Source organism: Peribacillus sp. QJM3NY_7 (genome assembly GCF_056173225.1).
Genome location: NZ_CM149663.1, coordinates 4,526,130 through 4,582,766, shown reverse-complemented (window position 1 = coordinate 4,582,766; position 56,637 = coordinate 4,526,130). Strand labels below are relative to the sequence as shown.

Below are 56,637 nucleotides of genomic sequence, written 5' to 3'. Positions count from 1 at the left end.
TTTCTTCGCCTTTTTTAATGACGAATGCATCCGAAACCTTTATTTTGTAAAGGGTAACATCATCTAAATACTTACGGTCATCCTGTTCCCTCAAAACCTGTGTCATCACATGGATATACAGCCCATTGATTTCCTGTTGGGTGTTTCCGCCAAGGACAAACACGTTCCCTTTTACCGTTTCTCCTTGTTTGTATGAATCTTTTTCTAATTTTGTATCCACTTTCGCCGCACCGATTCCGATGCTTGCTTTCATTTTATCAAAAAATGACATGTACATAATTCCCCCTTTGTAAGTCTATAAATAGCATAGCATAATAGGTACATGGGCGCCTCTGGAAGGGGTTCAAAGTTTAATGGGCCATGGAAAAAGTGAGACCGCAAAAATTTTTGCATATCTAACACACGTATAGGCGTTTGTATTAGAGTTCATCCGCATGACTTAAGTGGCTATCTTAAAGCTTGGAAAGAATGGAGAGTGTATTTTTCTTCTATTTAAATTTATAATGGTAAAATGTCAAAAAGACTATGATGCAAAATCATAAGATTGGACTCCAGAAGATCGTCATTAGTGGCGATCTTTTTCTTTTCACCTATTTGAACGCGCACTGTAACCAAATTAATAGTAATAATATTTTATGAATTAGAAAAAGATAGGGTAAGGGAAGGAGGGATTGCGAATGTCAGTGAAAAAGTGGGTAACAGGATTGGTCGTTATGCTTGCAACGGTTGTAGTTGTGACAACTCTAGGATCATTCGGCGTATCTGCCGAATCCCGTGTTGTAGCTCAGCCTGCGGTGAAATCGATTGAGGTCGAGTTGAACGATGATTTCTTTAATCCGGAAGCCATCACTATTCCGAATGGAACAGCCACAACATTGATTTTGAAAAACAAAGGTAAGAAAGAGCACACCTTCACAGTGGAAAAGCTCGGAATAGACGCAGAGGTTCAGGCAGGTAAAGAAAAAACCATTACCGTGCAACCGAAACAGCCGGGTACATATGAACTGATATGCCGGTACCATTTCCAGGAAGGAATGGTTGGGAAAGTGATCGTCGAATAAAAGGCAGGGCCAATATGGCCTTGTTTTTTTATTAGGCAAAGGAAAATCCTTTTTCATTTCAGGATATGGATGTTGGATCATTAATAATGGTTCCACCTCTAATGAATGGCAAATATAATGTAGGGTAACGTATAAACCATTTAGAATGAGGTGGAAATGTGTATTTTTTTAAACCTATTTCTGATGAGGTTCGTTTATCTCAAATCATATTCAATAAACATAATAGAACGATGAAGCTCATTTTAGTGTCCATTTTTGCCTGCATTGCTGCCATACTTCAGGCTGCTGGTGGCTTTTTACCAGGTATCGGATACTTTATAAGTCCCCTAGCCACTGCGCCCATCCTGTTAGGTTCCATGTTTTCCATTCCATTTGGAGTGGTGAGCTACCTTTTGACAATTATGTTGTTATTCATCCTACAGCCAACTGAACTCATTGTATTTCCTTTTACAACAGGATTGTTGGGACTTGGCATAGGGGCATCTTTTTCTTTTTTGAGGAAGAGATTAAGTGTTATTGCTGCTGGTGCCATTCTTTTAATGTCAGGAATTATGAGTCTACTATTTATTTTTCACTTTCCGGTTTTAGGTCCAGCCGTGTCTGTTTCCTTTTCATTTCTGATAACTGGCTTTTTATTAGCTTTCATTTATAGCTGGTTTTGGGTTGAAGTTGCTTTGGTCATTTTTAAAAGATTAAAAATGATTAAAGTTCAGTGAGTCCCCATCACTCGTTTTTAATTTCGATTCATTACATCCAATGATCATGATTAAGTAGAATTTGAAAGTTAGGGTTCAACGATTTCAAAAATCGTACCTTGGTTAAAATCAGTCACTTTCATAGAGCCATAAACCCCTAAATATAGTCTGGTTTGATCCAGGTTCGTTCCCAAATTAACATAATAAGCTGATTGAGACCCAAAATCATAATCGGTCTGTATCACACTAAAATCATTTTGTTCACCATTTGGTCTTACGGTGGTATAAGCTAAAGCCCCTCTTACCTTAGGTTGGGATTCTTTCCGGGCAAGATCGGTAAACACAACGCTTCCTGTCAAAGCAGGGATTCTTTCCCCCATATAGGCTTGCACTCCTGTAATTGCAGTTCCTCCAAACTTATCGGGTCTGGTATCTTCATGAAAATAACTAGTCAAAGGCTGAAGACGCCTCCCTGAAAGCGCAGCTGCTTCATTGTAATAAGCAGTTATTTTCTCATTCAAGTCCGGATTTTCCGTGCACTTTCTTATAATTGAAGCAGGAAAAGCACCTTCCCAGCCTCTCCAGCCAAAGTTAATAAATCCTTCTTTGTCAGGTTCGGAATTCATGGAATAAGCTTGAATAAGCTGAGTAACCGGTATTGGTTTATACTGAATGAATGAATAAATCGACTCGACCAAACGCTGTCCGACATTTCCCGCATACTTAATATACTGATTATAAAATCTTTGAAATGAAATGCCTGGTATATTGCGCACCCCTTTGGCCATTACCATGACCGTTTCCTGAATGGGTGTGGGAAGTTCATTAAATCGTGTGACAATGGGTGGATTATTGATGTATAGATTCTTACCTACATCCATTTCGATTATTTTACCGGCGATTTCGAGATCATCCTGGCTTAAGTTAAATGGATCATAGCCTGATCCGCCATCTCCGGTTGTTAAAACAAGTTTTCCTGTTTCAGGTGAAAAGTTTAAACTATTGAACCCATTATGATTTGCAAATGGCCGTCTTAAGTTAAGTAATGTCCGTCGTTTTTGAGGTTGACCATTCGATTGTAAAATCCATTCTTCAATTGTATCAATATGATCATATTTAGTTTCCCTATCCATCCACCTTAGGTTTAACGTTTTGGAATCACACGGGTCAGGCTTAAAAGATTCAGAAAGAGCGCCTGGTCCTTGTGTTCCAGCCATTGAATAATGAAGGTAAAACAGGCCGTTATAATAAAATTCGGGATGAAACGCGAGCCCCAGCAATCCCCGTTCATCATATCCGCCGCCAGAAACCCCTAGTTTTAGGATTCGAGGGCGAATATCTAAAAAAGTCCTTATATCTCCGTTTCCTATGTAAAAGATTTCTCCTACCTGGGTTGCAATAAATAATCTTTCAATGGAGTCACCCGGAAGTATAGTCGTTTTCAAAACAGTAGGTAAATTTATCTTACTTACAATGGGCCGTAAACCAACCTTCACTTTTATCAACTGATTTTGCCCCCATTCTTATGGTTTTCTTTAATAAGAATATGATTAGAACTGTCCGTTAGTACCAAAAAAGGCTGGGGGAATCTGATAAGGCAATGCACCACTTTCCGCAGGAGCGTAAGGAATCTAATGGAGTGCCGGATTAAGGTGAAAAACCAAAACCAATACTTAAATTGTCGGCAATTATGGGAAATGAATGGGTGTTAGGGTTATACATGATGGAGCCTGATGATGGAAATAATAGATCAACATATGTATTTGTAGCTTTCGTCCATCAGGAATAGGTGCCATTGACAAGCAATCATAAAGTTGCTTATACTTGTTGACATGCAACCATATAGTTGCTTATAATCGATGTATGTGGGATAAAGACGCTATATTCAAAGCACTCGGCGACTCGACTCGGCGGCTGATATTGGACGAACTATCTGAACGCAACGAGCTGACGTTGTATGAACTTACGGTACGTCTCATTACAAAGCACGACCTTGCCATTTCGCGACAGGCAATCGCTAAACATCTAGCTGCATTGGAAGATGCAGGACTCGTAAAATCAAAACGAAAGGGAAAATATCGAGTACTAATGTTCAACAACGAACCACTTAAAGACTTGCTGAAAGGATGGATAGAGTAATTTTATAAAATCGGAACAGGCTTCTGAAGAATGTGTGGGATTTTCGGCTTGGAACCAGATTGTTTGCAGAGCACCAGCGTGGTAAATATTAAAGGAGGCAAAAGATTATGAAAATCATTGTTACCAGTTTATTCGTAGAAGACCAAGACAAGGCACTGGAATTTTATTCAGAAAAGCTGGGATTTGTAAAAAAGCATGACGTTCCCATGGGGAAATTCAGGTGGATTACGCTTGTTTCTCCCGATGATCATGATGGTACCGAGCTTTTACTCGAACCGAATGAGCATCCTGCCGCAAAGGAATATCAAAAGAAGATAGTAGCCGAAGGCATCCCAGCAACAATGTTTGGCGTCGCAGATATTCATAATGAGTACAAACGGCTATTGGAAAACGGCGTGAAGTTTACGATGGAGCCGACAAAAATGGGAGAAAGCACTATAGCGGTCTTCGATGATACATGCGGCAACCTTATTCAGATAGTGCAGCAGTAATTTTATGTGAGATAGTTTTATTGTAATGTTTTTAAGTTGGAGGAAGTGTGTTCATCTTAAACAACTTTAAGTTAACCCTGTCCTGATTTTAGGACAGGGTTTTATATTTTTGGAGTGTAAAAATATATGACATTGTTGTCATTCTCAACATTTTAAAAAAGATCATAAATCGAAAAAGTAACCCCGAAAGACGGGGTTATTTTTTATTTACTTGACGTCCACTTTTTTTTGAGCTCTGTGAACTTGTGTTTCCAATTTGAAATTCATTACCTAGTTCAACATCGTTTCTTTTATCCTGTTTCTCGATTTGCTTTCTCGTTTGATCCTTGTTTTGCATTCCTTGTTTAGACAATACGTATCCATCTCGCTTTCAATATTATTGTTTTTAATATGCGCAAGTATAAGGAAAATACGTATTATTATTTAAAAAATAATTCTTTTAATAACTTACTAATAGTTCTTATTATATTAGGTGTTTTTTCGTTCTTCTTCGGTGTCTAACTTGAAGGGAGTTGCAGTGAATTGAGCTGCTAATCGGTAGCTTCTTTTATCAAAAAAGAAGAAATTAGTTTAAGTCTGTTAATTATTGTACTTAAACTAAAGGGTGCTTTAGCGCCATAGAGGGCCGCAATTGGCGGCCAGAAAAAACCACAACAGATCCAGTAAAAACGCTTTTTAAAAAAGGGCTGGGCCTTATGAGTGATCTGATTGATAAACAAAAACCTCCAATTATAGCCAATTAAGTAGAGGCTAGCGGACGACCAAAAAAGGATTAATCTCCCATGAGTGCTACCCATAAAGGGCGCGACGGTCGGTGGTACACCGTGGTCGTCGGAGTCAGACTAACGGATGGGCTCAAAGGTACCATAGTTCAACGACCTTCTTCGCCAGCCATTAAACATAATTGACCCCGAACCCCATTTTCATTCTCTGTGGTGCAGCACCGATTTTGCGCTGCATGGATGGCTAACGGAGCAGGATCGTTAAAGAAAGTAATCTCTGTAAGTTGATTTTAGTCTGGGAATATTTAATAATGTTGGGGTACAAATTCTTTTAAAAAAGGATGACTGTCATGAAAAAAGCAGAGGAAATAGCCTCCTAAATCAAGTAAAACACATTAGGAGGCGTTGTATATGAAATTCAATATAATTGATCGTGAAAATTGGGTTCGAAAAGAGTACTTTGAACACTATTTACAACAACAAACAACATTCAGTATAACGAATGAAATGAATATTACTGTTCTTATGGAAAACTTAAAGAAGAAAAATTATAAGTTATATCCCGCGTTTATTTTCATGGTTACAAAAATAGTTAATTCCCATCGAGAATTTAGAACCAGTTTTAACCAAGAAGGGAATTTAGGTTATTGGTCAGAAATTTTGCCTTCTTATACAATTTTTGATAAGAAGACATACACATTTTCTAGCATCTGGTCACCGAATGAAAGTAGGTTTTCTGAATTCCATTCCCAGTATGAAAAAGATGTAGAAGAATACAATGGTACGGGTAGTTTATTTCCAAAGACTCCTATACCAGATAATCATATTCCGATATCCATGATTCCTTGGAGTTCTTTTACAGCATTTAATTTAAATATTAATAATGGTGGCGATTTTCTCTTACCCATTATAACCGGGGGGAAATATTCACAAATAAAAGATGAATGGTTCTTGCCTGTTTCGTTGCAAATTCATCATGCAGTTTGTGATGGGTATCATGCAAGTGTTTTTATGAATGACCTCCAAAGGTTTGCTGATGAAAGTGCAGACTGGCTCTAGTTGTTCATTGGGAAAATACAAAAGGGAACTGTGAAAATCGAGTTTGTCTACATTTTTTTGCTTGTACAAATTTGGACGTTGATTGGAACGTAGGGCACTCGCTTTCCGCGGGCGGTCCGCCCTCGGCGCGCCTTTGCGCCTGCGGGGTCTCCCCTAGACGCGCTTTTCCCGCAGGAGTCTCGCACCCTCCGCTCCAATCAACTTTGTTTTAACTTTTAGATAGTACCCTTTTGCCTAAAGTCTATATTGTTTTAAAATATAATTATAAAAATTGAGGTGATGAGGATGCTTTCTAAACATATTTCAAATGGGGTTCTGAATTTTTTAATTCCGAACCCCTTTGTCTACAAACTGGGGGAACTGTGAATGCAGTTCCTTTTTTTATAGAATTAAAAAAAGGTTTATGTACCGTTAGCTCAATAAGTAGATGTTTTTGGTGTGGTATTATATGGATATAAGATTGACTTACATAATTTAAAGGGAGATGATTCAATGTCATTTAATATTTTGATACCAATTATAATAATGGGTCTCATGATTCTTTGCGGCTTTGGAATTTTCAAGATTGCCAAAATCATAAAAAGGTGAGGCTAGCGGCTGCCAATACTTATGAAAATAAGGGGCAGGATAATTCCATAACACAAATTGGAAAATGTATATGTACTTGGACTAGATATTGTAATTAAGCGATAAAACAAAAAAATCCCAACAATTAAGTTGGGGATGAATTTTAACTGGTGAGTTGTGTTAATTAGAATATGGCCACACGCATTTTATGTGTTTCCGTTTTTTATATTTCGGGCAAATAGCTTTTTTTGTTATGGATATATTTTTCCCAATTACTGTTTGGGTTACAGATTCTGATCAAGAACCTTTCCTTGTACTATTAATATTTCAGAAATATAGGCTACTTCTTTATATTTTCTAATGCTCTATAAGCATTTGCTTCTCCTGAACCAAATAAAGCATCTTGTCCTTTCTTTCCATAGTCAAGAGTTGTTTGCTTAATGCGTGCTGTTACTTGGGCTGGTTTATACTCCGGATGAGCTGCCTTAATAACTCCTGCAATTCCAGCTACTTGTGGTGTGGCCATGGAAGTACCAGCATTAAACTCATATGAAGTACCTAAATAGGTAGGCCAAGTACTAAGGATTAAGTTACTTGGATCAGCCGCCGCAGGGTCATTGGTTTCTGCATATTCAGGCCCGAAATCCCCTCCGGGAGCTGCCACGTCAATGGCACTGTTTCCATAATTAGAGTAGAAAGCAAGCTGTTGAGTTGACCATTTTGTGGAGGCAGACACATTAATGACTCCTGGCAGCTGTGCCGGTACCACGGTTGCAGGTCCTTTCACGCTCATACCATATGGTTCATACAATTTATTTAAAAATTCGTTAACTTCCTTCTTGTCATCTAAATTTAAACTTTCGTTACCACTGCCGGCCACTACAGTTACTCCATTCTTTACTGCATATTGAATGGCTCTCTTCCAAAGTAACGTTTCAGCGATTGATTTATAACTTTCCCCCTCAATTGTCATTTTGTTATTATTATAGAAACGTAGGGACATATTAATAACATCTACCTTGTCATTTGTTGCTGCAATGATTCCATCTATAATCCAAGTTGGTAATCCAAGGGCTTGCTCTGAGTATAATGCGCGATAGGATCTGATTCCTAAATCCGGCCCTACACCCTTTACTTTACCATTTGCGCCAATGATCCCGGCAACGTGAGTGCCATGCCCATTGCGATCTTTAATATCAGTGGGATCACCTGTTTCAGATTCATCCATTCCAGCAGGAACAAGATTACGTCCGCCTAATGTATTATTCTTTAAGTCAGGATGAGACTCATCAATTCCGGTATCTATCACTCCCACCACTGCTTTATGAGTCATGCTTCCATCTTTATTTTTATATCCGCCTGTTTCTAAATCATATGATTTCCCATCGTTGGTCACCCTTTGTATATCCCATTGGGAATCCCAATAACTCTCAGAATTTTGCTGGCTGATGATACTGGATCCATAGTTATAAGGGCTGACTGCTGTTTTGTCTAAGGTTAGGGGAATTTCTCTGTTAGCAGCTTCTATTGAAGAATGAGCTTTTAGGTTTTTAAGAAAAGAAGGCTCGTCAGATTGAGCTTCTATTCCGCCAACCTCGGGAAGGACTTTGGTTATTTTACCACCGGCTTTCCGTATTACCTCTTGATAATTTTCTGGTAATCCACCTTTAAAGGCTATTGCGTATGAGTCATTCAGCTCCTGATTTTGACTCTTTGCTTGGGCAGGAACATCACCAACGGAAAGTATTCCTGCTCCTACAGCAATCGAAAGTACCGTATGTAGAATTCTCTTTTTCATATGTCTCCTCCTATATAATGGAAAATATTAACCATTTACTATCTTAATATACAACAACTGAAATTCCAAGTTTTTCTAATGAATCTATTATTGAAATTGGCAGCTCTTTTTATTTATGAAATGATCGGGGCAGTTAGTTGAAGAAGGGAATGGTTTTTTTGTATGCAATTCAGTATCAATCAATATATGAGGAGGGTTCAAATGGATAAAAGAGTTCAATTTGACTTTGAAATCAAGTTTACTAATGGCGGTGGGCTTCAAGGGCAGGAATTCCGCCTTGATATTGATGGAGATGACATCACTGACCAAGAGTTAGCCAAGTATATTGTAGAGGATATGAGGTTACTAATGGTTGGAGAAGTTAAGATATTTAATAAAAAGATCATTAATGAAAAACATAAACGAAAACCGGTTGATGAGAACTCTGGAAAGTAACCTGCTTCTTCAGCTAACAAGTGCGTTTATGATGATCGGAGCTGTCTTTAAGGCAGCTTTTTGTTATGGAGAAGGGGCAGGATCGTTCAAGAAGGTATTGGTAAATCATTGACGAAAATATAAAGAGCATAGTAAGAATTGCTTTTGATGAAAAACATGAAAAGTCTAGCTGCCAATAACTTTTTGGGGGAAGTATTGAAACAAACATTACTGATAATCGATGCTCAACAGGAATTAATAGAAGGTAATAAGGAAGAACAAGGAGTCTTTGAAAAAGAAAAAATCGTTACTAACATGAATACTGTCATTGAAAAAGCGATAAATGAAGATATCCCTGTTGTTTTTATAAGAGATTTAGATGTTTCACATGGTGAAGGACCTGGATTCCAGATACACAGGGATATTAAGGTACCATCAACTGCTATCATATTTGATAAAGCTGCCACAAACTCGTTTTATGGCACTCTTACACGAACATTTAAGTGAAAACAATGTAGACCATATTGTACTTGTCTACTCGAGAAGATAAGGAAGGGCCGAACAGATTAAGGAGGACGGATACTAGGCGTTAGTTATTCTGCGAAGAAGCAAACAATTCCGTGTGATGGAAATTATTTGAAGGGAGAAGTGGTGAATAACATGTTCCTTTGAATTTTTCAATCGGTCCTCCATCGCTTGAAGAATTTCATCTTTGTTTATTCCACGAACAGTTAAAATAAAGGGAAAATCAAATCGATGGACATACTCTTTATTCATATCCAGCAAAAGGCTCATATTCTGCTTCTGATAGCTGACTCAATCCAGCAGTTTTTAGTTCACTCTGGGAAAATGAACTCATCGTTTTTCGTGTTCCTAAATGGGGGTGGGCCTGAATTAAGTTCAACTTTTCTTCCTCACTCGCTGTTTGGACAACGTTGACCATCCTCTCATAAAGCGACTCACAGGAACTAAAAGGACGAAACTCCCCTGCCCTTTGGGCTACCAAGGAGAGTGTTCAAATATGTCCTTTAACTTTTCCACAAACTCAGACAATGGAATTTCATTTAATGCATTCAAAGTTGCATGTATCATAACCCCTTTATCTTTTTTTCATTAAACATGTGCTTCGTTAGCTTCCTCATGCTGGAGGGATGCTGGAGCTAGAACAGTACGGAAATTAAAAAATAGGTTCATAAAGATAGCAGTTAGGCTTCCGGTAATCACTCCATCGCTAACGATGATTCGAAGGGATGGAGGCAATTGACTAAATAACTCAGGTACGACGGTTGATCCTAGTCCTAACGAAATTGAGCAAGCAATAATAAGTGCATTATGTTGATTGTTGTAATCTACTGAACCTAGCATTTTAATTCCTGAAGACACGACCATACCAAACAACACAACCGTAGCACCGCCAAGTACGGGGGCAGGAATAATGGTAGCAAGGGCCGCAATTTTAGGAATTAAACCAAGAAATACTAGGATACTACCTGCTGCAACCACAACGTTCGTTGATTTGTTTTGAGATAGTTGAACCAACCCTATATTTTGCGCAAAGGTGTTGTAGGGAAAGGCATTAAAGATCCCTCCTAAGGTGATAGCCAAGCCTTCTGCTCGATATCCTCGAGTGAGATCATCTTGTGTAACAGGACGATCACAAATTTCCCCTAAGGCAAAAAATACACCTGTTGATTCAACTACAATGACTAATCCTACAATTAACATCGTCAGTATTGCACCGATCTCGAAGGATGGGGCACCGAAATAGAACGGTTGAGGAATACGGAACCATGAAGCTTCTAAAACCTCATGGAAATCTACTTTCCCCATCATCGCTGCTAGTGCTGTACCTGCGACAATCCCTAAGAGCACGGAAAGAGAGCGGACATACCCTTTAAAGAAACGATTGATAATAAGAATAATAGCGATGACACCCATGGACAATATCAAGTTATCTAAGCTACCGAAGTCCGGATTCCCTGCTCCGCCTGCCATATTTCTAACTCCCGATGGAATTAACGATAGTCCAATGATCACGACGACAGTTCCCGTGACAACAAGTGGAAAGAACTTTACGAGTTTTCCAAGATAGCGAGCAAATAAAAAAATGAAGAGTCCTGCTACTATAATGGAACCGTAAATGGCAGGAATACCATATTGTGATCCGATAGCGATCATCGGCGACAGGGCAACAAACGAAGCACCCAATACAACGGGTAGACCAATTCCAAAATATTTGTTTTTCCATGCTTGCAGTAAGGTAGCGATACCGCAGGTTAATAAGTCAATGGCGACCAAGTAAGCCAATTGCTCCGGAGTAAGGTTTAATGCCCTCCCAACAAGCAATGGAACAAGAATCGCCCCAGCATACATCGCCATGACGTGCTGGAATCCTAACGAGAATACTTTTGAATTCACCTTTATTCCCCCTTAATTTGTTTTATAAAAAAAGCCGCAGAAATAGAAGGGGTCTCCTCCTATATCTACGGCTCCTAAACCACGTATAACGAAATTTAAGCTCCTGAATCCCTGAAACAAGTCCATGAAGAAAAAATGATAAATCAAAATTTCTCCAATAATAAGGTTGGTTAGATACCAAGTGATTGTTCTAAGTAAATCACCGTACAAGCATGCTCACTTGTAGAATCGTAATCCTTAAATATGGTGTTGACCTTCACTCCAAATCGCTTCTCAATGTTTTCTTTTAATCGAAGTTTATATTCCTTGGCTAAAGCCCCATCGACGGATAAGGTCAGCTCAGAATACCTTTCACTTAATACTGAGATTAAAGGGGAGCGCTTCGTCTGCGCAAAAATGACAATGCGATTATCCTGGATGTCAATTGTTTGCTTACTAACTCCCGCACTATAAATTTCTTGGTTGATGTCATTATATAACTGCGACAGCTGTTTTTTAAAAGAAGAATTCACCCATACTCACCTGCTGCTTCTAGTTCTTGAATTAATCATATAAATATTATTGCCCTTTGTCACTACTAATGTAAGGAAATCTAACATATTATTTTACATTTGCTTACCAGTCCACAGCAGCTCCATCCGTCCAAGAATCAACACCTCCCGAAAAAAGAAGCCTTGATCTTCGATAAGAATGGCATTAACCTGACCATAATCTCATTCAACTCCTCCAATACTTAAACCTGATGACCAACTTCATTTAAAGAATTAATAACCTCTTCGCTTTCGCGGCCTTCTATTATAATTTTTGGCTTGCTACTCCCTTGTCAGGCTCCATCCAAACCTAGATTTACTAATCGCCTGTTGGGGGTTCATGCTTTAATCTAGCATTTTCGTGATATTCAGAGTTTAAGTTTGCGATTGGCCCCTCCTCTTTGTTTTACCATAGAGGATATAAGGCTTTCTCCTCTTTAAATGCCATGGCGGCATAAGAGTGTGGTAGGATCTCTTCGTTGTTTCCAGAGCGATCACATGGGAAGGTTGAACTGAAAGAACCACGATTTTTCATGGGAATACATCATCGACCACAGCAGCGTGGGCTGTATCTTTCTAATCGGTTGATATAAACATAAAACCTTAAAACAGAAAACACATGTTTGTAAATGGGGCTCTATTTAAAGATCATTACAAAAAAATAACATTCTAAAAAAATTCGTCGTTACTTATGATAAGATTCACCACCATTAATCTTAAAATCATTTACCTTCCAATAAATGATTATTAGCAGATCTTCCTCAACGATCTGGCCCTTTAATGGAATAACATAACTGGGAAGATATTAACTTCCTTGGATAAATCGCTTTGATCCAAAAGGAGTTACCAACTTAAGAATCATTGTGGTCTTTAAATAAAGAATAGTTCTAAAAAGCCTATTACATTTTTTGCTGACGGTACCCGTTTACTATCTAATATCATGTTAGACGATTTAGAAAAAGAACTAGAGAAACGCAATCTTCGATTCGTAAGGTATGCAGATGAAGATGACTGTCATATCTTTGTGAAAACTCGAAAAGCCGCCAAAAGTGCAATGGGAAATATCTCAAGCTTCATTGAAAATAAACTGAAGCTAAAGGTCAACTACGAGAAATCGAAGTATGATCGTCCGTGGAACAGAACGTTTCTTGGTTTTATTTTCACGATGTCAGAGAAGAATCCGAAGGTTCGTCTGGCTAAACAATCGGTGAAGAGAGTAAAGAAACGAATCAGGGAAATGACCTCAAGAAAATTACAGATACCAATGGAAATCCGTATAAAATAAGTTAAAGCAATACCTTAGAGGTTGGATGGTGGTATTTCTCCCTCATTGATACTCCGAACGTATTGAAGAATTTAGATTCATGGATTCGAAGAAGACTCAGGATTTGCTTATGGAAACAATGGAAGTTGACAAGAACGAGAGTGAGAAAACTCAAAGGACTCGGTGTCCCATTTGGAAAAGCATATGAATGGGGGAAAATAGCAGAAAGGGCTATTGGCGCCTCTGCTTTTGGCACTGTAGGCCTTTCGCTTGGCATTACACCGGAATTGAGTGCTGCCGGAAAGGTCGTAATCATGACTTTAATGTTTATAGGGAAAATCGGGATGTTTACATTCTTATTCAGTATGGGGGGCAAACCATTAAATCATGCGTATCACTATCCTAAAGAGCGCATCATTATAGGATAAAATAAAGTACTGCTGCAAATGTTGTTGTCTTTTTCCTGATTGAAGAAAAATTCAAGCTGAGGGGCATCGTTCCCAATTATGTACATTGCTTTTATTTTTCGCTAAAATAAAGGGTATAATGAATGCTTATATAGTTTATTGATGATAAAAGATAATGAGGTAGAAAAAAATGATTGCAAAAACAGAAGATGATTTTAATGGTTTGAAGGAAATTGGCAAAATTATTGCCTCCATTAGAGATGAATTGGTACAAAGAACAATTCCGGGCATAACGACCAAAGAACTTGATGATATAGCCGGGGAACGTTTAGAAAAAGCGGGTGCAGTTTCAGCTCCAAAAGGTGAATATGATTTTCCTGGCTATACTTGCATAAGCCTAAATGATGAAGTGGCACATGGCATTCCGGGTGATCGGGTTATTCGTGAAGGGGATATAGTAAATATAGATGTATCTGCTTCAAAGAACGGTTATTTCGCAGATACAGGAATCTCATTTGTAGTAGGCGAAGGAGAAGAAGTATTAACGAAATTATGCGACGTCGCCAAAAAGGCATTCGAAGCGGGTCTTAAGAAAGCAAAACCCGGTTCCAAAAAAAGCAGAATCGGAAAAGCGGTGTTCGAAACAGCGAGACAGCATGGATTCACGGTTATCAAAAACCTTACAGGACATGGTGTTGGACGTAGAATACACGAAGCACCTGACCATATTTGTAATTATTATGATCCATGGGATAATGAAATACTAAAGGAAGGGATGGTTATCGCATTCGAACCATTCATCTCAACCCTTGAAGAAGAAGTATTCCAAAAAGAAGACGGTTGGACCTATGCTACTGAAAAAAGCTTTGTAGCTCAAGTGGAACATACGATTATCCTTACTAAAAATGGACCGATCATTGTCACGCTTTAATTCAAGCATAGACGGAAAAGGCGCGTATTCATATAAGTTGTTCGCCTGAAGTAACATATAAATTCGTAACAGTTTTAAAAAATGTTTCTCGCATCTAAAGGAGTTGCTTTTGCAGCTCCTTTTCTTATCGAACTATAGGAGCAGTTTAAGCAAAGTTTCTTCGGACTGTTTCTCTAACAGATAATTTGTTCACCTTGTAATCGTTACTCCATATAATGAAAGTAGATAGGACAACTCTCTCCTGTCCTATTATTCCCATCCGGTTCATTTGATGTAACTATTCTTAGCGGCGAATAGTTACTTTTTTTAGTTACAAAGAAACAAGTCAATTAGCTGATTTCTCTACCCGTTTTTTTATTAAGGATCATCCACTCCACTATGACAAAGTTGAGAACGAGCCCTGCCCAAATGTTCACATTCAATACTTCCTCGATCATCTTATCTCTTCCTTCTGGAAGCATAAATCCATTAAAAGTGTAATAAGTAATGAGAAGAACGGGTACTAGTACACGTGCACTGACTGCTACTAGAGTTATACCAAAACTACGCATCATCCATATTCGGTGTGCATGAAATTGTCCATTAACAGCTGTACGGTAACCCTTCCAACATGTGAATAACCACAGAATGGCCAGAGTAAGAAAAGCTGCTGCTTTTGTGAAACTTTCTATATAGAAGACAACGGCAAGAGCAAGAATTCCACTAATAAAAACACTGACAACATAAATCCTCCCCACATAGCGATGAACCTTTGGATTATTCAAACGAATACAATCCATAAACTGAAGAAAACCTGTTATTAAGGCAATAAAGGCGCAACCAATATGTGTAACCAGTATAGAATATTGTGTTGTTGAATTAATATCTACACGGCTGTTAGCAGGATTTAAAGTTAGATAGGGAATCATGAAAGGAATCATAATCCCAACCGAGACTATAACTAAAATCCACCAACCTTTTTTTTGCATCATACCTTTTTTAACTCCTTTATTATGTTTGTACGTAACAAGCAGAATTTTAGGTGGTTTTAGAGTCATTCGATAATTTTTTCCCTAATGGTGTCAGAATGCCATCAATGGTGGAGGAGTTCTTTTCACGCAAATAATTTTCCAGTTCAGCTTCACCCTTTTTCATGTTGGACCGATTCAATGTTTCACGTTCATTGGAGTAGGTCATGAAGGGGACACTATATCCGCAAGAGGTTTGGACTTTATGAATTTTGGCTAAAATGATTTGTCTTGCACCGGGCATCATTTCAAAATGACCTATCATCCGATCCCATTCTTCTGTTTCAGGCAGAATCACTTTGCCTGAACCATATAAGCGCAAGATCATCGGCGGACCTTCAAATGCACAAAACATAAAGGTGATCCGGGCATTTTCATTAATATGTCCGCTTGTTTCGTTACCACTCCCGGTTAGATCCAAATACGCAATTTCGGTAGATGATAGGATGCGGAGGGTATCATACCCTTTTGGAGAAAGGTTTACATGCCCCGCCGCATCCAAAGGTGCCGTTGCAATAAAAAACAAATGCTGTTTCTTTATGAAGTTTTGATGCTCAGCTAACATTTCCGGAAAATACTTTGCCATCATTATTCCCTCCAAAGAAATCCATTTTAAAATATAAGTTCTCTATTAATGAGTGGATTACCTTTTTCAGCTATACTGCCCTGATGAAAAAAGCGATACCTGCATACAGCGCTCATTTTCCCTTTGAGAATCCGGCTGACCTTTATGAATATATTAATTTTAGATTACAAGGGTGATTAAGAATTTGAGATTTTCCAGTATTGTACTATGATAAATTTATATTGTTTGAATTTGGAAGGGTATGGGAGAGTGACCATACACTTACAGAATCATTTAAGGAGTGGTAGAATGGCACGTGTTTTATTTATTAATGCTGGATCAGAAGGACATATCAATCCAACTATTGGAGTTGTGCAAGAGCTTATTTCGCGTGGAGAAGAGGTAGTTTACTTTACGATAGAGTCTTTTCGGGAACGTATAGAGAGGACGGGAGCTATTGTACGAACAATTGACGGTGAAAAATTTATAGAAGCTTTTCTCTCAGGGGGAAGAAATTATTTACTCGAAAGAATCAACGGTCTTTTACATACGGTAGATATCGTCATACCTAGCGTGCTTGAACAGATCAAAGGAGAGCATTTCGATTACATCATCCATGACTCCATGTTTGGCTGCGGGCGTATGCTTGCCCAAATCCTTAAGCTTCCCGCAATCAATTCTTGTACTTCTTTTGCGCAGACAAAAGCATCATTCGATAAAATGCTGGAACAGCTTTCTAAAGAAATCACTCCAGAAATAGGTAAACCTATACAAGATGAATTTCAAAGACTGACGGCAATGGTGAAGGAAAAATATGATGTGGAGATCCATTCTGCTTACGAAGTTTTTTGTAATCCTGCACCACTTTCAATCGTTTATACAACTAGGGAGTTTCAACCTTTTAAAGAAGCATTCGACCAAACTTACAAATTTGTAGGTCCGTCCATTTCTTCACGAATAAAGCATGATAACTTTGACCTTGCTGATATCAAAGGAAAAAGTCCCCTTTACATTTCGCTTGGGACGGTTTTTAACCGGTCTCTTGATTTTTATAAGCTTTGTTTTGAAGCATTTGGAAATAGCGATCACACGGTGGTCATGTCGGTCGGTCAACAAACCCCGCTAATTGAATTAGGAGAGATCCCCAAAAACTTCATTGTGAAAAAATACGTTCCACAAACGGACGTGCTAAAATACACAAAATTATTTATCACACATGGCGGAATGAATAGTACCAATGAGGGTCTCTACTATGGAGTTCCGCTAATTGTCATCCCGCAAAGCGCGGATCAGCCGATGATTGCAGGGCAAGTTGCCAATATCGGAGCCGGTATTACATTACAAATGCAAAGCTTGACTGCAAATCAGCTGCGTGAGGCCGCAGATCATGTGTTAAACGACCCAACCTTCCATAAAACTGTTTCAAAATTAAAAGAATCCTTTCAAAAATCGGGTGGATATCACCAAGCTGTTGATGAGATTTTTGAATTTAAAAGACAATACGATATTTAAAAATGAATGATCGGCGGCATTTTCTTAGCGGGTAAGGAAATCCTTTTTCTTATGGCACTTGGAATGAAGAACGGTGACCTAAAAAGGTATTGCAAGGTCGCAGGAAGTTAAGGATAGAGAAAAGGAGACTGCAATGAAAGTAAATTTAATGATCTTCATTACATCAATAAAAGAACAGGAAAAGAATAGGTTAATGATGAAAACATTTGAATCTGATATTCGTCCTGTTATAGGTGATATAATCGATGATCCCGGGTTCGATCCAGGATTTCATAATGGATATGAGGTTGTAAAGGTTACGATAAATTATGCTTCGGATGAATGTTTGGTATCCCTGCACCCGCTTGCGATAGAAATCGAAGAAATCAGGATGGAAACTTATTTGGAGAAACTGGAAGCACACGGTTGGCGTGCTGTCTCAAAAGAGGAATTGAAAAGTATATAAAAATGATATAAGGAGTATGAAAATGGAAAAATACTCGACAACCACTTTAAAGATGATTAGAAATTTTGATGTAATGCCTGAAAGGGTATTTGATGCATGGGTGGACCCCGGGATGATGAGAAAATGGCTTTTTACATTGGAGGGGACAAATAAAGTGGCACAAAATGATCCGCAAGTGGGAGGAACTTGGGAGATTATTGATCATCGCGATGGAAAAAATTATCGGGCGATAGGGGAGTACCTTGAAATGGACCGTCCCAATAAATTAGTGTTCACTTTTAAAATGCCGCAATTCAGTGAAGAGACAGATACAATTACAGTTGAGCTGAAAGAACTTCAAAAGGGCTGTGAAATGACATTTTCACAAAACATCACCGTTCCTCATGAAGAAAATTGGACACAATCCGATATCAAAAAAGCTCTTGAAGAGTATCACGATGGATCTGAACATGGCTGGAATTTAATGTTTATGGGACTGAAAGAATTGGTTGAAACTGGACAAGTCAGCTATAAAGGCTATTAGTCGTTGGCCATAGTTTTTAGACAATAGGAAATCCGAATCGCATCCCGAACCCTGAAGGTTGGAATGGATTGAAGAAATCAGCTGGAACGCAGCAGGAGGAATTCTTTTGGCGGCCATTGTGTTCATCCAAGGACAAGCAGTCACTATACCGACATCCATTACATATTTATCTGCTTTGTTCTATTTAACTATATTCGCTTCCTTTGGAGCTTGGCTATTCTACCTCAAGCTTGTAGAAAAGATAGGCGGGGCGAAAAGTGGATACATGGTTGCCGTTTTTCCGGCAATTGGAGGTATAGCTTCAGTGATGATTGGTGAATCAGATCCAACCATTTTCTTGGGAGCTGGCTGTCTTTTCAGTTGTTTAGGTGCGGCGATTGCATTAGGTTTTGGCATGAATATTGGTAAAAGTAATTTGAAAGAAGAAATGTAATTCGATTTACAGAGAGGGATGGGACAATGGAAAGTAAATGGCCAACTGAAATGAAAGTAGCGCAGATCCGGGTTGCACGTCCTACTGATCAACTAAAAAAGGTAGTAAACTTCTATTGTGAAGGATTAGGATTGAAAAAAATCGGATCTTTTGAAGGGCACGAGGGATATGACGGCATCATGATCGGGCTTCCGGATTCCAGCTATCATTTAGAGTTTACCCAACATAAGGATGGCAGTCCTTGTCCTGCCCCATCAAAAGATAATCTGCTTGTCTTTTATATTCCTGAACGTAAAACCATTGAGGAAATCACGAATAGGTTGAAAGGTATGGGCTATGAACCGGTTTCTCCGGAAAATCCATATTGGGAAAAATCAGGTGTTACCATTGATGATCCGGATGGTTGGAGAATTGTATTGATGAATTCGCCTGGCATAGGAAATTAAATTTCACAAAGAAAACGACCGAAAAGCACCATGCTTTTCGGTTGTTTTGGGTTTATGAGGACTTCGTGATCCCGCCATTGATATGAATGCACTGCCAGCAGCACATAGGCGCCTGCATGATCTGCCGGCTGTCCAGGACGGCCAAGCGGTGCCTCGGTGCCGAACTCGGCAACGGATTGTTCGTCGAACGTCGCCGGGATCAGCGGAGTCCAAGCATTCAGCTTTTTTTTGTGCCATTTTATGGGGAAAGCGTGAAACTCACGAGTAAAACGCTGAAATTCACGAGTAAATCGGCTAAACTCACGAGTAAATGGCTAAAATTCACGAGTAAAACGCTAAAACTCACGAGTAAACGCCGATTCTGATTTTCCTTTCGTAAGCAGCTATTGGTTTTGGCGAATTTTGTTTATCGTAATCAGTTTATTCATCATTTTTATGACTGTAAATTCATTCTTTCGCTAAAAAACCCCAATTTTTGTAATGATTTATTTAGCCTTGGACATACTTAATGAAGATATCAATAACTAACATTTAATTAAGGAGGAAACCCAATGGCTAACGAAAATATCCAAATGAAAATGGAACATATTTGGCAGGATACATGTGGATCATGGGAAAATTGTACGGAAACCACAATTCAGTCATTTTTGGCAAAATCTGAAGAAAGCAATATTGACCCGCAATATTGCATGAGCTGGGTGGAACAACATAAAGCCCAAATACCTGAATGGGATGCCGTTTCAAAAGTATCGCTCGACTGGGTCAATCAACATACCTCAACGGGTTCACCCATTTCAATCAAGGATGATTATTGAAAGGATATATTCTTTCTGCTTATGACTGGTTCGAACTCTACTATGGTTAAGAGGTGAAGATAGTTGTCAAATCATGAGGAACAAAACGGTCAAACAAATCGTCGGGATCCAGATTACAGAGTTAATGAGTGGGATGAAATGAATGGTGAAGATAAATTTGTACAATCAGCCATCCAAGAGGAATTCAATAATCCGGTAATCGAAGAAACAATCTTGAAGTTCAATAAAATAGCGAATGAAGAAGAAAAGGAACTTTGATTTTTGGACGCCCTATAGGGCGTTTTTTTTTTGAGAAGGCTCTTTTCGTAAAGGTTGTTGTTTTTAAAACGAAACTATCTAAGGTTGATTGGAGCGGAAGTGCGAGACCCCTGCGGGAGCGGCGGGACAGTTGAGTCCCCACAGGCGTTTACGCCGAGGGGGCTCACCGCCCGCACCAAGGAAAGCGAGCATCTGGAGGGGAAATCAACCACACCTCACTACTTGGTAAATACAACAGAGTATGTGAAAACAGCCTTTGAGAAAGACGAAGGAGCCATTAATAAATGATTATGCAAAAGAACATATCTTTACTTTTTAGATTTATAAAATACAAATAAAGGGAAATGGCATCTTAGTATCGTATAAAGCATAGTATAAATCGTTTTTATTAATAATGTTGGCAATGGGAGTGAAGATCATGGAAGCAGCGGTAGAACGAATTTTTTCTAATGAATTGGTGAAATTGGCGGGGGATTTTTTTCAAGTGAATGCTGGGAATCCGGTTAAACTTGGAGATGCAGAGAACTACGTATTTGAGGTTTACAGGGATGGAACGCCATATATCTTAAGAATGACCCATCAATCACATCGTACAAAAGATCAAGTGCTTGCGGAGCTAAAGTGGATTGAGCATTTACAGAATAATGGGAGTGAAATTCCTAAAGTTCTCTTTTCGAAAGAAAAGAATTTAGTTGAAATTGTAAAGGGCTCGGATGGTACGGAATTTTATTGTTGCCTGTTTGAAAAAGCTCCTGGTGTTAGGATGAAAGTCACTGATGAACATTTCGATGGACCTTTATTTTTTGAATGGGGAAGAACCATTGGCCAAATGCATAAACAAACAAAAAGTTATAAGCCTGAAGCGAAATATAAACGGCTGGATTGGCATGAAGAGGAATTATTGAATGTCCACCTCTATCAATCCGATGTACCGGAGCAAGTGATACGCCAACAAGAAATAATCAACAAGCATTTAAATGCCCTTTCCGTTCATCAAGATAATTTTGGCTTGATTCATTCTGACATACATAACGGCAATTTCCATTATCATGAGGGGAGGATTCATGTTTTTGACTTTGATGACTGTTCATATCACTGGTTTGCCAGCGATTTGGCGATCCCTCTGTACTATCTGATGTGGAGTTTGGAACGTGAAGGGATAAAAGGGCTCGATGAATATGCTGCCAAGTTCATGAGGGAATTCATAAAAGGGTATGAGACGGAAAATATCCTGGCACCTGTGGAATACGAAACGATTCCTCTATTTTTAAAGCTAAGGGATTTAACGTTATATAACTTTTTTCATAAAAAGTATGATTTGAAGAATGCGGATCGTTCATTATCCAACACCGTTCAAAAAATCGAACAAAGAATCATGGAAGGCCGGACTATTGTTCACTTCGATCCGAACATGGTTCATTAAGGGGGATTGGAATGCCAGGAATGAAAAATAATCGGCTTGCATATATGATCCGGACTGGTGTATTGGAAGATGCGGAAGCGGTTTTGGATGTTCAGAATTCCGTTATTTCCGAAGGCGAGTATTTTATTGCCGTATCGGAGGAGTTCAATAAAACACCTGAACAGCAACGAGATTGGATACGAAGCTTATTGGAAAATGAACGGGAAACCATCATCGTGGCTGAAATGAATGATGAAGTGGTTGGATGGATAGCCTTTCAATCGGAAAATAGGAAGAGAATGTTCCACAAGGGCTCATTTGGGGTGATGATCAGAAAAAATTTCAGAGGGATGGGAATTGGAAAAGAGCTTATTGAGGCGTTATTGGATTGGGCAGAAGCCAATCCGTTGATTGAAAAGGTGAGTTTAGGAGTTTTTTCAACGAATAATCGGGCAATATCATTGTATAAACGGCTGGGGTTTGTTGAAGAAGGCCGTAAAATCAAAGAATTCAAGATGAGCGAAAGTGAATACGTTGATGACATTATCATGTACAAATTGGTTTAAACAGACCGAAAGAGCATGAATGGATTCATTACATGCTCTTTGCGGTTTGGTTATGTATCTAATTTTATAGTAAATCGATATTTAGGTCATGCATTATCTAATGACTCTTACCTTCACTTGCTTTCTTCCCCACGTTAGAGCATCCGCTTCTTTTGCGATGAATACATCGATTCTGTTTCCTTTGATCGCACCGCCCGTGTCTGCAGCGATGGCTTGTCCGTAGCCTTCGACTTCCACGATGGAGCCTAGCGGAATCACGTTCGGATCGACTGCTATCAGTTTGGCATCATCATATTTTTCTAAATCGACACCCATTCTTGTATTGCCTGAACATCCTTCGCAGCTTGCTGTATAAGCTGTACTTGTAACCGTCAGTTCTTTAACGGCTGAGCTTGCTGAACTGGCTCTTTCTTCTAATTTACTGAAGGTCCGTGCACCGGCTATACCGTCAGCTGATAATCCCTTTTGCTTTTGAAAGTTCATGACTGCTTGTTTTGTACCTGATCCATAAATGCCATCGACCGTTGATGAGTAAACATCCCAGGCTTTCAATAGCCTTTGCAGTTCAGCTACAGGTCTTCCCATATCCCCGCTTTTCAGTACCTGTATTTTCTGATTCGTTTGTGTTCCTGATATTCCATCGACTTTCAGCCCTGATTTTTCCTGAAACTTCTTTACGGATTCCTTTGTAATCGGTCCGTAGTAACCTGTTGCTTCATGATAGGGAAAAACCCCTTTTGTCAGTAATAATTCTTGTAATTCTTTAACATCACTATTACTCATTCCAAATGAAAGTGTGCGATCCAAAGCAGCGGCTTCGCCTTTAGTTGGCATGCAAACTCCTAGAATGAATACAGAAGCCGTTAGGATCGTTAATAAAATTTTCTTCATGTTTATCCTCCTCGTTGTTTCCTGCAATTAAACCATTCGTTAAACTATCACTCTTTTAGGCGCAGTTAAGGAAAAACACCGCGAAGGCACTAAGTAATTGTTAAAACATGTAACATAAAGAAAAGAAATGAGGCGGACATCGGGTTACCATATCCTTATCAATTGTCGAATTATGGAAAAAAATCAAGTTTCATATGAAACTACCGGAACCGTTTGGTTGAACAGGGGCATTCATTCATGTACGTTTAAGTTAATATAAATTCTATTGTAAGGTTAAAGGAGGGAATCATATGATTAAGGCAGTTATTTTCGACTTTGATGGTTTAATTTTAGACACGGAAACGGTTTGGTATGAGGCCTATAAAGAAACGATGGCTTTTTATGAATCTGATTTGCCTCTCGAACATTTTGTTACATGTATCGGAACCGATAATACTGAACTAAATCAGTACTTCAAAGATCAGCTGGGGGAAAGGTGTAATATTGAAGAAATTGAATCCCGAGCAAAAAGCCTCCATGAAGTAAAGATGAAAACAGCACAGGCACGTGAAGGTGTGAAGGATTATCTAGAAGAAGCAAAAAGAAATGGATATAAAATCGCCCTCGCTTCAAGCTCGACAAAAGAGTGGGTCACTCATCATTTGGGGGAACTCGGACTGTTACACTATTTTGAAGTTATGATCACAGGGGATGATGTTGATAAAGTTAAACCAGCGCCCGATTTGTATGTAAAGGCAATTGAAGTCCTAGGCATTCAGCCTGCAGAAGCCGTAGCATTTGAAGATTCGTTAAATGGGCTTCAAGCGGCCCTGACTGCTGGGTTGAAGTGTGTAATCGTACCAAATCCCGTGACGGACGCTTTAGCTTTTGAAAATCATGATTTACGCCTCCGATCCATGGCGGATAAGAGCTTGTCTGACGTTATCAAGCATATTGAGCAATAACAGTTCAACGGCAATTATAGTAAGATGAAAGAATGAAACCGCGCCGAAGATGGCAGAGTCTTCGGTTTTTCTGGTTTTAATGAATGTTATATATTGGTGTGGGGGATGAGTTTATGGGATTGCAAACAAATGACGAAGGAGTCCGCTTGCGGGAGGTCAAGGAGAGTGATCTTCCTATCTTTTTCGAGCAGCAATTGGATCCTGCCGCAAACTATATGGCTGCTTTCACATCTAAGGATCCATCAGACAAGACGGCTTTTTTGACACACTGGAAGAACATCTTATCGAACCGGGATATTCAAAAAAAGACCATACTCTGCAATGGGGGTGTGGCAGGCAGCATTCTCAAGTTTGAACAATTTGGTAACCCGGAAGTGAGTTATTGGATCGGGAAGCAATTTTGGGGTAAAGGGATCGCTACATGTGCACTGCTCCATTTTTTGCCGAACATAAAAGTCCGCCCTCTTTATGCCCGCGCAGCCAAGGATAACCTTGCATCCATCCGGGTGCTGGAAAAATGCGGATTTGAAAGAGACGATGAGGACAAAGGATATTCCCATGCAAGAGGCAAAGAGGTTGAAGAATTCATTTTGAAACTTGAAAGTTAAGATAATAATAACAATATCGTTTAGCCTATGAGGAAACGGGTGACAGACAATGGGATATAAGATTTTTTCCATCATTTTTATTTTATGCGGCCTTTTTATAATGTGGTTCGCCCTATTTGGCAAAAAGAAAGAAATCAAAGAGTTCGGCTCCGGAGTACCCACAAATTTCATCGATGTAATTTTAATGATGATATATAAGCTCTTACCTTCCATTATTAGAAAAATCCTTCTATTTGCATTGGGTCTGGCTATTTCTATCGGATTTACCTATATATTGTATAAATTATAGTGAATTTTCCTTATCAGATAAAATAATCTTGAAACTTTATTCTTACGGAATCGTATAAAATGGTAACGATATATAGGAGTTGTTGCTATTTCGAAGAAAAAAGTGAAGGCAGTGTTTTTGGATAATGGGGGCGGGAAGTTGACGTCGGCGGAGGCATTGGTTCAATATACCCAATTAGAAGAATATCAGTATAGTAATAATATGCATAATATGGTAATGTTGAATTTGTGTGATTTTGGAAATTCATAAAAAAGGAAGGTATTATATGTCTGAATCGGTTCTTAAGGTTCAATCCTTAACTAAAAAAATTGGAAAAGCAACCATCGTAGACAATGTTAGCTTTGAAATAAAAAGCAATGAAATATTTGGTTTACTTGGTCCGAATGGTGCTGGGAAGACCACGATCATCCGTATGATCACAGGTCTCATCAATCGTACGGGCGGTACGGTCATGATCAATGGAAGTGACCTCGATCATGATTTCGAAGGTGCGATGCATGAATTGGGGGCCATTGTTGAAAATCCGGAGTTCTATAAATATATGACAGGCAGAAAGAATATCCTGCATTATGCCCGGATGTCATCCAATGACATATCCAATGAGAGAATAGAAGAGGTCATTAAGCTTGTCAAACTGGATCATGCCATCGATAAGAAGGTTAAAACCTATTCATTGGGAATGCGCCAGCGCCTTGGCGTGGCACAGGCCATTTTACATAAACCGTCGTTATTGATTTTTGATGAACCGACGAACGGCTTGGATCCGCAAGGGATTCGCGAGTTTCGTGATTATTTGAAAGTACTGGCAAGTGAAGGCGTCGGGATATTGATTTCATCACATTTACTATCGGAAATGCAATTGATGTGTGATAGTTTTGCCGTTATCGAAAAGGGAAAACTGATCCATACGAAAGAACATATTGTTGATGAAAAAACCGAAACGATCAATGAAGTGTCATTCACCGTCAGTGATGGGAAGCTAGCTAAAAAAATCCTTCAAGAACAGTTTGCGGATATCACGATCCTAAAAAATGGTGCGAAGAAAATCTCCGTATCGGCCACCCGAGAACAAACAGCCCATATAAACAGGAGTTTTAATGCAAATGATCTGGATGTCTTTGAAATTGGCATAACCAGAAAATCGCTGGAAGATAAATTCTTCGAAATCACTGAGCAGGAAATGAGGGAGTCTGTATGATGTCCTTAGTAAAAAATGAATGGATGAAAATCTTTTCAAAAGTATCAACTTATATATTCATCGCTTTTCTATTATTGGCAGCATTAGGGGCTGCGGTCATCGATTATAAACTAAGTCCTGACGAAACGAATAAAGATTGGAAGCAAGAGTTAAACGCCGATATCCAAGAACAGGAAAAGGCTTTGGAAGCTAAGGAAATCAGTGAAGAAGAAAAAGCCGCCATCATGGAAGAAATTACTTACAACAAGCAACTGTTGGCTGATAATATAAACCCTGACTTAAACACGAATTGGACCTATATGGCTGAATGGACTACATCATTAACATCATTTGTCACTTTATTCGTCGTTATTGTTTGTAGCTCGCTCGTTTCCTCGGAATTTTCCGATGGGACCATTAAACAACTGTTGATCAGGCCTTATAAACGTTGGAAGATCCTTCTTTCCAAATATATTACTTCCTTGTTATTTGCAGCGTTACTACTTGCGAGCCTGCTTATATTCAGTTATCTAATCGGAATCATATTCTTTGGCAATGGTTCGTATTCAGACAAAATCATGGATCCTGCATCTTTCGAATTCAGTCCGGTGGTAGTCGGCGAATATTTCGTGGACATGATCGTTTACTGGATACCAGGATTCCTGGTCATCACGACCATCGCTTTCATGTTAAGCACATTATTTAAAAACCAAGCACTTGCAGTAGGTATATCCATTTTCATCCTATTTGCCTCTTCGACATTAAATATGGTCATTCAATCATTCATCGGAAAATACGAGTGGTTAAAATTCGTCCTATTCCCCCATCTCGATTTAAGGGGCTATATTTCCGGAACGATAGACATGTTCGATGGAGCTACACTTGGATTCTCGATGGGTGTACTGGGGATCTATTATCTTATCTTTTTAGCGCTAACTTTCTTCTTCTTCCAGAAAAAAGATATCACTAATTAAATAGAGCGAAAAACCGAAATCAGTGGCTGATTTCGGTTTTCTTATGCAACAGGAATGTTGCTGCTTTGAATCTGGCATAAAGTGAAACCTTTATCCAAAATTATCCGTATAAGATAATATGAGGATATTCAGTTGGGTTTAGGGGTGGAAAATGAATAAAAACAAGGTTCTATTAATTGGACTTATAGGATTTTCTTTATTTCTAATGGGCATGGTGATATCACAATGGACAGTTGCTGGCGTAGTGATCGGGATAAGCGGAGGGTTCGTAATGGGGATCAGTTCCTACCAGTTTGCTAGTCAGTAGCTCCATGTACATATGAACAATACACTGGTTAATTGCGGACTTCGCGGAAATAATCTGATAGAGATGGAGCAGGTTTAAAGATGGGGAAAATGCATTATAAACGAAAGTTAGTCATTGTTTTTACAATTATTGGAATAGCGTTAGGGTTCTATGTGTACTCGGCATTCTCTCAAAAATTGACAAAATCAACAGATTTGTCTGATGAATCTATCGGGGGATTTAAAGTGTTTGATAACATATCGAGTCCGGAATTCATCAGGGAATATGGAGAACCCATCGATCAGGATAATAATAAGGCTTATGATTATTATTATTGGAAGGGCGGGTTGAAAACGGCCTCTATCAATACAGACGAGGATAAAGGGAAAATCATGCGGTTGATCATTTCAAGTACGGACGACGCCCAATTTGAAAACTCCCTTCAAACAAGCAAAGGCATTAAATTAGGAAGTAAGAAAGCGGACGTCCTTTCGAAGTACGGAGAACATTATTATAAAAGTTATGAACAGGGAGCCGATATTATCGGATACATTGACCATAAACGAAATATTACCTTGGAATTCTGGTGTGTACCAGGTGGAAGGGTCGCAGAAATACGATTGGATGATGCAGATGTCATTTAATGATTTCACCAGCGTCCCCGATTATCGGTTTTAGCTGTTTAAGTGAATAAGAAAGCGATGCGATAAAGAATATGTTCATAAAAAATTTCATCTATCATTACATCATTTATCCGATCATATTTGTTGGGGTATATGCATTATTTGTTATTTTTAAGCTTGATGTTACCCCGTTCCTATAAGTGACGCTATGCATATGATTTTAATCTATTATTTTGCAATTAGTGTGTAAAATGCCTTGTCTACCATAAAATCTAACCGTAATAAAAAAGGCAGCCAATAAAACAGTACTCATTGGAATTTACATATTTTTGCATGAATTCCGAAACCATTTATCCAGGTTATCCGTATATGTAATTATGAACGGTGCCGGGAAGCTCCGGTATTTATAAGCATTTATCATTTTAATAAATTTGGGAGATGAAGGATCATGAGCGAAAAGGGTTGTATGAAATGCGGAAGCAATGATGCTGCTAAGAAGGATGTAGCCATGACAGGAACAGGCTTGTCAAAAATGTTCGATGTCCAGACTAATCAATTTACGGTTGTGTATTGCAAGCAGTGCGGTTATTCGGAGTTTTATAATAGGCAATCATCTGCAGGCAGTAATCTGCTGGATCTATTCTTGGGATGATCATTGGCACGACAAGAATCCCCTTTTACATGAAAAGGGGATTCTTGTTTTTTCATACTGCCCATTACCCGATGAAGTGATTTTGAACGACTTTTGTAAATTCCTTGGCGACGGGTGAAAGGTGTTTAGCTGATTTCATGACCAATCCGATCTCCCGGGAAAGTTCCGGGTTCAAGGGCAGGCTTTTGAGGTGTTCGGGTTTTTCCGGTAAAGCCAGGTTTGGCATAATCGTGATGCCTAATTTTCCTGCTACCATTGAGAGCACCGTTTGATTGTCTTTAATGTCGTATGAAATGTTTGGTTTTATCTTGGCTTCCAGGAATCTATCTTCTATGAGTGTTTCACAGCCAGATCTCAGCATGATGAATGGTTGATCAACGAAGTCTTCCAGGTTCAATGAGGTTTTCCCTGAAAGCGGATGGCCTTCGTATATGACAGCTGATAGAGGATCATTTAGCAGAGGGATGAATTCCACGTTCTTTACTGGTTTTGCTGCAAAGCCGATGTCCACTGTTCCTTCTTCGATCCATGTTAAGATTTCCTCATATCCACCTTCATGAATCAGCAAATCGATATTAGGGTATTTTTCTTTAAAGATAGAGAATAGCTTTGGTATGAATCTGGCAGTGAAGCTTGGAAAACTGCCAATCGTTATTTTACCGATTTCCATTCCATTCACAGCTGCAATCTTTTGTTCGATATGTGCAAGGTTGGCAGCAATGGCCCGCATATGCGGAATGACTTGTTCTCCCGCAGTCGTGAGTGTTATACCTTTTCGGTCACGCTTCAATAAAGTCACACCAAGTTCCGTTTCAAGTGCTGTAATGTTATGGCTCACGCCTGATTGAGTCAGTCCGATCCGGTCTCCCGCTTTCGTAAAACTTCCGTGTTCAACAACATGTAAAAAGACTTCCAGTTGAAAAAAATTCAAATGCCCCACACCCTTCTTTTATGAATTGTACATGAGAAACTCTAATCCAAGTAATGAAAAACATTCATTTTACTTATGATGTGGTCGAGAATACAATAACATTACAAATTAAAATACGAATGGGTGATGGAAAATGATGAAACGGAAATACGGGCAAATTTTTTCACCGTACACGCTTTCTAATGGAACGGTTCTTAAAAACAGGATTGTAGTTGCGCCGATGACCACTTATTCAGGTCAAGAGGATGGCTTGGTTTCTGACGAGGAATTAGCTTACTATAAAAGAAGGGCGGATGGACCTGCCATGTTCATTACTGCTGCTGCCGCCATTTCCCCTGTTGCGACAAGCTTTCCCCGGCAAATGAAAGTATATGATGAACAAAGCATCGCTGGACTCACTGAGCTTTCAAAAACCATCAAATCCAAAGGTGCAAAAGCCATTCTCCAGCTTCATCATGGCGGAAGCGAGAGCCTTCCAAGCTGTACAGGCGGAGAAAAAATGGTTAGTCCGAGCGGAATCATTGCAAGCGTTTATAAAGGAATGGGCGAAGAGTACATTCCAAGGTCAATGAGCCACACTGAGATTCTATCCACTATTCAAGACTTTGGAAGAGCCACCCGCCATGCCATTCGTTCAGGATTCGACGGTGTGGAAATCCATGGAGCGAATGGCTATCTCCTGCAGCAGTTTTTCTCACCCCACTCTAACAGACGGAGAGATCATTGGGGAGGGAGTTTGAAGAATAGAATGCATTTTCCACTTGCCGTCATTGCGGAGGTGAAGCGGATCCGTGATCTATATGCAGACAAGGAATTCGTTATTGGGTATCGCTTCTCCCCCGAAGAACCGGAAGAAGGCGGATTGAAAATGGATGATACAGCCGCATTGGTAGATGAATTGGCAACTCAGGGGCTTTCCTATTTACATCTTTCTGTTAAAAATGTCTGGTCCATGCCTAGAAGCGGATTGAACAGGGGATTGACAAGGACCGAAATTCTCCGCGATGTCATCGCTGGCAGGACCAGTTTCATATCACTTGGATCGATTCATACTCCAGAGGAAGCAAATGCTGTGCTTGAGAAAAATATACCGCTTTTCGCTTTAGGAAGGGAATTGCTGATGGAACCGGACTGGGCCGCCAAAATAAAGGAAGGCAGGGAAGAGGAAATCATGACAGCCTTACCGCGCGATAGCAGGTGCACATTAATGATTCCGGATCAAATGTGGGCGAATATCATGACTCGTGACGGCATGCCCGAGAAATGATAGTATGAATGTGAAAAATGGAAATTCCATGAGGGGAAATTAAATGAATAAAATAGCACTTCTTCAACTGTCTCTAGCCATGACAATCTTCGGTTCTGTCGGTTTCTTTTCGGAACTATCAGGACTTCCTGCATTGGAACTGGTTTTTGTTCGCTGCATTTGTGCTGCCGTTTTCTTATGTGCAGCCTGGATGATTACCGGACATTTCAAGAACGAAATATGGAATGGCAGGGAGGTAATGCTCATCATTTTCTGCGCGGTGGCCAACTTGTTGAACTGGATATTCCTCTTTAAATCTTTTGAGCTGATATCGGTGACAATCGCCATTTCGCTTTATCATTTAGCGCCGATCCTTGTACTCATTATAGGGAGCTTCATTTTTAGGGAGAAAATGAATGTATTCTCCATCTTGGCCATTTCCCTTTGCTTCATTGGCACATTACTCATTATGGGAACAGATGGATTTCGATCATCATCCCCTGAATGGGAGGGCATCATGTATGGGATCATTGCTGCCTTTTTCTATGCGGCAACCATGCTTTTAGGAAAGAGCATTACAAAGACCAGTGTATATGCGACCACATTTCTGCAAATGTTCATTGGATTTCTATTACTGATTCCTTTTGTCGATTATTCCGTATATACAACGTTAAATTCTTCCGAATGGTATTATACGGTGCTTACCGGCATCATCCATACAGGCGTCGTGTATTTGCTGTTTTTTAATAGTATTCGCCATTTGCCTACAAATGTAGTATCTTTCATGATTTTTGTCGATCCGGCAGTTGCCATCCTTTTGGATATTCTGCTTTCAGGATTTAAACCGGACGGGATTCAAATTCTGGGTATTTCCTTGATATTCATTGGGGTGGTCTATTCACTTAAAACGACTGGACCGACTGAAAATGATGTCATGCAGAAAAGGCCGCACACAATGTGAGGCCTTTTTCCTTTATGCATGTACCTATTGATTAAAATGATAGACATCCCAAATGTCAGGGGTTTCTGATCCAATGTACCAAGCAGCTGCACCGCCAAGATGACTTTGTTTAACCAGGTCCATACGGAGCTTCATCGATTTTTTATCTTCTATCCAAATTTGATGCTTTTTCCCTTTGGAAGTATACACCACGTAATTTTGTTGCGTCTGTTTATCCCATACCTTTTTAAGTTTTTGAGTTGAAATGATTTTGTTGACCTCAGCCATGGTACGGTCATGACTTTTCACTTTTTTGGTCGACAAATCGGTCACCCATTCTCTCGTATAAAATGGTACAGCCAATATGATCTTATGAGCAGGTACTTCTTTCATTAAAAGCTTGGTTCCTTCTTTGATCCAAGGTAACGAGGAAACGGACCCGGCTACCGGGCTCCCTCCCCAATGCTCGTCATAACCCATTATGATTATATAGTCCGCTATTTTGCCAAGTGCTTTCCTATCTAGGCTTTTTGACCAATAAGGGTCGTCATTTTCTCGGGTGACATCCACAGACACTTTAATTCCATGCGGTTTTAGTGCCTTTTTCAGTTCGCCTATGAAAAGTACAAAGTCCTTCTTATTTTTTGGGTCGATGTTTTCGAAATCTACATTTATTCCATCACTTTTCGTTTTAACAAGTGAATCGCGTAAAGCTGAAACTAATTTCTGGCGTTTTTTTGTATTGCCTAGTACAGAACCAGTTAATACAGGGTCAAATTTATTCCCGATAAGCTGCCAAACTTGTTTTCCTTGTTTATGTGCAGTTTGGTTGTATTTTGCATCTACAGAAACGGAAACATAATTACCGGTATCCGTCAGCGTATAAGAACGGGGAGATACTACATTCAAATTGGGGTGTTTAAGTTGCTGGGTATAGTTTTCTTTCGATCCATTATGCTTCCAGCCCATGACGATACGATTTTGCGCCTTATTTTGAAGTTGGGATTTCTTTATCCAGCCCTTTTTTCCGCCAAGCAATTGAACCTGGTAGTAATAATCAGGAACCTTCAATTTTTGGCCCACTTTAAGGGTAACCGTGCGTAAGTTATTTAATTTCGTCAAATCATTTGTTGTTACCTTGTATTTAGTAGAAATCTTCCACAATGTATCGCCTGATACAACCTTATGGATCTTATATTTCTGGGGGATCTTCAGGTTTTGGCCAACAGTTATTTCGGAAGAAGTTAATTTATTTACTTTTTGCAGCTCACTTACTGAAACACCATATTGATTTGCTATTTTCCATAGTGTGTTTCCAGACTTCACTTTATGAATGATGGGCCCCGCGGAATCCCCAACGGTAGAAGAAATGATGGGAAACTCTTCGCCCTTCTTTAAGGTCTTTAATAGAGTGGAACCTAATTTAGGAGAACTAAAAACTTTTGTATTGTCCGCTTTAACAGAACCTATGGATTGGGTTTTACTTGATGAATGACCACTGGTAGGAAAGAGACACATACAAAGAAGGCTTAACATAATAAAACATCCAAAGAATTTTTTCACAATGATTTTATTCCCCTTTGTAAAATTTAACTTTACTAGTTTACTATGGAGAATAGCCATATAAATAGAGGTACATTGTGGAAAGGCATTTCTAACCATCGCGTGGGACGAATTATTCCGTAAGAAGGACAAGTGATTTGTAAGTAGAAGGGGAGGGTTTATATGTCAAATTTTGAATTACAGTTTTATGATTTCAACATATGGGCAAATAATCAGATTTTCAACCGTTTAAAAGAGCTTCCAAAGGATGTTTACCATCAGGAAGTTCAAAGTGTGTTTTCATCGATATCGAGTGTGATGGCCCATGTGTATCTTTCCGATCTGGGGTGGGCGGAAGTTTTTTCCGGTAAAAGCATGAAACATGCATTGGATTTGGCTGAACAACGGAAGGAACAAACAGAGTCAAAGGAATTGGAGGAAATGGAGGCCATGTTTATTGAGTTATCCGAGCGGTACAAATCGCTGCTTGGCCAAAAAGAAAATATGCATAAACCTCTTATAATTGAGAATCCAGCTGGCGGACAAATGAAAACAAGTGCAGCCGAATTGGTACCGCATGTCGTGAATCATGGAACCTATCATCGGGGCAATATCACGGCCATGTTGCGCCAAATGGGTTATGCCTCAACTTCGACGGATTATGGTCTTTATTTATTTTTAAAAGGAGAGTAACGGGACTTCATTTGCTTACTGATGGGACTGTAAGCATTGACAGTCCTGTTATTAAAGTAAGGCCGCCTGTTATTTTGAAGATAACGGAATCCTATATATGTGAACAGGTTAACCGGTTCTTCCTGGTTAGCCTTTTTTACGTTTGTCACTGGAATTGACTTGTACATGACATTTGTCATCTTCTAGTCATGACACCTGGTACTAATAAAATCAGGTTGATTTCTTTATACTATGGATAACGACAAAATAAAAGGAAGTGCAATTGAAATATGACCTTGCAAAATACGAAATCCTTGAAAAAACAAATTGCTCCTTTTGAACAATCAACGACAAAGCAAAGTATATGGCAGATCATCAATACTTTGGGGCCGTTCATCATTCTATGGTACCTAGCATATATAAGTCTTTCCGTTTCTTATTGGTTAGCTTTAATCCCGGCTGTGTTTGCTGCTGGATTCTTGACGAGAATATTCATCATTTTTCATGATTGTACGCATCATTCATTTTTCAAAGACCGCCGTGCGAATAGAATCGTCGGTACGATCATGGGTGTTTTGACTTTATTCCCGTTTGATCAATGGGGACATGAGCATTCAGTGCATCACGCAACAAGCGGTAATTTGGATAAGCGGGGTACAGGTGATATTTGGACCCTTACGGTAGATGAGTATTTGGCTGCACCGTTTAAACTTCGTTTTGCTTATCGTTTTTATCGTAATCCATTGGTCATGTTTGGTTTGGGGCCGATTTATGTTTTCCTTCTTAAAAATAGATTTAACCGTAAAGGTGCTAGAAAGAAGGAAAAAAATAATACGTATTTGACGAATGTATTAATCGTCGTTTTTGCGGCATTGCTTTGCCTGGCAGTAGGCTGGCAGTCGTTCCTTCTGGTACAAGGTTCCATTTTCATGATTTCCGGTTCAATCGGCATTTGGCTGTTTTACGTCCAGCACACATTCGAGGACTCTTATTTTGAAGAAAATGAAGAGTGGGAATATGTATTGGCAGCAGTGGAGGGAAGTTCTTTTTATAAGCTTCCAAAACTGATGCAGTTCCTTACTGGCAATATCGGTTACCATCATGTTCACCATTTAAGTCCAAGGGTGCCTAACTATAAATTGGAAATGGCGCATAATAATACGCAGCCTTTAGAGAACGTTCCGACGATCACTCTTGCGACAAGCTTGCGCTCACTCGGTTTCCGTTTATGGGATGAGGAATCCAAGAATTTCGTCGGTTTCAAGGACATAAAATATTTAACGAAAAAAAGTGTTTCCACTCAAGTGAAATCTGAACTGTAACGTTCATGTATCATTCCAGACTCCCTTAATAATCCTCGGATTTGGGGAGTCTTTGTTTCATATAAGGAACTCGATAAAGGAGAGAACTTAAAAATGATTCGAATTGTCATTGCAGAAAATCAGCAAATGCTATTAGAGGCAATAAGTTCTCTACTCAATCTTGAAGAAGATATAGAAATTGTCGGGCAAGCCAGTAACGGAGAAGAAGCGATGGCTCTTGTACACCAATTACGGCCTGATGTGTGTATCATGGATATGGAGATGCCTGTAATGAGCGGACTCGAGGCAGCGGAAGCATTAAGGTCATTTGAATGCAAAGTGGTCATTTTAACGACATTTCGAAGGACTGGTTATTTTCAACTCGCATTAAAGGCTGATGTAAGTGGTTATTTATTGAAGGATAACCCGGGTGAAGAGTTAGCCTGCTCGATTCGCAGCATAATGGATGGCAAGCGAATATACTCCCCAGAGCTTATTGATGGGCCTTCCAGCCATAATGGCCGGGAAATGGGAGTGTTAGGGCTGTTAGCCGATGGTCCATCCAATATTGAGCCGTCCAATCAAAGCGGCACAATTGGGACAGTACGGAAGTATTTTACGACGATCAAGGATAAAATGAAGTTACCGGCTGGTTAGGATTTGTTTCTTAAATTGTGTTGACACGTTTTTTTAAATTGTGTACGATGGATTAAATCATAATATTGAAAATTCTGTGATGAAGAGAGTAGTTCATTTGGAAATGGAAAGCGAGTTAGGGATGGTGGGAGCCTAATGCAGGTCGGATGAATGAAGCGCACTTTGGAGAAATTTCTTGAAACGTTCAGTAGGGAATATCGGGGAGTCACCTCGTTAACAATGGAAAGTGGCCGCAATTTGTGGCAACTAGAGTGGTACCACGGGAATTCATGCTCTCGTCTCTTATTTAGAGGCGGGGGCTTTTTTGTTTAGGAGGGAAAATGACGATGAATAAACCAATTGCAGAATTGATTTCAACTGCTTTGAACAATGAAATGCCAGCAAGTGAAATAGAAAAATTAATGGAAAAGCCAAAAATGATGGAGTTAGGTGATGTCGCCTTTCCGTGCTTTACTCTTGCGAAAAAATTCAAAAAATCGCCTCAGGTGATTGCGTCGGAAATAGCCCAACAATTAAACAGTACGTTGATCCAAGAAGTGAACGTAGTGGGAGGTTATCTGAATATCTTCTTCAATCAACAGATGGTGACGGAAAACGTGCTGCAAACGATATTAAGGGAAAAGGATCAGTATGGTTCGATACAGACTGAACAGGGAAATGTCGTGATTGATTATTCCTCCCCGAATATTGCCAAGCCTTTTTCCATGGGACACTTACGTTCAACGGTCATAGGGAATGCACTGGCCAACATTGCCGAAAAAAATGGCTACAATGCAGTTCGTATCAATCATTTAGGAGATTGGGGCACGCAATTCGGTAAGTTGATTGTCGCGTATAAGCTGTGGGGAGATAAAGAGGCAATCGAAGCTTCTCCGATTCAGGAATTATTGAAAATCTATGTGAAGTTCCATGAAAGAGCAGAAACCGATGAATCATTGAATGAACAAGCACGCGCAAGCTTCAAGTCGCTTGAAGACGGGGACGAGGAAGCACTGGCATTGTGGAAATGGTTCAGGGATGCGTCGTTAAAAGAATTCGAGACGATTTATGATTTATTGGGCATCCGTTTTGATTCCTATGCCGGTGAAGCATTTTACAATGACAAAATGGATGCGGTTGTCGGGGAACTAAAAGAAAAAGGCCTGCTTGCCCTTTCAGAAGGTGCCTATGTCGTGCAATTGGAAGATATGCCGCCTTGTTTGATTACGAAAACCGATGGTGCGACACTTTATGCCACACGTGATTTAGCTGCTGCCATGTATCGCAAAAAACAGTATGAGGCAAAGAAAACATTTTATGTGGTCGGAAATGAACAATCCCTGCACTTTAAACAACTCTTTAACGTCATTGAAAAAATGGGGTATGAGTGGTCAAAAGACTTACAGCACGTAGCATTTGGCATGATGCTAAAAGACGGTAAGAAAATGTCGACCCGTAAAGGGAAAGTTGTGCTGCTTGCGGATGTATTGGCAGAGGCGATTGAAACTGCAAAGCGCAATATTGAAGAAAAAAATCAAGCGCTTGAACAGAAAGAACTGGTTGCAAGACAAGTCGGTGTCGGAGCGGTAATCTTTAATGATTTAAAAAATAACCGCATGAACGATATTGATTTTTCATTAGAGCAAATGATGAATTTTGAGGGAGAAACGGGCCCCTATGTACAGTACACATATGCGCGAATTTCCTCCTTGCTTGAAAAAGGTGATTTTAAAGAGCAGGCCATCCAATATGAAGCTTTAGGCGAATATGCGTGGCCAGTCATCCAGCTGCTGGAGCAATACCCGATCATTGTCCAAAAATCATTTGAACAAGCCGATCCATCACAAATCGCGAAATTCAGCTTGCATGTATCGCGTGCATTCAATAAGTATTATGCACATTCGAAAATCTTAGTGGAAGATGAATGGAAACAAATGAAGCTCTCATTCGCTTTTTCCGTTGCAATCGTATTGAAGGATGCGCTAAGTTTATTGGGCATTTCAACGCCGAATAAAATGTAATCCATGTCTATAAAAGGAGCCATTTTGTTTCAAAATGGCTCCATAATTTATCAGATACAGCCTAGCATGAACATATGCCCTTTTATTTTAGAAGAAAAGTATCTGTCTTGAGCTGTCCTTTTTTCTCCCATGTAATATGCAACTTGTACACATGCTCTTTTTTTGGAGGATCACCCAAATAAAAATCCGTTGATAACGGATTTAATTTTGTAAACAGAGCCATCTTCACTTTTTCCTTCTGTAAATCCCTTATGTTCCACTACTATTTTTCCATTATCAATAAAGGTTACTTCTTTTATCTTGACCTTGCCACCAGACTTTTGTTGAAGATGTCCAATCCATCCGCCAACTGTTTCATCAGAGTTTTTCTTATAATTTGCTTTCCACATACCATTATCAGATGTTCCTCCAATTGCAATACTGGAATAATTCCAATAACCTCCGATAGCAACACCCATACATATAACTACAACAAGTAACCATTTTGAATATTTATTTTTCATCAAAAAAAAGCCTTCCCCTCTCTATAACTGTTTATATTATACAGTTTAGTTAATATATTTTAGTATAGGGAAATGAAGGAATGCGGTGAAAAAAGCAACGGGCTGTCAGCTTAGCTACGCATTTTCAGCGGAAGAAAAAGAATTTGAATAAAATGGATTGACATTCATTGGTAATGTGTTAATATTTATAAAAATGGAACCGGTTCCAAAATTCGCGAATGGATGAATGTAATGGTTAAACAAGAAAACGCAAAGGTTACAATTTACGATGTTGCTAGAGAAGCAGGTGTTTCAAAGACCTCTGTTTCCCGGTATTTAGGGGGGAGATTTGATGAACTCTCTGACAAGACCCGTAAGAAAATCGAGCTGGCGATCACCAAAATGGAGTACCGCCCAAACACGATGGCAAGAGGGCTCAAAAGCAATAAGAGTTATTTGATTGGAATCATCGTGGCGGACATCAACAATCCATATACGACGGCCATCCTTCGGGGGGCTGAGGATATATGCAGCCAGAATGGATATAATCTGATGATTTGCAATTCGGATAATAACCCCGAGAAGGAAAGAGGCTATTTTGATATGCTTTTATCCCATCGCATCGACGGGCTTATCATTCATACGACTGGCGGTAATCACGACATGCTAAAACAGATGCAAGAGCAAAAGACCCCGATCATCCTTTTGGATCGGAAGGTGCCAGATCTTGAAATCGATACGGTAGGATTGGATAATTTTCAGGCTACTTCACAAGCTGTCAATTATTTGGTTGGCCAAAATTATGAACGAATTGCATTTTTCAGCGAACCTGCCAGCAATGTCAGTACCAGGCATGAGCGGCGGCTATCCTTTCAGCAAACGTTGATGAGCCATAGCCATCCGAGTTCAGGTGATGTTTATGAGGTCAATGTCGATGATTTAAAAGATGTCGAGTCCAAGCTCCAGCATTTTTTAGATGACTCAAAAGGCGTATCAAGAGCTATATTGACGGCAAATAGTGTCGTGCTATTAAAATTAATTTTACTTTTACAAGAAAAGAAACTGTCGGTCCCGGAAGATTTAGCAATGATGGGATTTGATAATCCGGATTGGAGCACCATCGTTTATTCGGGCATTACAACGATTGAACAGCCCACATACCAAATCGGGGTCGCTGCTATGGAAATGATCCTGCGCCGCATTGATGGACAGGCTTCCCCAGCGCAGACAATGGCGTATCAAGCGAAATTGAATATAAGGAAAACGACTCCATTTATACCAAAATCATAAGTCTTCTAAACTTGAAGACTTTATTAACTCACAAAATGGTACCGATACCATTTTGGGGTCAGGAGGATTAATATGAAAGTCTTTGTATGCATGAATTCAATACCGGCCGAAAAGCTTCAAGCGCTCGGACATCATGAAATCATAAAACTGGTAGCAGCCGCTGGAGCTGATGGAATCGAAATCAGAAAAGAATTATTGACGCCGGATGATTCTCTGGAAGAATTGGGTGCCTTATGCAGGGAGCTTAACTTGGCCATTTATTATTCCGCTCCTGATTTCCTGATCGGTTCGAACCATCAAATGAATGAAATAGTTTTTAAATGCTTGGCAAGGGAAGCGGATGAATTGGGAGCGGAATTGCTGAAGATGCCTCTAGGAAACTACGATTTTTTTGAAACAGATATGTTTCGAATGAATGAAGCCTTGGTGGAAAATCTGCAAAACCGTGAAATGAAAATCACCATCGAGAACGATCAGACGCTTGGCGGTGGAAACGTAAACCGGATCGCTCATTTCCTGAGTTGCTCCGAAAAGTTCGATATCCCGATAAGATTGACATTTGATACGGGCAATTGGCTGTATACAGAAGAAGTTCCAATGGAAGCTGCGAAAGGTTTAGCGGGATATGTGGACTATATTCATTTAAAGCAAGTGAGGCGCGAGAAAGAGGGTTGGGTGACTGAGCCGGTATCGATGCCGCTGCTGCCTGAGGTAATGGAGTTATTGGAAAAGTTTAATGGCGCTTGTCCGGTAGCGATTGAATTCCCGGTAACATTGGAAAATGCAGCGACTTATATTTCACTTATGAAAATGGAACAGGAGGTCAGCCATGAACGAGCTTAAGGTACTGACGATGGGAGAGGCAATGGCGATGTTCATCGCTGAGGATTCGGGCAGCCTTGATGATTGCATGCGTTATAAGCGTTATGTGGCAGGGGCCGAAACCAATGTAGCGATCGGCCTGTCAAGGTTAGGGATTAAAACTGCATGGATGAGCAAGGTGGGCGATGATTCGTTCGGGCGCATGATTATGAAAACGCTCACAAATGAGGGGGTGGATGTCTCCCATGTTTTGATGGATCCATTTAATCCAACTGGGTTCCAGTTAAAATCCAAAGTCGAACAAGGAGATCCGGTCGTTGAATACTTTAGGAAGAATTCAAGCGCCAGTAGGATTTCCCTGGAGGACTTTCCTCTGGAGAAACTCCCTTCAACTCAGCACCTGCATTTAACGGGGATACCTCCTGCCATTTCCGGCAGTTTCAGAGATCTGTCATGGCAAGTCTTGAAACATCTGAAACAAAAGGGTGTAACCGTTTCATTCGATCCAAATCTGCGTCCATCACTCTGGCCGAATGAAAGGGAGATGATCAGCATCGTCAATATGTTTGCGGAGGAGGCGGATTGGCTGCTTCCCGGAATTCAGGAAGGTGAAATTCTTACAGGATTTAGCAACAAAGAGGATATCGCCAGTTACTACCTCGAACTCGGTGTTAAGCTTGTGGTGATTAAACTCGGGGAAGAAGGAGCCTACTTTGCAACCCAAGATGAAAGGAAGGAGGTACCGGGTTTTACCGTAGCGGAAGTCGTGGATACCGTAGGGGCAGGAGACGGGTTTGCTGTCGGGGTAATCAGCGCTTTACTGGAAGGGGCATCGAATGAAGAAGCAGTTTTACGCGGAAATGCGATAGGGGCCAAGGCCGTGATGTCTTCCGGAGATCACGAAGGCCTTCCTGATATGGAAGAGCTAGAACACTTTATGAAAAAAGGAGTGCTTCAATCATGTCTCAATTACAAGTAGCTTCGAGAAAAAGGTGGATGAGATTGATCCCCTTGGTTTTCATCACATACAGTCTCGCTTATCTCGACCGTGCCAACTATGGGTTTGGCGTAGCGGGTGGAATGGGGGAAGACCTTAATATAACAGCCGGGGTATCCTCCTTTCTGGCCGCGCTGTTTTTCCTTGGTTATTTCTTCTTTCAAATTCCAGGTGCACATTACGCAGAAAAGAAAAGTGCCAAAATCCTGATTTTTTGGAGCTTGATTCTCTGGGGAGGACTGGCGACCTTGACGGGGATGGCGACAAGTGTGGCATGGCTCTATCCGATTCGCTTCTTGCTTGGTGTTGTTGAAAGCGCTGTTATGCCCGCGATGCTCGTCTTCTTAAGCCACTGGTTTCTAAAAGAAGAACGCTCCCGGGCCAACACCTTTTTGATTCTGGGGAATCCAGTTACTGTATTGTGGATGTCGATCCTTTCCGGCTACCTATTGAAGGCATTCGACTGGAGATGGCTGTTCATCATTGAAGGACTTCCGGCTGTCCTGTGGGCGTTTATCTGGTATAAGGTCGTCAATGACCGTCCCAAAGATGCCAAGTGGCTTACAGATCAGGAAAAGCAAGATATGGAAGCGACCCTCCAGAAAGAACAGGCTGCATTAAAACCTGTGAAAAATTATCGGGAAGCTTTTAAGTCAAAGCAGGTCATCGTCCTCAGTATCCAATACTTCATGTGGAGCATCGGGGTTTATGGGTTCGTCATGTGGCTGCCGTCCATTATTAAACAAGCATCGAGCATGGATATCGTGGCAACGGGCTGGCTTTCAGCCGGACCTTATTTGTTAGCGGTCATTTCGATGCTGGCACTATCCTATTTTTCGGATAAAACATTGAATCGAAAAACGTTCGTTTGGACATCGCTGCTTGTGGGGGCAATCGCATTCTTCGGGTCCTTCATGCTCGGCACATCGAATTTCTGGCTTTCATATGCCCTGTTGGTCATTGCAGGCGGTGCGATGTATGCGCCATATGGACCGTTCTTTGCCATCATCCCTGAAATTCTCCCAAGGAATGTGGCAGGCGGAGCAATGGCCCTGATTAATAGCATGGGAGCGCTTGGCTCATTTGTAGGTGCTTATTTCGTCGGATATTTAAACGGATTGACCGGCGGGCCTGGAGCATCCTATATTTTCATGGCGGGATCGTTATTGATTTCAGCGTTACTCACATTGATGGTTAAAAAGCCTGCGGTTACGTCAGTCAAGCAAATGAAGGTGGCTTCGTCATGAAAATACAGCTGGCGTTGGATCGCATGAATATGGAGGAAGCCATTGAAATGGCACGAAGCGTGGAAGCCTCGATTGATTGGATTGAGGTGGGGACTTCCCTGATTAAAGAGTTCGGCGTGAATAGCATCAAAGAAATGAAAAATCACTTTCCGGATAAAAAAATCGTTGCCGACATGAAGACGATGGACAATGCGGCTTATGAAATGGATCTTTGCTTTCAAAGCGGGGCTGATATAGCTACGGTAATGGGGGCTGCATCGGATGTAACCATCCAAAAATGCCTGGAAAAAGCGCGTGAATACAAGGGGCAGATCATGATTGATTTATTGAATGTATCCGATACCCGGCTTGAGCAATTACGGATTTACCGTCAGGCGATATTCTGTGAGCATATAAGCAAGGACAGCCAGGAGAATTCAGGTCACGCCATGATCAATATGAGAAATCATGCTGGGTCCATGAGGGCTGCAGCAGGAGGGATCACTCTTTCGTCTTTGCCTGTAATGGTCAGGAAGGGGCTGGATGTCATCATCATTGGCTCGGCGATTACAAAAGCAAAGGATCCAGCAGAAGCTGCCCGTCTATTTAAGGAAACGGTGAATGGAAAGAAAGGTGTGAAGGAAGTTTGAAGAAGGAAATTGGGGTTATTTTAGAAGAAATGAACGGTGTATTTCACAAAATGGACGGCGGGGTAACGGATGTGCTCCTAAAAAATTTACGGACCGACACCAGGATCTTCATCGTTGGTGAAGGCAGATCGGGCTTCATGGCCAAAGCCTTTGCGATGAGATTGATGCACCTTGGCTTAAACGTCTATGCAGTCGGGGAAACGATTACCCCTTCTATTTCGAAAGGCGATCTGATCATAGCCATTAGCGGGAGCGGCTCGACCAAAAGTGTGATATCAGTTGCAGCAAAAGGCAGGGAAGTGGGATGCAAGGTGTTTTCGATCACGACGAATGACCAATCGGAATTGGCGAATGTCTCTCATGAGGTCTTGGTGATACCTGCAGCAACGAAAAATCGCTTGGAACATGAAACGAAAAGCGTCCAGCCGTTAAGTTCTTTGTTTGATCAATGTGTACATGTTTTATGTGATGCAGTATGCTTGGACTATTCATTAACCGAGTCCATCAGCCACGAGCTTACTTATTCCAAACATAGTAATGTAGAGTGAAATATGGCGGGACCCTTTCAGCGGGTTCCCGCCTTTTTTGATATGAAAAATGCCCTTACTCCCAAACGGGAATAAAGGGCATGCACCGTGAACATGTCACGGTGATCATGAATTAATAAGCCAGGCTGAATAGGGCTTTGATGTGTGATAGGTAACGAACATTACTTGCTTCTTTCATCAATGTAGCCGGAAGGCCTTTAAGGGACGTGTTATTGGCCCCAACGGTTGCCACTGCATCCTTACGGCCAAGGCTCGCAAGTGTACCTGAGTTTACAGGTGAGAATTCTTCAAGTTTCTTGCCTTCAAATGCTGCATATAGGTTGTATCCAACGAGCTCACCCATTTGCCAAGCATTTTGTGCAGTAGGAGCATATGGACGGCCGCCTTCTGGAGGGAAAGCAACGGCACTGTCGCCGACAACGAATACGTCTTTATGGGATTTGGATTGCAAATACTCATTGACGGTTGCTTTGCCGCGATCCACTTCAAGGCCTGATTCGCCTACGATAGGAAGGGCCGCAACTCCGCCTGTCCAAACAAGCGTATTGGCCGTTATCGTTTGTCCGTCTTTCAATTCGATTTGATTTCCTTTAACACCCGTTACAGGCAGACCTGTCAGGAATTCAACGCCGCGTGCTTCCAAGCTTGTCATGGCACGTTCGATTAAGTGATCAGGCAGGACCGGAAGGATTTTTGGACCAGCTTCCACAAGCTTGATTTTCAAGTCCTTGAAGTCCACTCCGAACTTTTTGGCGATTTTAGGGAAATGATCCACGATTTCACCAATTAACTCAACGCCCGTCAATCCGCCGCCGCCAATCACAATGGTTGCGTCCGCTTCATTATTCGTTTGAGAATATTCGCGGATGCGATCTTCGATATGTTTGTAAATCTTGTTAGCATCATTAACGGATTTCAAGACCATGCTGTTTTCCTCAAGTCCCGGAATGCCGAAGAATCCTGTTTGGCTTCCTAAAGCAACAACCAGGGCATCATAAGATAATGTGGAACCATTGGCAAGTTTCACTTCTTTATTATCGACCGAGAATGACTCCACTTTGGAAATGACAAGGTCGATATCTTTTCCTTTGAATAGCTTTTCCAAAGGAATGGAAACGGCTTGTTCAGAAATGGATCCGCCTGCAAGACGGTGCAATTCGGTGATGATTTGGTGCGTTGGAAATTGGTTCACCACTGTAACCTGCACTTCATCCTTTTTGTAATATTCACGTACGGATAAGGCAGATAGTAATCCTGCATAACCTGCACCTAAGATGACGATTTGTTTTGACATAGTTAATCCCCCGTCCTTACTGATTGAAAGTTATCAAATTATTTTTGGTTTTTACGTTCTGCAGAGACTTCAAGAAATGCTTGGGCGAAACGGAAAAGCTTTTGTGCTTCCGGATCTTTCATCATCCTTAACAAACCAAAAAGACCGATTACATCATTATTCGCTTCTGCACGATCCTTAGCCTCGATGGCATTAGCAGCAAGCCCTTTCACTGAATGGACCACAGGTGTCGCGATCTCCGAAATGGCGCTGACCGTATCATTTTTCAACACATCATCAGTCGCAACCGATTGAGCGAAATCATAAGACTTTGTTAAAATATTCACTAACTCAGTTAGGTTTGGTAACTGCTCGACTAAAGTGTTCAATGATTCCTGAACCTCAGGCTTTAATAATTGGTCCAGTACATCTAATTGTTTTTGGCGGGCATTAAGTTGTTCAGTTTGTGATTGGGTAATCGTTTCTGACATATCCAATTCTCCTTTGCAATAAGCATTTTGTTGATGTAATTAGAAAAACTTGTAAAATATTACACAATGTGAGACGAGAAAAAATACTAACAAAAATGTAATAAAAGCTAAACTATAGTATATCCCTTTAGTGGCTTGAAAACAGCTGATTTTTTAAAAAAGATTCATAAAATCATCTTTTCCTGCTTATTTGAAGTACAGATATTAATGAAAGTTACCTGTTTTTACCTAAAGTGTAGGGTAAGAGGGTGTCTGCCATCGACGCCTGTCATACATATTTCCATCTTGATTTGCCATCCTAAATGATGGAGGTGAAAATATGTGACGGATTCAGAATCTAAACTTACAGAAGAGAATAATGATAAGAAGCTTCATAAAATGGTTGGCAGTATGGAATATACGAAAGCGCAACTAATGGAAGGTATGAATGGAATTTCTGAAGTTTACCTCAAAAACAGCGAGGAAGGCACATCGGAAACACCTGATAAATAATATTGTTGTAAGCATACTTAAATGGCAGGAACAACAGGCTTGAGGAAAACATACAAAGCGTGGAAGATAAATTCGCCAATGGCGAGCTGGATAGTCTCGATGTCATTCGCCGGTATGGTGTCATCATCGATTATGCAACGAATAAAGCCTTGGCGGAATCAACAAAACAGTTCCGTGCATCCATGAAAACCCGTTCATTGGCTTATTGGAAATAACGTGAAACAGGTTCCGAATTCACTCGGAACCCCAGACTGCAGATCAACTCGAAACGAGTTTGCCTGCAGTTTTTTTTTGAAAAAAAGATCCAGTTGGATTTCAGAAATCCGCTCCCTTTCCGCCGACTGTCTGCCAAGCCTCTCACCGCAAGCGGCTGCGGGGTCTCGGCTAGCCAGTTATTCGGCAGGAGTGTCGCAAATTTTTTCAATCTTTTAAGGGTTTCATCCGTATAAATATAGTAAAAAACATAACCAAAGGTTTCTTTTAAAATCATGGTTTGGAATTAGACCATTCCGTACCTCTTTTTGCCGCTACTTTCACGATCCGTTGTACTTCATAATTGCTTTGATATCTTCCATGTTTCAAGTTTTCATCCTTCATTTTAAAAAGACTGTAGGAGAAAGAGTTCGGAAAACGCATTTAAATAATGTTCCTGAACCAACTGACCTAAAGTAACACCTTCGACTCCAAGTTTTGTAACAAAGTTGATTGGAGAGGAAGGTACGAGACCCCGCAGGCTCAAGCCGAGAAGGCTCCCCGATCGCCCGCGGATAAGCGAGTGCTTGGAACGGAAATCAACATCCCATTCGTGACATTCTTAATGGAAACCCATCAATTCCTTCACATGTTCACAATTATCTTGTGAAGTGAGCATTTCCAAGAGTGTAAAGGCAACATCGAAAGCTGTGGATGGATTGAAGGATGTAATGATATTGTCCGTGACGACAATCGGTTCGTTCACGACAATCGCCCCAAAATCTTTTAGCTGCCCCTGTCTCTTACTGGTTGGGTGGTTGTATGTTGTGGCTTTTCTTCCATTCAATATCCCGCTTTTTCCTAGTGGGAGGGAACCTACACAAATGGTTGCGATGATTTTGTTCTTATTATGAAAATGTTTGATCACATCAAGAAACCTCTGATCATAGGCATCCTCATAAAAACCGGCTTCTTCAAAGCCTCCTGGAATGGCCAGAGCATCGTAATCATCAAGGTTCACTTGATCGAGGGTCAGTTCGGGCTGCACGATGAAATTCCAGGTGCATTTCAATCGTTCGTGAAGTCCAACCGTAACCAGGTCAGTGGTGCCATCACCCTCTAATTTATTCCACCCCAATACATCTGTAAACACACTTGCTTCAACCGCTTCGAATCCATTGGATAGCAGCATCAATACTTTTTTCATAACAGTTCCCCCTTATTTATATTTGAATTAATTATATAAAAAGCAAATTCCTTTATACATGCAATTAATTACGTATTCATCTCATTTCTTTTTATTTTATAATGTATTTGAAAGAATTCTGTTAATAATAAAAAGTGGGGGCGATTGAGTTGGATCGAACGGATAAAAGAATACTTTCCTTGCTGGAGAATAATGGGCGCATGTCCATGAAAGAACTGGCGCAAGAAGTGTCCTTAACGGCACCAGCAACGAAAGAACGTGTGAATAAATTAGAGGAAAGCGGAGTGATAAAGGGGTATAAAACGGAAATATCACTTGAAAAACTTGATAGGAGCATTACGGCATTCATATTATTCGAAACGGAAAGATGCAAAGATTTTTATCAATTTAGCTTGAGCCACCCGGAAGTATTGGAATGCCACCGGTTAGCCGGTCAATACAGTTATCTTATCAAAATAAGTACATATTCGATGGAAACGCTGGAAGACTTCGTCGATGAAGCCATTAAATATGGGAAATCTTCCACACATCTGATCTTTTCTTCCGCATCGAAAAATGTTTTTTCAGGAGATGAAATCTAACGGCTTTAACCCTTTTACTTTCCATCTTTTTAATAGGCTGTTTTCGCATACTTTGTTGTTATTTACCAAGTAGTGCGGTGTGGTTGATTTCCCCTTCAGATGCTCGTTTTCCTTGGTGCGGGCGGTGAGCCTCCTCGGCTTAAACGCCTGTGGGGTCTCACCTGTCCCGCTGCTCCCGCAGGAGTCTCGCACTTCCGCTCCAATCAACCTTAAATAGTTTCATTTTAAAAACATCAATCTTTACGAAAAGAGCCTTTTAATATATGAGCGATTAGCAGGAAAAAACTCCACACATATAGAAAGTAAATAGTAACAAAAATCACAGTTGGATGTTCAAAAAGGGAGTGGAGAAGAGTGGGTTTTGTTTATGATGAAGATAAAATAATGGAATTCCTTTTGCAGAATAAAAGTGAGTTTGAAGAATATCTTTTATCAGCAGCGGTCAATGTCAGGGATAAAATCGAAGAAATCCTTCTGATTGGAAATGTCGACCTTTTGAATAATGCACATAAGCTCGTCCGTTATATAGTGGAGCAGAATGAAACGGATTTAATTTCCTTTGCCGAACAAGAAGGAGTTACGTGGGCAACCCACTCCTTGACGCTTTCATTCAAGCTGGAATGGATTCAGGCCCTCCGCAGAACGCTTTGGACCTTTCTTTATAAGTTCGAACAAGAAAAGAAAGCGTTTATTGAGGATTCCAAGGTCTTTTTTGATTTAGAGAAAATAGTGAATGAAAAGGTTGATGAATTTCTTAAATCCTTTTTCGTAAGTTACTCCGATTACAAAGACAAATTGATTCTCGCTCAGCAAAACTTGGTGGAAAATCTGTCCGTCCCAATCATTCCCATCACTTCCACCACCTGTGTCCTTCCGTTAATTGGGACAATCGATTATTCACGAATACAGATAATCGAAGAAAAAGTATTGATGGAGATAGGTAAACTTCGGATACAAACTTTGATCTTGGATTTATCCGGTATCATCGAAATCGAAGTTGAAATGATCACTGATTTGATGAAAATCCTCGATGGAACGGCAATGATGGGGTGTAAAGCTGTGGTGACTGGATTACGCCCAGAGGTTGTTACGAAAATGATCCGTTCAGGGATTCAGCTCGATAATAAAGCAGAAACAAAGGGTACGCTGCAGCAGGCATTGAAGGACTATCTTGTAGTCACCTAAATCGTGAAGTGGGAGTCGCCATGTTTTGGTGACTTTTTTTTGTAGGTAATTTGGAATATTAAGGAAATTGTTTTGCTGTTTTTTTCGACTCGAATAAGTAGATATGTATAGAAATTGGCGTACAACGATACATTTATTCATTATAAGTACAAACTTTTACTGATTCTCGAAATGTAGGTATGTAGGAAACTAGGGAGATCACAGTAGATCAAGATCAAAGGATCGTTTGTAGGTGTGAAAAATTCCTAATGAAGGTTAGCCTGAAGCAGGTTAACTTTTTTATTAATCGTTAAGTAGCGGCCGCCTATCCGCAAACACCCTCATTCGTATATGGTTTAAGATCCATTTCTGAATCTCCATCTTCTAAAAAAAAAACTTTGTGCCGACTTCTTCCCCTTTCATTCCAACCAATAACCCCTTTCTATAATTATAGCGAACTTTCTTTCTCACTTGATGCATAAAAAAACAACTTGTAAGTCACTAAAGAAAAGCAAAATCATGAGTTTCTTACATGAGTTTCTTAAATGGAAACGCAAAATTCATTATTGAAACAATGTTTTAATTTTTAACTTATATAATGATTTTCATGAAGTTGAGCCAAGTAACCGTTCTTGTTCCGTACCCTATCTCGATAATTTGATAACTTAGGAAACTCATTTTTATTAAGGCAAAAATATTCTAGTGATTGGCATTTTGTATGTATGAAAGGTATTGGTAGTCCCAGCTATTGATGCTGCAGCCTATCAACCTACAAAAGGAGAAATGGAGATGGTGAAAATATAAGAGGTATGTTCATCGTTTTAAGGGGTTTCTAGAGGGATTCAAGAAAGGTATTGTTGCAACTTCATTTAGTAGGCATTTAAATCTTCATAAAAATAAGGAGGAATTGAAAAAATGAATGTAAAAAAGGTTCTTTTTAAAGGACTGGCAGCGACAGCCTTGCTGGTATTCGTGACGCCTGCATTTGCAAGCGCGGTTGATCCAACTGAAGTATTAGGAAGTGAAAACGGTAAAGGAGCCACTTCACATGGCCATATCACAATAATGCCAGCAGATGAAACAACAGGTCCAACTGACCCGATCGTTCCTAGTGAACCGGATGGGGAAACAGGAAATACAGGGGCGCTAACAATTGATAATGTCTCGCCTTTAGAATTTAATACCCACCAATTATCCGGTGGAGCTGTGGAATATTCAACAACTACAAAAAAACCAAACGTTCAAATAACGGATATTCGTGGTACTGGTGCTGGCTGGACATTACAGGTCTCCACTTCACCATTCAAGGATCTAACTGATGAATCGATGATTCTAAAAGGTGCCACTGTTACACTTCCAATCGGGACTGCAGTTACAACTCCAGGAAATGTTTCACCTGCACCAGATTTAAGGGAAGTACAATTAGGTACTGATTCTGAAGTAACTGCACCACAAATCCTTATGTCTGCTCAAGATTCAAAAGGAATGGGAACGTGGGTAGATCAATTTGATCCTAGCAGCTTGAAAATAAATGTTCCTGCAGGAAACTTAGCTGGAGAGTATGTCTCAACATTAACTTGGAGTCTATTGGATGCACCACAATAATATAAAAAACCATGAGGTGAGGAAGATGAAAGTAATTACCCTGTCAGTGGCAGGAAGTATGATTCTGGCTGGATTGATCTTTTCGACAAATTCAGCGGAAGCAGCTGTCGTGAATAGCGCTATTTCAAAAAATTATATTGATTTTATTCCGGATGAGGGTATTACCAAGCCGGTAGATCCGGTTAATCCAGATGAACCGGATCCACCGAGTCCGATTGATCCTATAGATCCAGACAATGGCGGAACGGGAAATAGTGGATCTTTAACTTTGGACTATGTCTCCAACATCCAATTTGGAACCCAAAAAATTATGAGTGGGAACACTACATATAACGCAAATAATAAAGACCCATATGTACAAGTTTCAGATAAACGCGGAACGGGCGAAGGATGGGTTTTGACAGCAAAGGCTTCTGAATTTAAAAATAGCACTGGGGAGTCTTTACAGGGGGCTGAGTTAACATTCAAAAATGGACAAGTAAAATCACAATCATCAAATGTTTCTGAACCGCCAACGGCTTATGACGTTACATTTGATAATAGTGATTCAAAAAAATTCATGGAGGCACCTTTAGAAACTGGCCGCGGAACATGGCTGGACGTATTTTCAGGTTCTGACGGCGATAATGGTAATGTGCAACTAAAAGTTTTGGCTGGCTCAGCTGAAGCCGAAAGTTACAGTGGTACTGTAACATGGGAATTAACCGACGCACCTAGCTAAATACTCAAATAGGGCTTGGCTTTATAAGAAATTATGTAAGCCAAGTTCCATTAATATATATCACATCATGTTGAAACTAGAGGGGGATATAGATGAAAAAAGGGCTATTTATTTTGATTGTGTCCTTATTGATTGGGGTAGGAATCATTTCCCAGAATGAAACAGCCTTTGCTGGGACCATGGAATATTCAATCAAAGCCAATATTCCAAAAAACCAAATCAATAAGAAGTTGACTTACTTTGACTTGTATATGAAGCCGGGGGCCGAACAAACGATATCTTTAACAGTGAAGAATAACTCGAGTAAAAAAATCGACTTAATGATTGAACCGAATACAGCCGTAACCAATCAAAATGGAGTGATTGATTACAGTAAAAATAATCAAAAAAAAGATCGTTCATTAAAGTATGCATTTTCTGATCTCATTTCCCCAAAACAAAAAGTAACGTTAAAAGGAAATCAAACGAAAAAAGTGCCTTTTACGATTCAAATGCCAGATGAACCATTTGATGGAGTGATTTTGGGTGGATTCTATGTGTACGAAATAAATCAAGACGCCAAAAAACAAGAAGATGATAATGTTCAAATCAACAATGAATTTTCGTATGTGATTGGCGTCAAATTGACCGAAACGGATAAAAGGGTAAAACCCAATCTAAAGTTAAATAAAGTTCAAGCAGGATTGATGAACTATCGCACAGTGGTGACTGCGAATCTGCAAAACACGGAAGCTGTGATTGTCAATAACTTGGAAGTGAATGCTCGAATTACGAAAGAAGGAAACAGGAAGATGCTTCACTCTTCAGAGAAGAATGGCGTATCCATGGCACCGAATTCTAATTTCGATTTTCCTATTAGCTGGGATAATCAAGCGTTAGAGCCTGGCAAATATCATATATATATAACGGCAAAAGACGGAGATCAAACCTGGAAATTTGACAAAATGTTTGAGATTAAAGGTGATGATTCAAAGAAATTAAATAAAGAAGCAGTTGAATTGGAAAAAGACTATACACTTATTTTTGTAGGGATCGGCGTGCTAATTGCGGTATTAATCATACTGGTCATTATTCTACTAAGAAGGAAAAAAAGCGGGGAAAAGCATGAAGAAGAGTAAAATATTCACTAGAATCACTTTCTCATTTCTCATTATTATGGGCTTGTTTTTTTCAAGTCTTCAATGGCTGGGGCCAGTGGAATCCATTAAAGTGGAGGCAGCCGGTCCATTAGAAGATAATCCTCCATCCGGTATTATATTGGATGGACTATTTACTACTCCATCAACAGGATCAAATAGCTCCATCATTAACAGTCATCTGGTTTCAGTAACCCCTGGAACCACAAATCAAAAGGGGGCAATTTGGTCGATCGACGATCTTAAAATGGATTTAACCAAAGATTTTACAGCCACAATGTATTTGTATTTTGGGAATAATGGGGCTAATGCGGCAGATGGTATGGCATTTGTGATGCATAATGATTCAAGAGGTGTGAATGCTATAGCAAAATCTGGGGCAAGCTTGGGGGTTTGGGCAGACGAAGGCTATAATGGATCGAAAACATCTGGCATTCAAAAAAGTTTTGCTGTTGAGTTTGATACCTATAAAAATGATGGTGGAACCAGCTATTTTGATACTAATGTTAACGATGACCATGTTGCATGGGGGTATCCAGGGAAAGCCGATACTTATATAGATTATTCCGTTGGTGTTTGGCCGGTACAAAGTAATAGGAGAACCATGAAACATAATAACGTAGAGGGTAATACTGGCGTTCAGTATCCTGGTCTGTTATCAAATGGTACATGGCGTAAATTCGAAGTGAGATGGGATGCTGCAAGCCAAGCACTCACGTATCAATTAGAAGGAGTAAATCCAGTTACTGTTGCTGTAAATGTACAAGATGTTTTTGGCTCTACAAAAGTTTATTGGGGATTCACTGGTTCAACAGGTCCTACTTACAAGCAAACCAATCGTGTCGCTTTTGATGAAATACCGGATTTAGTGAATGCAGAAGTTGAGCAAACGATAACGAGACAGGATGATTCTGTTGTTGGGGAGGGCTCTTCAGTTTTTAAAGGTGATGTATTAACCTATACGCTTTATGCGAAATATAACGGTGGTTTACAAAATTGGAAAAATATCATCTTGAACACGGTCTTGAATGATCATGTTACGTTTATCCCAGGCTCCATGACATTGACAACCTCTGGTGAGACTGCCGCATTAGATGATAATTCGTGGTCAGGGCAATCGCTGGCACTTAGTATTCCAAATATGGATTCCACTCAAAATGCAGCGACGGTCTCTTTTCAAGTGAAAGTCAATGCAACAACGGAGGCTGCCTCAGTTACCGAAACAGCTAGGTTTAATGGAGATAACATGGTGATTGATACCAATTCAATTGATTATGTCATCCAGCCTAATCAAGCACCAGAAGTAGCAATAAATGATGCTGGCCCTGTTTATGTATCCGAAGGTGAAGATTATGAAGTGACAGGAACCTGGAAAGACAGTGATAATTCTAAAGGCACTTTTTACTATGAATTGAATTCAGAGGAAATCCAATCTGAAGAAAAAGAGAAAGATGTGTCTTCCGATAGTGCCGACTGGAGTTTTCTCCTTGCAAAAGACCAATTAAATATGGGGGAAAACACTTTTGAAGTGTATGTAACGGATGAAAATGGAGGAAAGTCCAATGTAGCAACGCTGCAAATCATTGTTGTAGAACCGCCATCTCTTACACTTGTTGATGCTGATACGGAAATACCTATTGATTTAGGAAGTGGCTACACAATAAAAGGGACATGGAGTGATGCAGATAGTGACAAAGTGGACCTATACTATGTGTTGGATAAAGGTGAGCCAATTAAATTTGCATCTGGTGCAGCAAATGTTACTGATAAAGGGGAAGAAGTCAGCTACGAGCATACCATTCCAGCAGATGAATTATCAGTAGGGACACATACTGTAAATGTTTACAGTGTGGATGATACTGGCAGACGATCAAACGTGGAAAAGCTCACCTTGAACGTCATTGGACAAGTTAGTTTCACCAATGTCGCTACGGATGTTAGTTTTGTAAGCATGGAAATTCCAAATCAACCGACATTTGCAAAACGAAATGCCGATTGGGATATTCGCGTGAAGGATACTCGTGGTACCGGCAGTTCGTGGCGGCTGACGGCTACTTTAAGTGAAGATTTTTCTGATGGAGCTGGACATTATTTATTAGATGCCTTAACTTTTGTTGATGAATTTGGAAAAGAAGAAAAAATGGCACTAGGAGTTGCCATGAATGTTTTTGAACATACAACCAAAAGTATAGATGAGATATCCATACATTGGCGAGAAAATCAGGGGATATTATTAAAAATGGAACCTTTTGTCTATATAGGTGATTATAAGGGGAGGATTAAATGGGGGTTAGTGGATGCGCCATGAGAAAAAGCCTATGGTTAATCATTTTTTAGATGATCGAATAAAACCAAATCAAACGTGTTCTTCTCCTTTTTTAAAGTGACGATAAGTCAATTTAAATTGAACAAGCCGAAGCTTAAAGAACATTGGCTATCGTTTGAATGGACGACTTTACAAGGCTCAAGGGTGTTCTAATGGGCATGTATTTGTGTCAGGCATGCCTAATACGTACTAGCTAAACAGCCTATCCGTTAACCCATCCGTGCTTATGATTGGTGTCTAGTTAAAATCGGGCAAGTGTACTTGGTAAAATGCTCGGTTTCGCTTTTTCTTGTACACTGGCTCCTAATAGACAGCTCATTTTCGTTTTAACAAGTTGGTAAGCCCTTCGATGCATACTGGCTTCCTCTAAACGTGAATGAGGCTTTTTTTGTATATTTCTTTTCTAAAGAAGTGAATATAGGAAACCTGTAAAGCCCTTATGGTCGTTGTGGAAGCCGTAGACCCTTCAAAATAGGTCAATATTGGTTTCCTTTTTCTTACATATAGATCCTTACTGCGCTTCTCTAAAATGTTCATAGCACTTAGTTCCGGAGAAAGGTTTTAAAAGTCTCTTTCTTTATGATCTTTAAACATTTAATCCAATTATTTAGATTCGGGTTTGGAATAGAGGATTCTTTTTCTTCGCACTACAAATTTAACAGCAGAAAATCATAATAATGACCTTATCGGGGAGAGTTCAAAAGCTGTATATACCAATTCTTATTTGAACTAGTGTTCCAAAAAAAAAGGTTTAGATAAAAATAGGACTATTTAGGGGGTTTACTAAAGTATTTAATGGGTAAAGGGTAAATGAATTTAGGTCTAATGTCTTATTGAGTGGACAGGGAAAGAGGTGATAGTATGAATCGATTTTATAAACGTTATTCAGACGTGATTTTTCACTTATTTAAAGATAATAAATGGGTTAATTTGACTGAATTATCCGATAAAACAGGGTATTCAAAAAGTACAATCCGACGTGATTTAAAATTCCTGGAGACTTTAATCCCCGAGGGATGGGGTTTTGAGAAAAGTGAAAGTCTTGGAATATGTCTTATTAAACCTGAAAATGGTACTCTAGAAAGTTTATTGGTGCAAATAAGAGAGAAGAATTCCTATTTTCACATATTAAAGTTAATCCTTTTGAATGATGGTGTTGATATTTCACAGATTTCTCAAGAGGTGCATATTAGTCGTTCCACCGCATATCGTCACCTTGAAAAATTACAGGAG

The 56,637-nt window shown here is 40.0% G+C and carries 61 protein-coding genes, 4 pseudogenes and 1 other annotated feature (2 of these 66 running past the window's edge); of the genes and pseudogenes, 47 read left to right on the top strand and 18 right to left on the bottom strand.

Translation table 11 applies throughout. The features are described from left to right. Window positions 1–271: the beginning of a sporulation protein gene (locus AC0VX1_RS22030; RefSeq protein ID WP_475469002.1), read on the bottom strand. It extends 500 nt beyond the left edge of the window; only the first 271 of its 771 coding nucleotides appear in the window; it begins with the start codon at window positions 269–271; its stop codon lies beyond the left edge, outside the window. Between the two features lie 406 nt (window positions 272–677). Here AC0VX1_RS22030 and AC0VX1_RS22025 point away from each other — a divergent pair, with 406 nt between their 5' ends. Next, a complete protein-coding gene (locus AC0VX1_RS22025; protein ID WP_264639488.1) occupies window positions 678–1,061 on the top strand; it encodes a cupredoxin domain-containing protein in 384 nt (127 codons plus the stop codon). 158 nt (window positions 1,062–1,219) lie between these two features. Further along, the gene (locus AC0VX1_RS22020) at window positions 1,220–1,777 is read left to right on the top strand and encodes a hypothetical protein (RefSeq protein ID WP_475469001.1); all 558 of its coding nucleotides are present in this window, start codon (window positions 1,220–1,222) and stop codon (window positions 1,775–1,777) included. Window positions 1,778–1,845: 68 nt separating this feature from the next. Here AC0VX1_RS22020 and AC0VX1_RS22015 read toward each other — a convergent pair whose 3' ends face one another. Next, window positions 1,846–3,261: a PQQ-dependent sugar dehydrogenase gene (locus AC0VX1_RS22015; RefSeq protein ID WP_475468999.1), complete on the bottom strand. Its 1,416-nt coding sequence runs from the start codon at window positions 3,259–3,261 to the stop codon at window positions 1,846–1,848. Window positions 3,262–3,619: 358 nt separating this feature from the next. On the opposite strand from AC0VX1_RS22015, the gene AC0VX1_RS22010 reads away from it, so the two are divergent. Both AC0VX1_RS22010 and AC0VX1_RS22005 read left to right on the top strand, forming a co-directional pair. Beyond that, a complete protein-coding gene (locus tag AC0VX1_RS22010) occupies window positions 3,620–3,895 on the top strand; it encodes an ArsR/SmtB family transcription factor (protein WP_034304356.1) in 276 nt (91 codons plus the stop codon). A gap of 107 nt (window positions 3,896–4,002) precedes the next feature. Continuing rightward, window positions 4,003–4,386, top strand: coding sequence for a VOC family protein (locus tag AC0VX1_RS22005; protein ID WP_268565746.1), 384 nt, complete (start codon window positions 4,003–4,005; stop codon window positions 4,384–4,386). A gap of 196 nt (window positions 4,387–4,582) precedes the next feature. On the opposite strand, the gene AC0VX1_RS22000 is transcribed toward AC0VX1_RS22005, so the two are convergent. Further along, a complete protein-coding gene (locus AC0VX1_RS22000) occupies window positions 4,583–4,738 on the bottom strand; it encodes a hypothetical protein (RefSeq protein WP_164468797.1) in 156 nt (51 codons plus the stop codon). Between the two features lie 781 nt (window positions 4,739–5,519). On the opposite strand from AC0VX1_RS22000, the gene catA reads away from it, so the two are divergent. Next, window positions 5,520–6,167 carry a type A chloramphenicol O-acetyltransferase gene (gene catA, locus AC0VX1_RS21995; RefSeq protein ID WP_095679087.1) on the top strand — a complete coding sequence of 216 codons (648 nt, stop codon included), beginning with the start codon at window positions 5,520–5,522 and terminating at the stop codon, window positions 6,165–6,167. Between the two features lie 907 nt (window positions 6,168–7,074). Here catA and AC0VX1_RS21990 read toward each other — a convergent pair. After that, entirely contained in the window at window positions 7,075–8,532 is a 1,458-nt protein-coding gene (locus tag AC0VX1_RS21990; RefSeq protein ID WP_475468998.1) for a S8 family serine peptidase, read from the bottom strand. A 201-nt stretch (window positions 8,533–8,733) separates the two neighbouring features. On the opposite strand from AC0VX1_RS21990, the gene AC0VX1_RS21985 reads away from it, so the two are divergent. Beyond that, window positions 8,734–8,967, top strand: a complete 234-nt coding sequence (locus tag AC0VX1_RS21985; RefSeq protein ID WP_034304346.1) for a hypothetical protein — start codon at window positions 8,734–8,736, stop codon at window positions 8,965–8,967. Between the two features lie 147 nt (window positions 8,968–9,114). Further along, the gene (locus tag AC0VX1_RS21980; protein ID WP_475468996.1) at window positions 9,115–9,453 is read left to right on the top strand and encodes an isochorismatase family protein; all 339 of its coding nucleotides are present in this window, start codon (window positions 9,115–9,117) and stop codon (window positions 9,451–9,453) included. Between the two features lie 75 nt (window positions 9,454–9,528). Here AC0VX1_RS21980 and AC0VX1_RS21975 read toward each other — a convergent pair whose 3' ends face one another. From AC0VX1_RS21975 to AC0VX1_RS21960, 4 genes are all read right to left on the bottom strand, one after another. After that, complete coding sequence (locus AC0VX1_RS21975; RefSeq protein ID WP_475468994.1) at window positions 9,529–9,723, bottom strand: 2-oxo-4-hydroxy-4-carboxy-5-ureidoimidazoline decarboxylase; 195 nt, start codon at window positions 9,721–9,723, stop codon at window positions 9,529–9,531. Continuing rightward, window positions 9,716–9,952 (bottom strand): 2-oxo-4-hydroxy-4-carboxy-5-ureidoimidazoline decarboxylase, encoded by a 237-nt coding sequence (locus AC0VX1_RS21970; RefSeq protein ID WP_475468992.1) that lies wholly within the window; start codon window positions 9,950–9,952, stop codon window positions 9,716–9,718. The genes AC0VX1_RS21975 and AC0VX1_RS21970 overlap by 8 nt, the downstream gene beginning before the upstream one ends. 107 nt (window positions 9,953–10,059) lie before the next feature. Continuing rightward, on the bottom strand, window positions 10,060–11,325 hold the full coding sequence (locus AC0VX1_RS21965; RefSeq protein ID WP_336059329.1) for a nucleobase:cation symporter-2 family protein: 1,266 nt from the start codon (window positions 11,323–11,325) through the stop codon (window positions 10,060–10,062). Window positions 11,326–11,534: 209 nt separating this feature from the next. Further along, window positions 11,535–11,876: a Na-translocating system protein MpsC family protein gene (locus tag AC0VX1_RS21960; RefSeq protein ID WP_063575124.1), complete on the bottom strand. Its 342-nt coding sequence runs from the start codon at window positions 11,874–11,876 to the stop codon at window positions 11,535–11,537. A 943-nt stretch (window positions 11,877–12,819) separates the two neighbouring features. Between AC0VX1_RS21960 and AC0VX1_RS21955 the strand changes: the two are divergent. The 3 genes and pseudogenes from AC0VX1_RS21955 to map all read left to right on the top strand — a co-directional run. After that, window positions 12,820–13,402: pseudogene (locus AC0VX1_RS21955) on the top strand (group II intron maturase-specific domain-containing protein); the annotation flags it as partial. Next, a pseudogene (locus AC0VX1_RS21950) lies at window positions 13,401–13,586 on the top strand (potassium transporter TrkG); the annotation flags it as partial. The pseudogenes AC0VX1_RS21955 and AC0VX1_RS21950, both read left to right, overlap by 2 nt. A gap of 169 nt (window positions 13,587–13,755) precedes the next feature. Next, entirely contained in the window at window positions 13,756–14,496 is a 741-nt protein-coding gene (gene map, locus AC0VX1_RS21945) for a type I methionyl aminopeptidase (RefSeq protein WP_057276433.1), read from the top strand. Between the two features lie 329 nt (window positions 14,497–14,825). Here the strand turns inward: map and AC0VX1_RS21940 are convergent, their stop codons facing one another. Both AC0VX1_RS21940 and AC0VX1_RS21935 read right to left on the bottom strand, forming a co-directional pair. Further along, complete coding sequence (locus AC0VX1_RS21940; protein WP_475468989.1) at window positions 14,826–15,467, bottom strand: DUF2306 domain-containing protein; 642 nt, start codon at window positions 15,465–15,467, stop codon at window positions 14,826–14,828. A 46-nt stretch (window positions 15,468–15,513) separates the two neighbouring features. Continuing rightward, window positions 15,514–16,089, bottom strand: coding sequence for a pyridoxamine 5'-phosphate oxidase family protein (locus tag AC0VX1_RS21935; RefSeq protein WP_057276432.1), 576 nt, complete (start codon window positions 16,087–16,089; stop codon window positions 15,514–15,516). Between the two features lie 288 nt (window positions 16,090–16,377). On the opposite strand from AC0VX1_RS21935, the gene AC0VX1_RS21930 reads away from it, so the two are divergent. The 5 genes and pseudogenes from AC0VX1_RS21930 to AC0VX1_RS21910 all read left to right on the top strand — a co-directional run bounded on the left by AC0VX1_RS21930 (window position 16,378) and on the right by AC0VX1_RS21910 (window position 19,427). After that, window positions 16,378–17,580: a macrolide family glycosyltransferase gene (locus AC0VX1_RS21930; protein WP_475468988.1), complete on the top strand. Its 1,203-nt coding sequence runs from the start codon at window positions 16,378–16,380 to the stop codon at window positions 17,578–17,580. 133 nt (window positions 17,581–17,713) lie between these two features. Then, window positions 17,714–18,025: a hypothetical protein gene (locus AC0VX1_RS21925; protein ID WP_475468986.1), complete on the top strand. Its 312-nt coding sequence runs from the start codon at window positions 17,714–17,716 to the stop codon at window positions 18,023–18,025. 22 nt (window positions 18,026–18,047) lie between these two features. Next, a complete protein-coding gene (locus AC0VX1_RS21920; RefSeq protein WP_475468985.1) occupies window positions 18,048–18,548 on the top strand; it encodes an SRPBCC family protein in 501 nt (166 codons plus the stop codon). A 94-nt stretch (window positions 18,549–18,642) separates the two neighbouring features. Continuing rightward, window positions 18,643–18,981: pseudogene (locus AC0VX1_RS21915) on the top strand (EamA family transporter); the annotation flags it as partial. Window positions 18,982–19,007: 26 nt separating this feature from the next. Next, window positions 19,008–19,427 (top strand): VOC family protein, encoded by a 420-nt coding sequence (locus AC0VX1_RS21910; protein ID WP_475468984.1) that lies wholly within the window; start codon window positions 19,008–19,010, stop codon window positions 19,425–19,427. Between the two features lie 92 nt (window positions 19,428–19,519). Here AC0VX1_RS21910 and AC0VX1_RS21905 read toward each other — a convergent pair. Continuing rightward, a pseudogene (locus tag AC0VX1_RS21905) lies at window positions 19,520–19,639 on the bottom strand (NAD(P)-dependent oxidoreductase); the annotation flags it as partial. Between the two features lie 339 nt (window positions 19,640–19,978). Here AC0VX1_RS21905 and AC0VX1_RS21900 point away from each other — a divergent pair. The 4 genes from AC0VX1_RS21900 (at window position 19,979) to AC0VX1_RS21885 (ending at window position 22,468) form a co-directional block, all read left to right on the top strand. Continuing rightward, entirely contained in the window at window positions 19,979–20,242 is a 264-nt protein-coding gene (locus AC0VX1_RS21900; protein ID WP_057276427.1) for a hypothetical protein, read from the top strand. 63 nt (window positions 20,243–20,305) lie between these two features. Then, window positions 20,306–20,500: a hypothetical protein gene (locus tag AC0VX1_RS21895; RefSeq protein ID WP_413009059.1), complete on the top strand. Its 195-nt coding sequence runs from the start codon at window positions 20,306–20,308 to the stop codon at window positions 20,498–20,500. Window positions 20,501–20,918: 418 nt separating this feature from the next. Further along, window positions 20,919–21,923: a phosphotransferase enzyme family protein gene (locus tag AC0VX1_RS21890; RefSeq protein WP_413009060.1), complete on the top strand. Its 1,005-nt coding sequence runs from the start codon at window positions 20,919–20,921 to the stop codon at window positions 21,921–21,923. Window positions 21,924–21,934: 11 nt separating this feature from the next. Next, a complete protein-coding gene (locus AC0VX1_RS21885; RefSeq protein WP_475468980.1) occupies window positions 21,935–22,468 on the top strand; it encodes an N-acetyltransferase family protein in 534 nt (177 codons plus the stop codon). Between the two features lie 93 nt (window positions 22,469–22,561). Here the strand turns inward: AC0VX1_RS21885 and AC0VX1_RS21880 are convergent, their stop codons facing one another. Continuing rightward, window positions 22,562–23,359, bottom strand: coding sequence for a peptidoglycan-binding protein (locus tag AC0VX1_RS21880; RefSeq protein ID WP_098936249.1), 798 nt, complete (start codon window positions 23,357–23,359; stop codon window positions 22,562–22,564). Window positions 23,360–23,649: 290 nt separating this feature from the next. On the opposite strand from AC0VX1_RS21880, the gene AC0VX1_RS21875 reads away from it, so the two are divergent. From AC0VX1_RS21875 to AC0VX1_RS21845, 7 genes are all read left to right on the top strand, one after another. Further along, window positions 23,650–24,303 (top strand): HAD family hydrolase, encoded by a 654-nt coding sequence (locus AC0VX1_RS21875; protein ID WP_475468978.1) that lies wholly within the window; start codon window positions 23,650–23,652, stop codon window positions 24,301–24,303. Window positions 24,304–24,416: 113 nt separating this feature from the next. Continuing rightward, the gene (locus AC0VX1_RS21870) at window positions 24,417–24,911 is read left to right on the top strand and encodes a GNAT family N-acetyltransferase (protein WP_413023733.1); all 495 of its coding nucleotides are present in this window, start codon (window positions 24,417–24,419) and stop codon (window positions 24,909–24,911) included. 554 nt (window positions 24,912–25,465) lie between these two features. Beyond that, window positions 25,466–26,398 (top strand): ABC transporter ATP-binding protein, encoded by a 933-nt coding sequence (locus tag AC0VX1_RS21865; RefSeq protein ID WP_057276420.1) that lies wholly within the window; start codon window positions 25,466–25,468, stop codon window positions 26,396–26,398. After that, complete coding sequence (locus AC0VX1_RS21860; RefSeq protein WP_176548671.1) at window positions 26,398–27,351, top strand: ABC transporter permease; 954 nt, start codon at window positions 26,398–26,400, stop codon at window positions 27,349–27,351. The genes AC0VX1_RS21865 and AC0VX1_RS21860 overlap by 1 nt, the downstream gene beginning before the upstream one ends. 151 nt (window positions 27,352–27,502) lie before the next feature. Then, complete coding sequence (locus AC0VX1_RS21855) at window positions 27,503–27,658, top strand: hypothetical protein (protein WP_475468975.1); 156 nt, start codon at window positions 27,503–27,505, stop codon at window positions 27,656–27,658. A gap of 80 nt (window positions 27,659–27,738) precedes the next feature. Further along, on the top strand, window positions 27,739–28,281 hold the full coding sequence (locus AC0VX1_RS21850) for a hypothetical protein (RefSeq protein WP_369315260.1): 543 nt from the start codon (window positions 27,739–27,741) through the stop codon (window positions 28,279–28,281). A 427-nt stretch (window positions 28,282–28,708) separates the two neighbouring features. Further along, window positions 28,709–28,912 (top strand): zinc ribbon domain-containing protein, encoded by a 204-nt coding sequence (locus AC0VX1_RS21845; RefSeq protein WP_475468973.1) that lies wholly within the window; start codon window positions 28,709–28,711, stop codon window positions 28,910–28,912. Window positions 28,913–28,976: 64 nt separating this feature from the next. Here the strand turns inward: AC0VX1_RS21845 and AC0VX1_RS21840 are convergent, their stop codons facing one another. After that, window positions 28,977–29,843, bottom strand: a complete 867-nt coding sequence (locus AC0VX1_RS21840) for a LysR family transcriptional regulator (RefSeq protein ID WP_475468971.1) — start codon at window positions 29,841–29,843, stop codon at window positions 28,977–28,979. Between the two features lie 133 nt (window positions 29,844–29,976). Here AC0VX1_RS21840 and AC0VX1_RS21835 point away from each other — a divergent pair, with 133 nt between their 5' ends. Next, the gene (locus tag AC0VX1_RS21835) at window positions 29,977–31,110 is read left to right on the top strand and encodes an NADH-dependent flavin oxidoreductase (protein WP_475468968.1); all 1,134 of its coding nucleotides are present in this window, start codon (window positions 29,977–29,979) and stop codon (window positions 31,108–31,110) included. Window positions 31,111–31,153: 43 nt separating this feature from the next. Next, the gene (locus AC0VX1_RS21830) at window positions 31,154–32,050 is read left to right on the top strand and encodes a DMT family transporter (RefSeq protein WP_475468967.1); all 897 of its coding nucleotides are present in this window, start codon (window positions 31,154–31,156) and stop codon (window positions 32,048–32,050) included. A 24-nt stretch (window positions 32,051–32,074) separates the two neighbouring features. Here the strand turns inward: AC0VX1_RS21830 and AC0VX1_RS21825 are convergent, their stop codons facing one another. Continuing rightward, window positions 32,075–33,565: a LysM peptidoglycan-binding domain-containing protein gene (locus AC0VX1_RS21825; protein ID WP_475468965.1), complete on the bottom strand. Its 1,491-nt coding sequence runs from the start codon at window positions 33,563–33,565 to the stop codon at window positions 32,075–32,077. 189 nt (window positions 33,566–33,754) lie between these two features. Here AC0VX1_RS21825 and AC0VX1_RS21820 point away from each other — a divergent pair, with 189 nt between their 5' ends. From AC0VX1_RS21820 to argS, 4 genes are all read left to right on the top strand, one after another. After that, complete coding sequence (locus tag AC0VX1_RS21820; RefSeq protein WP_400448812.1) at window positions 33,755–34,264, top strand: DinB family protein; 510 nt, start codon at window positions 33,755–33,757, stop codon at window positions 34,262–34,264. A 269-nt stretch (window positions 34,265–34,533) separates the two neighbouring features. Beyond that, on the top strand, window positions 34,534–35,565 hold the full coding sequence (desA, locus tag AC0VX1_RS21815; RefSeq protein ID WP_475468963.1) for a Delta(5) desaturase DesA: 1,032 nt from the start codon (window positions 34,534–34,536) through the stop codon (window positions 35,563–35,565). A gap of 93 nt (window positions 35,566–35,658) precedes the next feature. After that, window positions 35,659–36,201, top strand: a complete 543-nt coding sequence (locus tag AC0VX1_RS21810; protein WP_191929402.1) for a response regulator — start codon at window positions 35,659–35,661, stop codon at window positions 36,199–36,201. A 67-nt stretch (window positions 36,202–36,268) separates the two neighbouring features. Then, window positions 36,269–36,487: a binding site (T-box leader), on the top strand. Window positions 36,488–36,521: 34 nt separating this feature from the next. Further along, window positions 36,522–38,201: an arginine--tRNA ligase gene (argS, locus tag AC0VX1_RS21805; protein ID WP_413023746.1), complete on the top strand. Its 1,680-nt coding sequence runs from the start codon at window positions 36,522–36,524 to the stop codon at window positions 38,199–38,201. 170 nt (window positions 38,202–38,371) lie between these two features. Here argS and AC0VX1_RS21800 read toward each other — a convergent pair whose 3' ends face one another. After that, a complete protein-coding gene (locus AC0VX1_RS21800; protein WP_475468960.1) occupies window positions 38,372–38,707 on the bottom strand; it encodes a hypothetical protein in 336 nt (111 codons plus the stop codon). A gap of 228 nt (window positions 38,708–38,935) precedes the next feature. On the opposite strand from AC0VX1_RS21800, the gene AC0VX1_RS21795 reads away from it, so the two are divergent. The 6 genes from AC0VX1_RS21795 (at window position 38,936) to hxlB (ending at window position 44,216) form a co-directional block, all read left to right on the top strand. After that, on the top strand, window positions 38,936–39,973 hold the full coding sequence (locus AC0VX1_RS21795; protein WP_413023748.1) for a LacI family DNA-binding transcriptional regulator: 1,038 nt from the start codon (window positions 38,936–38,938) through the stop codon (window positions 39,971–39,973). 72 nt (window positions 39,974–40,045) lie between these two features. Continuing rightward, a complete protein-coding gene (locus AC0VX1_RS21790; protein WP_475468957.1) occupies window positions 40,046–40,816 on the top strand; it encodes a sugar phosphate isomerase/epimerase family protein in 771 nt (256 codons plus the stop codon). Further along, window positions 40,803–41,774, top strand: a complete 972-nt coding sequence (locus AC0VX1_RS21785) for a sugar kinase (RefSeq protein WP_475468955.1) — start codon at window positions 40,803–40,805, stop codon at window positions 41,772–41,774. Before AC0VX1_RS21790 ends, AC0VX1_RS21785 begins: the two co-directional genes overlap by 14 nt. Beyond that, window positions 41,756–43,039: an MFS transporter gene (locus AC0VX1_RS21780; protein WP_268565154.1), complete on the top strand. Its 1,284-nt coding sequence runs from the start codon at window positions 41,756–41,758 to the stop codon at window positions 43,037–43,039. Before AC0VX1_RS21785 ends, AC0VX1_RS21780 begins: the two co-directional genes overlap by 19 nt. Next, the gene (gene hxlA / locus AC0VX1_RS21775) at window positions 43,036–43,668 is read left to right on the top strand and encodes a 3-hexulose-6-phosphate synthase (protein WP_475468953.1); all 633 of its coding nucleotides are present in this window, start codon (window positions 43,036–43,038) and stop codon (window positions 43,666–43,668) included. Before AC0VX1_RS21780 ends, hxlA begins: the two co-directional genes overlap by 4 nt. After that, window positions 43,665–44,216: a 6-phospho-3-hexuloisomerase gene (gene hxlB, locus AC0VX1_RS21770; RefSeq protein WP_244645310.1), complete on the top strand. Its 552-nt coding sequence runs from the start codon at window positions 43,665–43,667 to the stop codon at window positions 44,214–44,216. Before hxlA ends, hxlB begins: the two co-directional genes overlap by 4 nt. Before the next feature lie 112 nt (window positions 44,217–44,328). Here the strand turns inward: hxlB and AC0VX1_RS21765 are convergent, their stop codons facing one another. Continuing rightward, window positions 44,329–45,510 carry an NAD(P)/FAD-dependent oxidoreductase gene (locus tag AC0VX1_RS21765; RefSeq protein WP_063575153.1) on the bottom strand — a complete coding sequence of 394 codons (1,182 nt, stop codon included), beginning with the start codon at window positions 45,508–45,510 and terminating at the stop codon, window positions 44,329–44,331. A 38-nt stretch (window positions 45,511–45,548) separates the two neighbouring features. Continuing rightward, complete coding sequence (locus AC0VX1_RS21760; RefSeq protein WP_475468950.1) at window positions 45,549–45,980, bottom strand: DUF1641 domain-containing protein; 432 nt, start codon at window positions 45,978–45,980, stop codon at window positions 45,549–45,551. Between the two features lie 321 nt (window positions 45,981–46,301). Between AC0VX1_RS21760 and AC0VX1_RS21755 the strand changes: the two genes are divergently transcribed. Further along, a complete protein-coding gene (locus tag AC0VX1_RS21755) occupies window positions 46,302–46,472 on the top strand; it encodes a hypothetical protein (RefSeq protein WP_158226159.1) in 171 nt (56 codons plus the stop codon). 59 nt (window positions 46,473–46,531) lie between these two features. Continuing rightward, window positions 46,532–46,687 carry a hypothetical protein gene (locus AC0VX1_RS21750; protein ID WP_475468948.1) on the top strand — a complete coding sequence of 52 codons (156 nt, stop codon included), beginning with the start codon at window positions 46,532–46,534 and terminating at the stop codon, window positions 46,685–46,687. Window positions 46,688–47,286: 599 nt separating this feature from the next. On the opposite strand, the gene AC0VX1_RS21745 is transcribed toward AC0VX1_RS21750, so the two are convergent. Next, complete coding sequence (locus tag AC0VX1_RS21745) at window positions 47,287–47,871, bottom strand: DJ-1/PfpI family protein (protein WP_413009081.1); 585 nt, start codon at window positions 47,869–47,871, stop codon at window positions 47,287–47,289. Between the two features lie 149 nt (window positions 47,872–48,020). Between AC0VX1_RS21745 and AC0VX1_RS21740 the strand changes: the two genes are divergently transcribed. The 7 genes from AC0VX1_RS21740 to AC0VX1_RS21710 form a co-directional block, all read left to right on the top strand. After that, complete coding sequence (locus AC0VX1_RS21740; protein WP_413009082.1) at window positions 48,021–48,452, top strand: Lrp/AsnC family transcriptional regulator; 432 nt, start codon at window positions 48,021–48,023, stop codon at window positions 48,450–48,452. A 354-nt stretch (window positions 48,453–48,806) separates the two neighbouring features. Next, complete coding sequence (locus tag AC0VX1_RS21735) at window positions 48,807–49,637, top strand: STAS domain-containing protein (RefSeq protein ID WP_413009083.1); 831 nt, start codon at window positions 48,807–48,809, stop codon at window positions 49,635–49,637. Between the two features lie 894 nt (window positions 49,638–50,531). Beyond that, window positions 50,532–51,221, top strand: coding sequence for a WxL domain-containing protein (locus tag AC0VX1_RS21730; RefSeq protein WP_475468945.1), 690 nt, complete (start codon window positions 50,532–50,534; stop codon window positions 51,219–51,221). A gap of 25 nt (window positions 51,222–51,246) precedes the next feature. Beyond that, entirely contained in the window at window positions 51,247–51,942 is a 696-nt protein-coding gene (locus AC0VX1_RS21725; RefSeq protein ID WP_475468944.1) for a WxL domain-containing protein, read from the top strand. A gap of 92 nt (window positions 51,943–52,034) precedes the next feature. Further along, the gene (locus AC0VX1_RS21720; protein ID WP_475468942.1) at window positions 52,035–53,060 is read left to right on the top strand and encodes a WxLIP family cell surface protein; all 1,026 of its coding nucleotides are present in this window, start codon (window positions 52,035–52,037) and stop codon (window positions 53,058–53,060) included. Continuing rightward, window positions 53,047–55,386 (top strand): L-type lectin-domain containing protein, encoded by a 2,340-nt coding sequence (locus AC0VX1_RS21715; RefSeq protein WP_475468940.1) that lies wholly within the window; start codon window positions 53,047–53,049, stop codon window positions 55,384–55,386. Before AC0VX1_RS21720 ends, AC0VX1_RS21715 begins: the two co-directional genes overlap by 14 nt. An 879-nt stretch (window positions 55,387–56,265) precedes the next feature. Continuing rightward, window positions 56,266–56,637: the 5' end (the start) of a BglG family transcription antiterminator gene (locus AC0VX1_RS21710; protein WP_475468938.1), read on the top strand. Its footprint extends 1,131 nt past the window's final position; only the first 372 of its 1,503 coding nucleotides appear in the window; it begins with the start codon at window positions 56,266–56,268; its stop codon lies off the right edge, out of view.

What these genes read in the sequence shown, in the direction of transcription:
- AC0VX1_RS21965 (WP_336059329.1), bottom strand. Translation starts at nt 11,325, where the DNA reads ATGGCGATGTATGCTGGGGCGATTCTTGTTCCATTGCTTGTTGGGAGG.
- AC0VX1_RS21880 (WP_098936249.1), bottom strand. Translation starts at nt 23,359, where the DNA reads ATGAAGAAAATTTTATTAACGATCCTAACGGCTTCTGTATTCATTCTA.
- AC0VX1_RS21745 (WP_413009081.1), bottom strand. Translation starts at nt 47,871, where the DNA reads ATGAAAAAAGTATTGATGCTGCTATCCAATGGATTCGAAGCGGTTGAA.
- AC0VX1_RS22010 (WP_034304356.1), top strand. Translation starts at nt 3,620, where the DNA reads ATGTGGGATAAAGACGCTATATTCAAAGCACTCGGCGACTCGACTCGG.
- hxlA (WP_475468953.1), top strand. Translation starts at nt 43,036, where the DNA reads ATGAAAATACAGCTGGCGTTGGATCGCATGAATATGGAGGAAGCCATT.
- AC0VX1_RS21785 (WP_475468955.1), top strand. Translation starts at nt 40,803, where the DNA reads ATGAACGAGCTTAAGGTACTGACGATGGGAGAGGCAATGGCGATGTTC.
- AC0VX1_RS21860 (WP_176548671.1), top strand. Translation starts at nt 26,398, where the DNA reads ATGTCCTTAGTAAAAAATGAATGGATGAAAATCTTTTCAAAAGTATCA.
- AC0VX1_RS21920 (WP_475468985.1), top strand. Translation starts at nt 18,048, where the DNA reads ATGGAAAAATACTCGACAACCACTTTAAAGATGATTAGAAATTTTGAT.
- AC0VX1_RS21765 (WP_063575153.1), bottom strand. Translation starts at nt 45,510, where the DNA reads ATGTCAAAACAAATCGTCATCTTAGGTGCAGGTTATGCAGGATTACTA.
- AC0VX1_RS21830 (WP_475468967.1), top strand. Translation starts at nt 31,154, where the DNA reads ATGAATAAAATAGCACTTCTTCAACTGTCTCTAGCCATGACAATCTTC.
- AC0VX1_RS21780 (WP_268565154.1), top strand. Translation starts at nt 41,756, where the DNA reads ATGTCTCAATTACAAGTAGCTTCGAGAAAAAGGTGGATGAGATTGATC.
- AC0VX1_RS21825 (WP_475468965.1), bottom strand. Translation starts at nt 33,565, where the DNA reads ATGTTAAGCCTTCTTTGTATGTGTCTCTTTCCTACCAGTGGTCATTCA.
- AC0VX1_RS21975 (WP_475468994.1), bottom strand. Translation starts at nt 9,723, where the DNA reads ATGAATAAAGAGTATGTCCATCGATTTGATTTTCCCTTTATTTTAACT.
- AC0VX1_RS21730 (WP_475468945.1), top strand. Translation starts at nt 50,532, where the DNA reads ATGAATGTAAAAAAGGTTCTTTTTAAAGGACTGGCAGCGACAGCCTTG.
- AC0VX1_RS21925 (WP_475468986.1), top strand. Translation starts at nt 17,714, where the DNA reads ATGAAAGTAAATTTAATGATCTTCATTACATCAATAAAAGAACAGGAA.
- argS (WP_413023746.1), top strand. Translation starts at nt 36,522, where the DNA reads ATGACGATGAATAAACCAATTGCAGAATTGATTTCAACTGCTTTGAAC.
- AC0VX1_RS21940 (WP_475468989.1), bottom strand. Translation starts at nt 15,467, where the DNA reads ATGATGCAAAAAAAAGGTTGGTGGATTTTAGTTATAGTCTCGGTTGGG.
- AC0VX1_RS21810 (WP_191929402.1), top strand. Translation starts at nt 35,659, where the DNA reads ATGATTCGAATTGTCATTGCAGAAAATCAGCAAATGCTATTAGAGGCA.
- desA (WP_475468963.1), top strand. Translation starts at nt 34,534, where the DNA reads ATGACCTTGCAAAATACGAAATCCTTGAAAAAACAAATTGCTCCTTTT.
- AC0VX1_RS21725 (WP_475468944.1), top strand. Translation starts at nt 51,247, where the DNA reads ATGAAAGTAATTACCCTGTCAGTGGCAGGAAGTATGATTCTGGCTGGA.
- AC0VX1_RS21720 (WP_475468942.1), top strand. Translation starts at nt 52,035, where the DNA reads ATGAAAAAAGGGCTATTTATTTTGATTGTGTCCTTATTGATTGGGGTA.
- AC0VX1_RS21760 (WP_475468950.1), bottom strand. Translation starts at nt 45,980, where the DNA reads ATGTCAGAAACGATTACCCAATCACAAACTGAACAACTTAATGCCCGC.
- AC0VX1_RS21865 (WP_057276420.1), top strand. Translation starts at nt 25,466, where the DNA reads ATGTCTGAATCGGTTCTTAAGGTTCAATCCTTAACTAAAAAAATTGGA.
- map (WP_057276433.1), top strand. Translation starts at nt 13,756, where the DNA reads ATGATTGCAAAAACAGAAGATGATTTTAATGGTTTGAAGGAAATTGGC.
- AC0VX1_RS21875 (WP_475468978.1), top strand. Translation starts at nt 23,650, where the DNA reads ATGATTAAGGCAGTTATTTTCGACTTTGATGGTTTAATTTTAGACACG.
- catA (WP_095679087.1), top strand. Translation starts at nt 5,520, where the DNA reads ATGAAATTCAATATAATTGATCGTGAAAATTGGGTTCGAAAAGAGTAC.
- AC0VX1_RS21790 (WP_475468957.1), top strand. Translation starts at nt 40,046, where the DNA reads ATGAAAGTCTTTGTATGCATGAATTCAATACCGGCCGAAAAGCTTCAA.
- AC0VX1_RS22005 (WP_268565746.1), top strand. Translation starts at nt 4,003, where the DNA reads ATGAAAATCATTGTTACCAGTTTATTCGTAGAAGACCAAGACAAGGCA.
- AC0VX1_RS21855 (WP_475468975.1), top strand. Translation starts at nt 27,503, where the DNA reads ATGAATAAAAACAAGGTTCTATTAATTGGACTTATAGGATTTTCTTTA.
- AC0VX1_RS21890 (WP_413009060.1), top strand. Translation starts at nt 20,919, where the DNA reads ATGGAAGCAGCGGTAGAACGAATTTTTTCTAATGAATTGGTGAAATTG.
- AC0VX1_RS21795 (WP_413023748.1), top strand. Translation starts at nt 38,936, where the DNA reads ATGGTTAAACAAGAAAACGCAAAGGTTACAATTTACGATGTTGCTAGA.
- AC0VX1_RS21885 (WP_475468980.1), top strand. Translation starts at nt 21,935, where the DNA reads ATGCCAGGAATGAAAAATAATCGGCTTGCATATATGATCCGGACTGGT.
- AC0VX1_RS21980 (WP_475468996.1), top strand. Translation starts at nt 9,115, where the DNA reads ATGAAAAACATGAAAAGTCTAGCTGCCAATAACTTTTTGGGGGAAGTA.
- AC0VX1_RS21985 (WP_034304346.1), top strand. Translation starts at nt 8,734, where the DNA reads ATGGATAAAAGAGTTCAATTTGACTTTGAAATCAAGTTTACTAATGGC.
- AC0VX1_RS21990 (WP_475468998.1), bottom strand. Translation starts at nt 8,532, where the DNA reads ATGAAAAAGAGAATTCTACATACGGTACTTTCGATTGCTGTAGGAGCA.
- AC0VX1_RS21935 (WP_057276432.1), bottom strand. Translation starts at nt 16,089, where the DNA reads ATGGCAAAGTATTTTCCGGAAATGTTAGCTGAGCATCAAAACTTCATA.
- AC0VX1_RS21910 (WP_475468984.1), top strand. Translation starts at nt 19,008, where the DNA reads ATGGAAAGTAAATGGCCAACTGAAATGAAAGTAGCGCAGATCCGGGTT.
- AC0VX1_RS21835 (WP_475468968.1), top strand. Translation starts at nt 29,977, where the DNA reads ATGATGAAACGGAAATACGGGCAAATTTTTTCACCGTACACGCTTTCT.
- AC0VX1_RS21930 (WP_475468988.1), top strand. Translation starts at nt 16,378, where the DNA reads ATGGCACGTGTTTTATTTATTAATGCTGGATCAGAAGGACATATCAAT.
- AC0VX1_RS21845 (WP_475468973.1), top strand. Translation starts at nt 28,709, where the DNA reads ATGAGCGAAAAGGGTTGTATGAAATGCGGAAGCAATGATGCTGCTAAG.
- AC0VX1_RS21820 (WP_400448812.1), top strand. Translation starts at nt 33,755, where the DNA reads ATGTCAAATTTTGAATTACAGTTTTATGATTTCAACATATGGGCAAAT.
- AC0VX1_RS22025 (WP_264639488.1), top strand. Translation starts at nt 678, where the DNA reads ATGTCAGTGAAAAAGTGGGTAACAGGATTGGTCGTTATGCTTGCAACG.
- AC0VX1_RS21900 (WP_057276427.1), top strand. Translation starts at nt 19,979, where the DNA reads ATGGCTAACGAAAATATCCAAATGAAAATGGAACATATTTGGCAGGAT.
- AC0VX1_RS21715 (WP_475468940.1), top strand. Translation starts at nt 53,047, where the DNA reads ATGAAGAAGAGTAAAATATTCACTAGAATCACTTTCTCATTTCTCATT.
- AC0VX1_RS21850 (WP_369315260.1), top strand. Translation starts at nt 27,739, where the DNA reads ATGGGGAAAATGCATTATAAACGAAAGTTAGTCATTGTTTTTACAATT.
- AC0VX1_RS21870 (WP_413023733.1), top strand. Translation starts at nt 24,417, where the DNA reads ATGGGATTGCAAACAAATGACGAAGGAGTCCGCTTGCGGGAGGTCAAG.